Here is a 57671-nt window from a genome sequence, read left to right as displayed (position 1 = left end):
TTTTCAAATTGGTTGTATGATTGCGTTAGTACCTATTTATCCAGAAACGTGTAAACCAGGCGATATTTTGATGGCACAAAAAGTCATGGAACGTAAATACTTTTTTGCTGACGTTCATGTTCACGGCCAATATCCAAATTACATTAAAAAATATTGGCAGCGAAAAGGCATTGAATTGGATATCACACCACAAGATCTCGAAGTCTTAACAACTGGAACGGTCGATTACATTGGCTTTAGTTATTATATGTCCAACGCTATCAGAAAAACGGCAGATAATGATAGTTATGAATATAACGAAAAAACCGATCTAATTGGCAATCAATATGTAAAAGTATCCGATTGGGGCTGGCAAATTGATCCTGAAGGTCTACGTTACACCTTAAATTGGTTAACAGACATGTATCGATTACCATTATTTATCGTAGAAAACGGTTTTGGAGCTTATGATAAAGTTGAAGCTGATGGCAGTGTTCATGACACTTATCGTATTGACTATCTCCGTGAACATATTAAACAGATGAAGTTAGCGGTTGAAGAAGATGGGGTTGATTTAATGGGCTACACTCCGTGGGGCTGTATTGATTTGGTATCTGCCGGCACTGGCGAAATGGAAAAACGTTACGGTTTTATCTATGTTGACAAAGATAACAAAGGTAATGGTACTTTAAAACGTAGCCGAAAAGATTCATTTGCATGGTACAAGCAAGTTATTGAATCAAATGGTGAAGTTTTATAAAGGATAACAACCTTAAGGAGAATCTATGAAAAAAGCATTAATTATTTGTGCTGCTGGCATGTCATCATCACTAATGGCCAAAAAAGTGAGCGAATATTTTGCCAGTAAAAATAAAGCGATTGTGTTAGATGCGGTTTCGGCAACGGAAGGCAGTAATATGATTAAAAATAGTGATTTTGCATTGTTTTTAATTAGCCCACAAACCATGATGATGTTCGATAAGCTGAAGAAATTGGGTGAGGAAGTAAGTAAACCTGTCGTTAGTATTCCTTTTCAAGCTTATATTCCCATTCAATCAGGTATTGAACAGTTGGCAAAGTTAGTTGAGGAAAATATCCCTTAAGATTAGTTGATTATTTATGCGCCATCGAAAGATTCACGTTATATGATGGCGCTTTATGACGCTATCTAATGTGAGCAAGATAGTCGTGAGGTTATAACACACCCGAATAGCTTAACAGAGTAGTTCGAACGCGTACGGATATCGATAATAATGATAAAAAATAAACAACGTGAGCTGATTAGTTTACTGGTTCGTTGTCAAAATACCTTTAAAAGCAGTCTGGAACTTGCTAGCGAATTAGCGTTATCTGATCGGACCGTACGGACCTATCTCAAAGATTTAAAAACAATCATTGAAAACAATGGTGCTATTATTGTTAGTAAACAAGGTTATGGCTATCGATTACAAATAAATGATCGAAAAGTATTTAATTTATTTCTCATCGAGCACCATTTTTTAGATCGCAGTGATGATCAAACTAGCAGTCGCGATGTATCGGAAAGAAAACACTATATTCTTAATTTATTATTACTAGAAAGTCAAAAAATTGATGTTGAAGAATTATCTGAACGATTATACATCAGTTCATCTCAGTTAAATAAAGATATTCAGGAAATAAAAAATCAACTGCAACCTTATGAATTAACTATTAAAAAAAATAAAGCACTTATTTTTATTGATGGTGAAGAAAGAGCTAAACGACATTTCATTATGAGTTATTTCTTTCATGAAGAGTCGATTAACTTTTTACAACGGTTAACTTATTTGAATAAATTTAGTGATATCATTAGTTTTGATATGCTTACGATCATTATTTTAGATGAGTGTCGTGAAGCAAAAATAAAGCTATCTGATGTGATGATGCAAAATATCGTTTTGCATCTTTCTTTAAGTATTAAACGCATTCAATCAGGTCTTTCAATTCAAAATTTGCATATGCCGGCATCGACAAAAATGGCATTGGAATATCGCGTTGCAGAGAAAATAATTGAACGAATAGAAACTGTAACGGGCTTTCATTTTCCGAAAGAAGAGCAGATGTATTTAACACTACATTTGATGAGTAAATCAAACGTTATTCAGCATAATTTAGATTCACAACTCTATTCATCTTTAACCAACCTATTGATAAAAATTCAACAAGAAACCGGCTATCTCTTCTTAAAAGATGAACAATTAAAAAACGGTATTCTGCAACATCTCAAACCGATGTTAATACGGTTAGAACAAAACATTAAATTAGACAATCCATTACTCGATGAAATTAAGCGTAAATATCCCGAAGTGTTTGCTTTAGTCAAACATTATTTTCTTGAACTTCCTAGTTTGAGTCAATTTACAGTTCATGATGATGAATGGGGTTATCTAACGTTACATTTTCTTGCTTCAATAGAAAAATTGAAAAATGAGCAAAAGGCAAAAGTGCTAATTATTTGTGCTACTGGGTTAGGCAGCGCTCAACTGCTAAAAAATCGCGTTGAAAGTGAATTTGATGAACGAATTAAAATTGTTGCGACCAGAGGTTATTATGAAATTGAACCAGAAATGTTAAATGAAGTTGATTTAATTATTTCTTCAATTGATCTCTCGGCAAAAGTGTTTAAGGTCCCTGTTTTTCATGTTTCAGTCTTTTTTACTGAAGAGGATGTGCAAAAAATTCGTCATTATTTTGCTTCGCGCAAAATGCTTATAACACCGTGTACAGATCCTTTATTGGCACTTTCAGCTGCAAATTCATCTCAACCGACAACGCATTTGGAACATATTGTCGATGATTTAATCGCTGATCAGTTTGTGATTTGTCAAACATTACCAGCACGAGAACGAGTATTAGAGCAATTATTGGATTTACTCGCGGTTAATGAAGCACACAATTATAAAACGGAAATGAAACAACAAATGCAACACCGCATGAAGTTAGGTGAAATCTTTTTCAGCTCAACCATTGTGGTACCCCATCCCGCAATTCCTGTAGGTAAATTATCTAAAATAGGTATCGCAATGATTCCACAGGGATTATTTTGGGATGTAAATTACCCAGCGGTGCAGTTTATTTTTATGATTTCACCATCTATTTATCAAAACCCAAATTTAGCCATGATGACAAAAGCGATCGTGGCGCTGATTGATGACTTACAGATGCAAAGTGACATGTTGCAGTGTCAAAATTTTGCTCAATTTAAACCACTTTTTATCCAACTTATTGAAAAAGGAGCCTAGCAATGAATGAAAAAATGACCTCAGAGGATATTCAACTCGTTGCTTTTACTATTATTTTGCATAGTGGTAATGCCAAAATGAAAATTCACAGTGCTTTTGAAGCGATGCGCAAGGCTGATTTTATAGCGGCTAATCAGTTACTGGAAGAAGCGAATGAAGAAATATTACAAGCTCATAAATCGCAAACAGAATTGCTCCAAAATTATGCCAATGGGACAAAAATTGACATGGAAATTATTATGGTTCATGCACAAGATCATTTAATGACAACGATGACCCTACGCGAAATGGCGATCGAAATGAGTTATTTGTATGAACAAAACGCTCAACTGGCAGTAAAAATGCGAGGATAACCAATGAATAGCCCAATGACTGATGCGCAAAAAATCAGCTTTAATAATCTTTATTTTAACCGTTTTTTAGCAATACGTTATAGTACAGCATTATTTCTTTTTCTTAATCTTTATTGGACAATATTTCTGCTAGGTTCATTATCTGTAACAGCGATTTTACCATTCATTTTATTTATAATGGGTGGATTCACTGCTTTTGAGCAAATCAAGCTTTATCGCAATCATAGTAATCGCTTACCTTATGCCAATCTTTTTTATCGTGCATTATTGATAATCCATATTATATCAATGGTTGCCATTTATACTCCTTTGTTTCATGCCTTCTTTCCCTTTTTAAAACATTCACAAGATGCTTTATATATGCTAACGGTTTTATGTGTAACGAATTTATTAATTGTTTTATTAATATTAAAAAAACTAAATAAAATTCAACGTAATGAGGATAAACACTACCAAAGAATCCGAGCTTACGAAGAAATCATTAATTAAATGAGGAAAACAAAATGAATACGGGATTTGTAATTTTACAGAAGTATTTAATGACGCCGATGGCCAAGATTTCACAATTTAAAATTGTGCGAGCGGTTATGGCAGCTGGGATGGCTTCAGTACCTTTTTGTATTGTTGGATCGATGTTTTTAGTTTTTAATACGTTGCCAATGACCTTTACGAGTTTAGAAGGTCTTTTCGAAAAGACAATTTTTAGAATAAGTGATCTTTATATGATTGCAAATACTGCAACCATGGGTATTTTAGCACTGTATTTTAATATCATTGTTGGTTATGAACTCACTAAAATCGAAGCTGAAGAAACAGGATTAAAAGTTAATGCACTTAATGGTGCGATGCTCTCTGTTTTTGCTTTCTTTATGACTTTGCCACAACTAGTTATGCACAATGGCTCAATGGTATTACAAAATGATCCTGATAAATCAGTGTTTAATGGCTTAAGCTTAACACCTTTTATTTCCCGACTTGGTACATCAGGTATCTTTATCGCCATCATCATGGCGATTGTTGCGACCCAACTCTACTTTATGTGTGTGAGAAGAAATTGGATAGTGAAAATGCCTGAAACTGTTCCATTAGGCGTATCTCGCTCATTTACGGCACTTATTCCAACCTTTGTGATTGCTTTTACGATTATCATTATAAATGGCATCTTAATTTATTTGGGTACTGATATATTTTATATTATTGGTGTTCCATTTGCGTTTGTTACTGACTTAACCAAAAGCTGGTTAGGTGTTATGGTTATCTTATTTTTGATCCATGCTTTATGGGTTGTCGGTATCCATGGTGCGAGTATTATTGGGGCTTTTATTACACCGATTATGCTTGCAAATATGGCGGAAAATACGGCAGGTGCTGGAATACCCTTTGCAGGTGAATTTAATAATTCATTGGTAATTTTGGGCGGTTCGGGTTCAACCTTATTAATGACCTTCTTTATCGCGTTTTTCGCCAGATCCAGTCAATTGAAAATATTAGGCCGTGCTTCGGTAGTACCCGCTATTTTCAATATTAATGAGCCGATAATCTTTGGTATGCCAATTGTATATAATCCTTATTTAGCGATTCCATTTTTATTAGCACCTATGGCTTGTGGTACACTCGGTTATTTTGCAATAAATACTGAGATTATGAATCCAATCATTGCTTTGGTTCCTTGGCCATCGCCAATGGGATTAGGGGCCTTTATTGGTACTGGCGGTGATTATCGCGCGGCGATTGTGGCAATACTTTCAGCGATTTTAGCGTTATTAATTTATCTGCCTTTTGTGAAATTATATGATAATAAATTGTATAGAGAAGAACAAAATAAACAAGCTAATGAAGCAGTAACAGAATAACGATTTTAAATAATAGAATAAAAAGGAACGTTAATGGATAACCGCATTAGTGTTCCTATTATTTCCGCCAATAATAACTTCGATAATTGACTTATTCTACGTTTGTTTATGATAAATTATGTACGACTCTATCACTCATTAAACAGTTCAATTACAACATAGGATTAAAGATCAAGGTTATAATTGGTTTGACTAATGACTTGTAACATGTCAAATAGCAAATTGTTAACGGGTAAATCACGTTAACAAGACCAGTATGCTAACTATTGTGGATTCCGTGGTTAAAGGGAATTACTAACGTGAGGTAAGCAAATAATCTTACAATATATAAACAAATCAATATTAAACGCATAATAAAAAATTTTATAATCGTGCAAACGGTGACGTTGCAAGAGAATAAAAAAACATATGCGTGATAGCATTTAGCGTTGCTTGCAGATATGTTAGGTATTAAGAATCAAATCTAAGTGTACAGCTAATGGATGCATTCCCATAAAAATTGCTTAAAAACCTTGCCATAAAGCAGGGTTTTTAAGAGGATTTTTATTGCTGATTTATTATTAGGCAAATCCGTAAACCAGAATAACGATAACGGCAATAGGAATAATAAATTTAGTTAATATAGACCATACTTTAAACCAGAAAGAATCTAAATTTAACTCTTTACAGATCAGCTTTTGGTTCATCATCCATGCACCAAAAATAACCGTTCCTAATCCTGTGATAGGTAACATAATTTTACTGGTCAAATAATCGAGTAAATCAAAAATATTTTTATTAAATAGTTTCACTTCAGCCCATTCATTAAATGAAAGGATACAAGCAATACCTAATGCCCAGATGACCACACTACTTACCACGGTTGCAGTTTTACGGCCCATATGAGTTTTTTCTTCTAATAATTCAACCGTTGGTTCAAGTAATGAAATAGACGAAGTTAACGCGGCAAACGTTAAAAAGATAAAGAATAAAATACCTAAAATACTACCACCGGCCATATTACCAAAAGCAATTGGAAGTGTTACAAAGATCAGGCCAGGACCTTCACCGGGTTGTAAACCATTAGCAAATACCAGTGGGAAAATAGCTATGCCTGATAGCATTGCCACAATAACATCCAAAATAACCACAGTACTCGCAGTTGATAATAAGTTCACATTTTTACCAAGATAAGAACCGTACGCCATCATAATTCCCATACCTAAAGAAAGGCTGAAAAATGCATGTCCTAAAGCGGCTAATATCGCCTTACCACTAATTGCTGACCAGTTTGGTGTAAATAGGAACTGAATCGCATCATAAAAAGCTGAGCCGCTAACATATTGTGCATAACCTACCAATACTAGCAGTAAAACACCCAAACCTGGCATCATGACTTTACAACCACGCTCTAAACCAGCGCCGACCCCCATTGCTACAATAAATGCTGTCGCAAACATAAATACCGTGTGCCAAATTAACAGACTATTAACGTTACCGAGGAAATCAGTGAATAGCTGTCCAGTAATTTCACCATTAGCACCTTCAAATGCCCCTTGAGCGGCAAGAACAATATAATCTGTGGCCCAACCACCAATTACACTATAAAAGGAGAGAATCAAAAACGAACCCAGTACTCCAATGATTCCCACCCAACGCCATGCTTTTGAACGACCTTCAGAAATAGCAACATCTTCCATCGTATGAATCGGATTTTTTTGCCCACGACGACCAATTAACCATTCTAAAACTAAAATCGGTAATCCAATAATGAACATGAAAAGCAAATACGTGAGCACAAATGCTGAGCCCCCCATTTCACCTGCCATATACGGAAATTTCCAAATGTTACCTAATCCAACAGCAGAACCAGCCGCAGCAAGCATGAATCCCATGCGTGAACTCCACTGTGAGTGATTTTCTTTCATTGTACCTTTACTCATGAATAAGTTTCCTTGATTCTTTTTAATAAATAGAATATCGCAACTAATAAAAAAGATGCTTTGAAAAGACGATTTTTAATCTTGCCATGAAATGATTCTTTAAACAATAAATGATTATTTTTAATGATAATAAGAATATTAATTTGGCTTATTATAGGTTAATAGAATATAAATATCTCAACTACGTTATATTAGTAAAAAATTATTAAAACGGATGTTTAATTATATAATTTTTAATATATTCAATCTATGAAAAACCTGCTATAGAATCATTAACAAAAATAAGCATAACCTAATTAAGTTATGTTTTTATTTAACTCATTAATCTTATACTTTACATTTGCTGTAAATGACAATATAGTCATTTAATATATATGTTGTCTAATTAAAATAATTAACGAAATCCAGAATGGAAACCACATCTAAAATTCGTCAATGCATCAAAATTGCTACTCAAGGTTTTATTGGTCGTGAACAACTTGCTGAACTTATTATTTTAGCCGCCATTGCTAAAGAACATTTATTAGTTATTGGTCCGCCTGGTACGGCTAAAAGTGCAGTGGTTCGGCGAATGGCTAAAACATTAAATGGCCAATATTTTGAGTATCTTTTGGGGCGCTTTACTGAACCATCGGAATTATTTGGTACAGTAGACCTTAAAAAGCTTCGAGAAGGAACCGTCGAAACAGATACAGCAGGAATGCTACCCGAAGCCGAAATTGTATTTTTAGATGAAGTCTTTTTAGGTTCGACGGCTATTCTTAATACGCTACTCGGTATTTTAAATGAGCGACAATTTAAACGTGGACATACACAAATCATTTGTCCATTAAAAATTTGTATTGGTGCTTCCAATAGTTTGCCCGATGATGATGGACTGTCGGCATTTGCTGATCGTTTCTTACTTCATCTTTTTGTTGACCCGGTAGCTGATAATTTTATTGAAGATTTGTTGGCCGGTGGCTGGCAAGCGGAATATGCGGCAATTGATACTTCACTTTCATTAGATGAGCTCTCAACACTGAGCGATCAAGTTAAAAAAGTAAATTTAGACAAAATTTTTTCACCTTTTGCTGATGCGATTCGCCTGCTTAGACAAAATGGTATTGTTTTATCTGATCGACGAGTGGTAAAAACATTAAAACTTATTGCCGCAGCAGCATTAGTTAATGGCCGTTTTGTAGCGGATAAACAAGATTTGTGGCCATTGTATTATGTGATACCAACCATGGATATGCAGCAACAAGGACAAGAAATTTTAAAAGATATTTTTATGATTTCGAATAATTCTCAACTTTTTAATGCCGCTGAATCTGCAACGCAACAACCCAATGCACGTTTAGAAAGGTTAATTGAGTTAGCAAAAGGTTGTTTAAATAATGAAGATATACACATTGAAAGTGTATTACGGGAAATTGATGCTAATTATGCCGCAAATACCATACCAGAACCGCTCAAGCAGTTAAGAGCGCAATTAATTAATTTGATAGCTCAAAATGCATAGTCATTCCTATATACAATGGCATTGGCAATCCAATAATGATGCGATTACACCCGTTGCAGTAGTGGCATGGCATGATGTTGTCAGGCGTCTGTTAATTCATCTTAATCAGAATTTGCATAAATATGATTTATCCAAATATCAATTTGTTAAAGGTGATAATTTCATTGTGATTATTGGTGAACCATCATTATTACCATGGATTGATGGTGTACAGTATGCGATGTTTGATAGTCAAGAGCCACAACTGTGGTTACCTTGTCATGCTAAGCCATCGATATCATCGACACTTTTAGCCAGAGCAATAAATTATAAATTTAAGTTTAATCATATTCTGTTGTGGAATGATCCCCAAATGGTAATTCCGTTGGAAAAAAAGTGGCCTTTAACTAAAGAGTTTATTGCATATGCCTTGTAATCAAATACCAAAACCATTTCAAGCTTGGCGGCCTTGGTTATCATGGTTTAATGACAGTCTACAACCGAATATTGCCGATCTTATGTTGCAACTCAATCCATTATTAGGCCCCGTTAAGGAAAGCCAATGGCATGACCAACAGTTATTATCCGGTTTAGGTGATTTACATAAGCGTGGCAGCTACGCAAATTTATTAGCAAGTGAATGGTTAATTGCACAAGAAGAGCCGGACGAGTTTATCCGTCGGGCGGTGTCCTATGAACACTTGTTTTTAGCTCCAACCCAAGAAAAATCGAAAGCAAATGGGGTGATTATTGCCCTGTTTGATAGTGGTATTTTACAACTCGGTGTATCACGGTTAGTGCATTTGATATTAATGTTACTTTTAGATATTCGATCGCATGCGCAGGGTAGCCAATTTTATTGGGGCGTAATTCAATCTTCCCCTAAATTAAAGTTATTTCATGATGTAAATGATCTTAAATTACTATTAAATACGCGCACGACTAAGTTAGTCGATAATAACCACCTAGATGAATGGCATAATTATATACAGCAAGCTAAATTAGATTATGATGAGTGTTGGTTGATAGGCACTAATCATCAAAAAATTGACTTGGTTACTCATCAAGTCAATATCGAAAGGTCTATTGAAGATTATAATAAACTATTAGTTAAGATGACCAGTAATATGATGACAAAATGTTGTCAGTTAACCTTACCTAATGAAATCATTTGCGCCAAAATGGTGTTAGGTCAGTTCATGTTTACAGGTCATTATGCTGAAATAGTTAAAAAATCGATTGTGCCAATTAACGTTAACTTTAAGCCACTCATTTCGGCAAATGGTAATCGTATTTTGACCTATAATGGCGACAATACGCATATCTATTTTGTCAATCTTAGCGATTTGATGAAGGTGAAAAATATTTGTCATATTCATCATTACCATCTAAATTATCCAGTGTTAGGTTTCGATTTACTGGGTAAACATGTTGTTGCTTTAATTCAAGACAATAAAACATTTTTTATATGGCAACCCAATAGACCGCGAATTGAAATAGCTGAAGTCATTCATGTTGATAAAAACAACGTTGTTATCGCTTTATTATGGCTATTTAACGGACATGGTACAGATATTCTATTTGTTGATGCGGAAAATAAACTATATGTTCTTTCATTCCTTCCCAAAAGCCAAGAGAAAATCACCAAGATTTATAAAATTGCTGAAAATGTCATAGCCTTGTTTAAATTGAGTGACCATCAGGCATTATATCTATACAACAATGATAAACAACAACTACTGATTAACGGTCATAATATTAATTGCCATTTTTTCTATTGTTTAACAACGTTGCCAAATTTGTCAAACCAACAGTTTTTTATAACTGCCGAATCATTATGGCTACAAGGATTTGGGCGACTCGCTATAGGGCAGGCACAAGAGTGGCAAATTTATACAGCCGAGAATGATTACCAGAGAGTAGCAATACCTAATGAATGGCAAGTTTTTGGTCTATATTATGATAACAAAACAAATCGTACCGACTTCTTGGTAATTAATCAAGACAGAAAGCAAGTCGCATTATTTGATTATAGCAATAATAATATGGATGTATGCTTTCGATCGCCAAATAAAATTATAAACTATAGTTACAATTCGTTAGCTCAATCCTTTTCTGTAACGACTAATATGGGTGAATTAATTCTATATTCATTTGTATCACAATCCGCACGCCTGAGATTATATAAAGCTAATTAATATATGGAAAATATTGTTGATTTTATACCAAATCCAACCTTAAAAGGTGATCAATACATCGCTGGAATATGGTTTCCTACCCAGTGGTTTGATAGTATACAACGCCGGCGTTTATTGATAAAACATTGGTTTTTAGGTTGCACAATCTATCAATTTGAACATGGTGATTTACTTAGATTTCCAACCTTAAGATCATGTGATTGTGATAATTTGGAAGGTTGGCCATTGATATTAGAAAATGGCATCTTATGTTCAACTCAATTACCTAAAAAACTTTTTGCTAAAGTTGCCGATTATCATTTGATATTAATTATTGGTAATCAAATGGCGATGTATCATTATGATGAAGCTGTCATAATTGATCCTGCGCAGTGGGTCGATTTAGCCGAATATCAATTATGCACAACTGAAACTTATGCTGTTAATGTGGTTTATGATGACGTTCCTGATTTTATGGAACAAAGTAAGCCTCTTGAGCAAATATTTGCTGGTAAAATGCCGTTGTCAAGTCCACTTATGCAGCAGTATATCGAGCAACTACAAAAAAACGCTAAGCAAAAGCAGTCTAATCAACAGACTAATACTCCACCACATTTTCAAGCAGCAAAAAAATTTAGGCTAATATGGATTGCCTATGCATTTTTTGTGTTTTTGATTTTTTCCCACCTATTTAATTTGGATCTTAGTTCACTTTATTATGGTTCTTTTATCGACTTTAATGGTTCAGGTTTTACTTACTTAATTATGTGTGTTATTGGTTTGGTTACTATGAAGGTGATTAGAAAGATCATTAAGTTTACTAATATGGTAAAGCAAGGGGAATTTGATAACGTTATAGAAGCAAAAACATTTTCTTATAAAATTAAAAATAATGATTTACCGCCAAATAATAATCACTCGATAAATTCAACAATACCTGCTCGTCAGCGTCCGAAAATAATTAATCCGAGCAATTGGCGTAAGTATCTCACCGTATTTGCACTAATTACAAAACTTAGTCAATTGATTGCTTTTCGGCAAGGCAAATATCTCGAAACTATGCTGAAAAAGTTTGAGCAAGGCGATTTACAAGATGCATTACGTTATGCCATTCCGATTAATGATAATGCATGTTCAACCGGTCAATCTTTTGGAGTACCTAAACCACGTAGTAAATTATCGTTAAGCGAATCGATTTATGGTGAAGCAAGCTCTATTTATCTGCCACCAGAGTTAATTGAGCATTTAAATGTCCTTTATCGGCAGAGTTTCGATAAATTGGCTAAAAAAAATAAAATCGAAGACGCGGTTTTTGTGTTAGTTGAATTATTAAATAATTTAAATGAAGCACTGGAATTTTTAGTGCAGCATAAACGTTATGCACAAGCTATGGAGTTGGCGATTACGCGTGATGCTGAACCCGAATTGATTGTGAAACTTTGCTGTTTGGCAAATGATTGGAATCAAGCAATAATGATAGCAAGGCGAGATAATGTATTTGCTAATACGATTTTGCTACTTGAACAGGAACAGCCGGCTATAGCCAATAAATTAAGAGTAGAATGGGCTAAAACATTAGCTGACAAGGCAGAATGGTTAGCTGCGATCGATGCGATTTGGCCGTTACCTGAATATCGTTATCTTGCTGAGCAATGGTTTAGCAATACTGAAAAACTCAATGCTAAGACAATTGTCAAACGCTTTATTTTAATGCCTGATTCGATTGCTGAGCTTAAAACCAGTTTATTATCCATAAAAAATAATCCTGACGAACATCAATTAAGATTTGATATTGGTAAACAGATATTGTTGCACCAGCAATATATTGATAAATTACGTGTTTTATTACATATGTTTATTAACATAATCATTGCTGATGCTATTACTTATCCCAATCAATTAACTCGAGCTGACATAGCAAAATTGATTGAACTCACAGGCGATAAAGCATTAAAATTTGATATTCCCATTTCATCATTAATTATGGTCAAACAGCATTCATTAATGGACTCAATTGATCTTGTTAAATACCATTGTCCTGAGATGGGTTATCGAGCGATTCATGATATGGTTGCTTTAGCTAATGGAAAATATTTAGTTGCTTTGGGAGAAGCGGGGATTTTATTAGTAAGCAAAAATGGCAAACAATTGGCTCATTTTATGATTGCGGCGGAATCATTTGTAATTTCAGACAATCGGTTACAAGTTTTAGCGTTGATAAAACGTGATAGTTACTATCGTATTCATAAAGTTGATTTAACAACCGAAAAATCGGTTGACCTTGGTTTGATCAAATTTCAGTTTTGTCAACGGCAATTTGATGGTATTAACTGGACCATTGTTAATAATAACTGTATTGAAGTAATTAATATTGGCAGTACATTATCTGTTGTATGGCGTGTTGATCTTTCACCTAATAAAATTGAACAGGGTGTTAGGGATGAGCTGCGTGAAATTTATGTAACCCGTGTAATCCGTAATCAAAAAAATAAACTTGAAGTATTTACATTTCGTCTTCCACAGCATCGGTTATCTCGTCGATATGATATTAAGTTTATTGAAGATATTTATGGCACTCCTTATGTTGGAGAATATTATGGCTTTTTTCTTGATGCAGAATTAGACATCGTTTTTCATTTAAAATATGATAAATATAAAAGCAGATTGATGTATAAGCGTGACTATCAGTATCAATATATAGGTATTCCTTTAACGATTTCCCCCGAGCAATTAAAACATTTAATTGTGCTCTCAAGTGGTTTATTGACAATATTGTTAGTTAAACGAGATGATGGTTCGGGTTGGGATATTCACTTTTATCATTACAGCACTGGTACGATAAAAGCTACCATTGATTGGTCTGGTAGTTGTTCACTTTCAGGAAGATGCGTAGGTGGTCAATGCTATTTTTATGATGATAAAGGTCGTTTATTGCATGTTAATATCAAAGAAAGCGAAGTAACTTCTTTTTCAATTTAGTTTTGATCTTAATGAAGATAATAAGATTAAATATGGCAATTTGTCAGCCAATATTATCTTTATGTGTTATCAATTCGCAATTATCAAAGATAATAGTGTTTATTAACACCTATTTTATCTGATTAATTAATAATAAATGCTTATAACATTTAATAACTACTTTCCTGACTGCTTTTTTCTAGTAAAAAGTGATAGCCTGTTTTCGGTATGCTTTATGAATTTTCTTTTAAATATGGTAAGGCAATTTACCGATCATCAATCATGATAACTGCATTGTTATACGATGTTATCTCTTTAAAATGAATGCTTTTTATGGCGTCAATTTTGCAATACAAACAAAATACAGCAGCGTTACTTAGTTTATTATTTTAAACAATATTCGTAAATATGCATGCTAATATAAGATTGGATTATCTTATCATATAGTTATGTTCATCCCTATGATGAGCAATACCATGGATATTATTTGGTAGCAAATCAATTAGTCTCATTTTCTTTAATTCCCTAAAATCAACCCTATCAGATTAGATTGAATTCATTTGAATTATGGCAAATATCAAATGATTTGAATTTGCTAGTTACTTAATGATGGAGGATAAGATGGAGAATGAGTCTAACAATCAATGGTTTTTTAAAGATTTAGTTCTTTTAGATAAAAACTTCCACAGTGCGGATCAATTTTTTGATTTTACTTTCCCTATTTTAAGCAAGGGTGGTTATGTGAAAGACTCTTTTTTGACGGCAATTAAATACCGAGAATCTGTCTATCCAACAGCATTGCCGACCGAACCTTATGTAGTTGCCATGCCACATACTGATATTGAACATGTTATTAAACCTTTCATCTTTGTTACCCGGGTTAAATCAGCTGTGCCATGGTGCGAAATGGCAAATAATGACAATGTATTAAAAGCAAATTTTATTTTTTTACTTGGCTTTATAGAAAAAAATGGACACATCGATTTACTGCAAAAATTGATGTCATGTTTTGTTAATCCAAGTTTTTTAGCGTCGCTTTATCAAGCAAAAAATACATCTGAAATTCTTAAACTATTAAAATCAAATATAAATTTTAAGGAGTCATCATGAAAAAAGTTATTGTTGCCTGTGGTAGTGGCGTAGCTACATCACAAACTGTTGCAAGTAAAGTTACGCGTTTATTAAAAGAACGTAATCTTGACGATATCAAAGTAGAAGTCGTCGATCTTAAATCAGTCGATACCCATATAAAAAATAGTGCAGCATATATCGCGATAACAAAAATTGAAAAACAGTATCCGATCCCAGTGATTAATGGAATTGCATTTCTAACAGGAATCAACATGGATGCTGAATTACAAAAAATTATCGAGGCCTGTAAATAGGAGTTTAATTATGGAATTTCTTGGAACGATCATAAATTATATTTTGAATTTAGGAGCACCGGTATTTGTTCCTTTCATAATGTTGATTGCTGGATTAATGGTCAGAATGAAGCTGAGAGATGGTGCTTCAGCGGCAATTACCTTAGGGGTCGCATTTGTTGGAATGAGTATGTTGATTGGCTTTATGGTTGATGCTATTGGTGCGGCTGCTCAAACTATGATGGAGCGAACAGGCATCGAGCTCAGTATTGTTGACGGTGGATGGACTACTATGGCAAATGTCTCTTGGGCATGGCCTTATGCATTTTTAATGTTTCCGTTACAGGTTGGCGTGAATATTTTAATGCTAGTCTTAAAAAAAACCGATACGTTTAACGCCGACTTATGGAATGTTTGGGGAAAAATTTTTACTGCTTTCATTGTTGTCGCGGTTGTAACCCCTATTTTAGGTTCTGTTATCGCACTCATTCTGGCATTTGTTGTTGCCACATTGCAAATCATATTGGAACTCAATTCCGGCGATATTAACCAACATCGAATTGAAAAATTAACTGGAATTCCGGGCGTTACATGTACACATAGAATGTTATTTTTTAGTGCAATTTATTATCCTTTTGACCTCTTACTACGTAAAATCCCGGCATTAAACAAACCCATGGATGCAGCAACATTACGGTCTAAACTGGGTATTTTTGCCGAAAATCATGTGATAGGTTTTTTACTGGGTGTGACTTTTGGCATTATTGCTGGTTATGATGTTGCAGCGATATTAATGTTAGGCATACAAGCGGCTACGGCATTAATGCTATTCCCAATGATTTCTAAACTATTCATGCAAGCCTTATCACCTATTTCTGAAGCGATCAGTGATTATATGAATAAACGTTTTGCCGGACGTAAATTATTTGTTGGTTTAGATTGGCCGTTCATGGGTGGGGCTAGTGAAATATGGTTTACGGTGATTGTCGCTATTCCTTGCACTTTGCTTTGGGCGGTTATTTTACCAGGAAACAAACTATTGCCATTTGCCGGTATTATTAATATTGCACTAGTTGTCCCTGCTTATATTTTAACTAAAGGCAATACGTTAAGAATGGTGATATTAGCAATTATTGGTGTGCCGTTTTTCTTATTTGTGGGTACTCAGTTTGCGCCAATTATCACAGATTTAGGACTTGCTACCAAAGCGATTGATATTCCAACTAATCAACTGATTTCAAACAGCTCAATCGATGCACCGGTATTTACTTATGCTTCATCCTTTATATGGCAATGCTCACAAGGTTATTTTGTGCCTTTAATCTTGGCGGTGTATTGGTGTATTGGGTATGTGTTTTATGCGCGTGAATTGCGAAAAGAATATTTACAAGAAACCAATCAATAGATGCAGATAAAGCTAATGATTGGCAGGATAGTTAATAAAACTGATGGCGAATCAAATTGCCATCAGTCAAAAGCAAGAGGCTGATAATGATATGGTGGTTGATAAAAGAATTCATGCCGTTTTAAATGCATTAATAAAAAACCCGAGTATGAGTGGCGTAGAGTTGCAAAATGAATTTGGATTAACTCGTAAGCAACTTAGTTATACTGTTAAGAAGATTAATGATTTCCTGGAATCTTCTAATCTTGAATTAATAAAACGTTTCAAAACTGGAAAATTTAGTGTACCCAAAGTTGTAATTGAAAGATTTCGAGATGACCTGGCTTTTCTTGATAGCAAACGTTATATCTATTCAGAAGATGAACGTATTCATTTATTGCTATTTTTTTTATTAACCAGAACCGAAAGATTGTCATTGATTCATTTATCATCGGCACTTATCGTTAGTCAAAACACCGTGATTAATGATCTAAAAAAAGTGCAAATCATGATTGTGCAATATCATTTACATGTTCATTATGATCGTGAAAATGGTTATCGAATCACTGGCAGTGAAATTGATAAACGTTATCTATTACTTAAATTAATTCATCGCATTGTTAACATGCCTGTTGCCGATAAAATTTTTCGGCAACCTAATATTATCCCTCAAGGTAATTTAGAACAAGTCGGTATCGTTTTTAGTGAAATAGAAAAAAAATTAAAAATTGTCTTTACTGACGAACAGTTACAAGAATTAACCTATTTTATCTGTTTTGTGTTACGCCGTATTGAAAGTAATAAAAAAATTGAATATCTACCGGAAACTTACAGCGAAGTCGTCAATAGTCGTGATTTTCAATTGATGAAAAAGTTAATTGAAAAATTTGGTATTGTTGATGTTAATGAACAGATTTTTTTAACGGTTTTAGTACAAAGCTCAAATATTCAAACGCTTTCCGACAAATATTTTCATCTTGATGCGGTGTTATTAGAAAGTGTGGTTGAGGTCATTGTTAATTTCGAACAGATTAGTTGTATTACTTTTCAGGATAAAAATGAACTCATTGAACGTATTTATCAGCATTGGAAGCCAGCATATTATCGAATTCGTTATCATATTAACAATATTAATAGTGTCTACGATATTGTATTGCAAGAGTTTGGTCATTTGCATGAAATGGTACGTAAAGCGATAACCCCATTTGAAAAAATTTTACATGGTAAGATGCCTGATGAAGAAATTGCTTTTATTACTGTCTTATTTGGTGGCTGGTTAACACGAGAGGGACTAATTAATCAAATCAAAACTAAAAAAATCGCGATTGTCGTTTGTGAGAATAGTGCAACAGTATCGACTTATCTTTACCTGACTTTACAAGTTTTACTTCCAGAATTGCACTTTTCTGATGCTATGTCTAAACGTGAATTTGAAAAATATAAACACTATTATGATATTGTTTTTTCAACTTCTCATTTAACGACCGATAAATTATTATTTATTGTTAATCCTTCACTTAATAATCTACATAAAATTGCTTTTCGTCATCAAGTTATGGGGACTTTACAAGGTATTGATCCCAGTATTATTCAAGTTGAAGAGTTGATGTCGATTGTTGAAAAACATAGTAGTATTAAAGATCGAAAGACATTACAAAAAGCGTTAACGACGTATCTTTATCATGATGAAGTTAATGAAAATCCTTTACGTATCACTCAGCAGGAAATACCGTCTTTAGCGGATTTGATGCAACAATCTCATATTATAATTGCTCAAACAGCGAATATATCATGGCAAGAAGCATTAAAATTTGCTGCTCAGCCACTTTTAAATAACCAATTTATTGAACCCTATTATCTGGAAAGGATGATACATAAAATTCAGTTTGAACAACCCTACATCATGTTAGTTGATGGTTTGATTATTGCTCATGCTGGGATTGACGATGGTGTAAAGCAAGTGGCGATGTCGTTACTCAAATTACCAAACAAAATCGATATTTGTGGTTATATGCAAGCTGATCTAATTGTTGTTTTAGCAACAAATAACCCGCAAAAGCATCTTAAGGCGTTAGCGCAATTAAATGAGTTATTAGAACTACATGATGGTGCCACGCAAATCAGAAATGCAAAACTTAACCATGAAATATGGAAATTATTTGCTAACTATCAATGAATATTTTGCCAAAAAAGGAGCGATAAAATGTTAGAAATTCAAAAACAATCTGTGATTGAAATGGCTAAAAAATCAAGTGAATGGGGATTATGTAAACATAAGGCCGGTAATTCAAGTGTGCGAGATAAACAAACTGGTTATGTTCTGGTTACACCGACCACCATTGATAAAAAACTCTTAACCGTACGTGATATTGTCGTAATGGATCTCGATGCTAATGTGATAGAGGCTGCATCAGGTTTAAGACCAACTAGTGAGTGTTTAATGCATCTGGAGATTTATAAGGCACGTCCTGATGTTTTTGCTATTTCACATACGCATTCTATTTTTGCTACCTCATTTGCTGTATTAGCAAAACCAATTCCAGCTGTTGTTTATGAGTGTGCAATATTAAATTTAAAAGATGGTATTATTCCTGTAGCGCCATATGGAAGACCTGGGACACCAGAACTTTCAACGAGTGTTATTGAACCCATTAAGCGGGCTGATGCCATATTAATGGAGAAACATGGTGCAATTGCGGTTGATAAAGATCCTTATGAAGCGGTATTAAAAGCGGCTTATATCGAAGAAATGGCCGAGATTTATTATCATGCTTTATTGATTAATGGTGGTAAAGATCCTGGCGGTTTTCCACCGGAAGAACTGCAAAGTTGGGCATATCCTTCGCAGATTAAATTTAAAATATAGCTTTATTTCAAATAAATCACCATTCCGCCGATCATACGGCGGTTTGTTAAAGTTATGCTGTTGATAAATATTGATAGCAATTTTTCATGAAACCTCAATAAACAAATTATAACATGGATGCTAAAATTGTTGATTTCGTTATTTTGGATACGTGATGAGTCAATTTAACCGCGTAAAAAATGTATATTGCGATTAAAGAAGATTGCCAAATCATCTTAAATTAATCAGCAAATTGCGTATAGTGTTTTAGATTAAGTTAATCGCTTTGTTCGAATTGTTAGCGCAAACAAACCGCCGATTATAGCGGCGGTTTGTTTGAGTCATGCTGTTTGTAAATAGTCATTCATATATTTCAGAATAAAAGCCATTGACACCGAACCGGGATCTTTATGACCAATGGATCGTTCCCCTAGATTCTTTGCTCGTCCAAATACCGCTATCATTTGAGCTGTATTTTCAGCACCTTGCATGGCAGATTCGACAATTTTCGGTAAGGCATCAGTCAATTTTGCGCTAGTAAGTTCAGTTGCTGTTTTTGCTGCGGCTGCAAGTGCATCAACCATGGTTTTATCGCCGGGTTTGGCATTTCCTCGTTGATAGACTGCTTGCCAACCATCATTAAGTAGTTTTGATAGTGTTTCAGCATTAAAATCCGTTGTTCCGGCAATACTTTTTCCGCCAGCTCGAAAAAAAGTGCCAAAAATAGCGCCCGATGCGCCACCCATACTGGTCATTAATTTAGTGCCAATTTGATTGAAGAGATCGCCAATATCAATAGCGTTAAAATTGGGGTTTTGTAGTAATACGATAATAGCAGCAAATCCGCGTTTCATACCAATCCCATGATCGCCATCACCAATCACTTGATCTAATGCGGTTAATTCAGGTTCACTTTCTACCATTTTTTCGGCGGTAAATAACATCATTTCTCGTACTTGTAATAAATTCATTTTATTTTCTCCATCCTAGGGTATGACAAGGTAGATCATAGAGGTGCTGTAGTTCGTCATCTAATTTAAATAAACTAATTGAGAAACCAGACATTTCAAGTGACGTACAATAATGGCCAACTACCACATCGTGACTAATCATACCGCGGCGATCAAGTTCGATACCTACTTTGCGTGTTATAATCAGTAATTCGGTATTGCTGAGTGCGCCTAAGTTATTAATTAATACGCAAACACGGTCATTGTTATTGAAAGGTAAATCAGCACACAAACGATCGATCATCTCTTCGACGATGTCATCACTAGATGTCATAGCTTGTCGACGTAATCCTGCCTCACCATGAATACCAATACCAATTTCGAGTTCGTCAGCAGCTAATTCAAAATTAAAATTTGTTGATTGTGGTAATGCGCAGCCATCAAGTGCGACCCCAATAGTCCGAACATAAGTATTGGCTTTATTAACGACACGGTAAAGATCATCAAGATTATATTTTTCTAATTGGGCAGCCGCACCAGCAATTTTGTATAAAAACATAATTCCAGCAACGCCACGACGATCAGCAATTTTTGACAAGGGAGCAGAAGCTATATCATCGGTTGCCCGAATAGTTTTCGAGACGATATTTTCTTCCGCCAAAATTTCAGCAGAAATATCAAAATTCATACCATCTCCAGAATAGTTACCATATAAAAATAGCACGCCTTTTCCTTTTTCTATCGCTCTCGTTACTTCGATAATTTGGTCTGGGGAAGGTGATGTAAAAACTTCACCCAGAGCACAACCATCTATTCCTCCTTGACCGACAAAACCAGCAAAGGTTGGTTCATGACCACTACCACCACCTGAAATGATAACAACTTGATCAGCTTGTATATGATTACCATAGACCGCGCAGTAATCTGTTATTGCAGTTAGTTTGCCATTATAGGCATAAACTAGTCCTTGCATGACTTCATGTCTGACATTATTTAGATCATTAAGTAATTTTTTGGGTTTACGCATTGCTATTTCCTTTTTAAATTAATCACTGTTAATCGTATTTATTGTAGGAAAAAGCGCTGGTTAGAACGAATACAATTAATGACAAATAATCTCCTTTTCATTGCGCATCATCGGGAGGGTGTTGTGGTTCCACGTATTTAAATCAGCAAAATAATGCTAATCAACCTGGAATGTTGTATATGAAATAAGTTAGTTTTAGTATTAAAATAAATAGCAAGATTAATTTCATATGATTGATTTCGCTATAAAAAGGGATAGTGATAATTACTTATTTTTGTATCTACAGTTTTGTTATATAGATTAATTATAAAACCACGTGGTGATTGTGTTGTTGTATTATGACTTATAGAGTGTTATCTGGTTTGAGCAGGAGATTGGTATATCCAAGTAATATCATCATGCTTAGCAAACGCACTTGGGAAAAGATAAAATCCATTGAGTAACGGGAAATTCACATACTGCCATTCTACTTTAAAATCAGGGTAATAACGGCTAATAGCATCGGATAGCAAAGTAGTACAATACAAATGCTCATCTTTTTTGGGCGCAATGATAAAGCTAGCGCCTTTTCGCGTTAAAAGATAGTTTACAATTTGTTGTTGCTGGGTTGTGGTTAAGAAATTCGGTCTGGCGATAGCAAATTTTTCTGCTAGTTTAGGGGTGATAAACTCAGCTAAGCTTGAGATAATAACTTGATTTGGATGATTATGATCATCATCGGTCGTCGCATGAATGATTTGAATTTCTGGATCAACAGCAACAACCATCCCGATATGAGAATATTCGTCACCACTAATCTGTCGGACAATAAGGCTGTCTGTTTGTGTTCCTTTACGGAAAATCCAATCCCCAATTTTTATTAAAGAGGGATTAGGTACTGTTTGCGGTGGATGTGATAACTGGCAAGCCAATCCAAAACAGCTCATAAATAGGATTAAAATAAAAGTATAAGTGAGGAGTTTCATGGATAATAGTTGAATATTAAAAAGGATAACATTATTTTGTCACCCTTTAATTGAAATTAATCTGATATATTTTGTAATTGATTCATCCTATTATTTAAGTTTAATTAACCATTTATTATCAATCTTGATCACAGGAATTTTTTCATTTCGGGTAAAGCCATCTTTAAATGTTATCTTTGTGTTTACCATTGCTGATGTTTTAGCATCGTTAGTATAATCCGTAGCAATATTTTCAACTTTGTCTAGTCCATTGTGTTTTTCAGCAAATTTTTTGGCATCTTGCGCCATTTTCTCAAATTTTGAGACAAATAACTTTTCAAAATCATCAGTTTTATCGCTATCTTTAATATGTATCAATTTAAGAATAGCACTCGCATCACCGGCATAAAAATGTGTTATAAACTTTTCTGACACATTTTCTGGTGTATTAACGTCAGAATTACAAGCTGTCACTAGAAATGCTAACATAAAAATACTTAAAAATTTATACATCAATTTCATTGTTCATATTCCTCTATCTATCATTTTAAAAATACCTAATCTATTTTATAAATTTGGTTTAATAATGAGAATAATAATACTTCATTAACATCGTATTTAAAAGGAATTTCCATATAGTTAATCAACATATTTTATTCAATAATCTGTTAAATGATTTTTTATAAATTTTTATTCAACCACTGAGCATGTAACCATTTCTGAGTTTGTCGACCAGCCCTAATGAAGTCCCATTCGATATTTCTTTCGAAAACCATTACACTTTGATCTGGAGCGATAATGGTCCAAAAATATGATCCTGTGTTTAAATCACGACATTTTACCTTTATACCAGTAATAGTGATTTTTTTGTCGGCAACCATGATGGTCTCATCATGTGTATCAATCCAACTATTTTTATAGTTGACTAATAAATCAGGGGCATAATTTTTTAGAAAATTTAGTGTTATTTCAAAAGCGACTACTTTTGAAACCTGTTGTTCTGACCTAATATATTTAGGTAATAGTCTGACAAATCCAAGTAGCATATCTGAATTTTTATCGATTACAAAAGAGATATGTTGGTGACCAAGATGAGTCGTCTGTTCAGGCTCAAAACGTTTTAATGTGATCGGTTGTTGATTATGCGAGCCTTGTTTTTTCAGGACTAAATTAAAATTCATTTCATCTTGGTGTAACAATTTTTGTAGATTGGTAGCTAATATCATATTTGCCGGTTTTAATGTGGTCGAATCCATTATATTTTCCTTAATATTACTTAATTCCTGAGCAAAAGTGGGGGAAGATAAAAAAACAATAATAAATATTAGTGTGATTAATTTTTTCATAATAAATTGCTATTGATAAGTGCGATTTTTTAAACTTAATATAAGTTTTACTGCATTAAAAATGAGAAAAAATACAATAAAAAAGATTAATGTGTTTGAGTTAAACATAGTTGGTAACACCTAACCTAAACTTGCTCCAATAAATAATATACTTGTATAAAGTGATGTTGCCATGCCTCGATTTTGAATGCTAGAGTTTATTGCAATACAAGTGATCATCGAGGGAACAGCATAGGCAAGATCGAGAATAAAAACAAAATGAATCATTAACAAAAGGTAAATGGGGTTTTGCTGATTATTTAGATAAAAAGCATGCATCGCTAAAGAAATGGCCATTAAACACAATGCGATAACTAATACATATAATGGACTTATTTTTTTGTAGACAAAGCTAGCTGTCAAACTAAACAACAGAGTAAAAATACTGATATTTCTTAATTCTGATATATAAATACTTAACCAATTTTGGTGCAGCACAGAATAAAGCGCAACAAAACTTAACAATACAAACAAAGAACAAAAATAAATTGCCAAGCGTTGTTTATCTAATAATAACTTCGGTAATTGGCTAATCATGATAGTAATCGACGATTTAGTCATTATACTATTTTGATATTTATTTTTGATAATAAGAAAAGCAAATAGCACCCAAAAGATAACTCAACGTCACTGTCCACATTATCAGATAAAGATTATCTGTAATCATTAATGAAATTAATACAAATTTAATTATTGATAATATATCAAATCAGGTATTTATATGAAGTGATGATGGTCAATGCAGAGTAAATATCTGCATTGACATTAGCAATAACTATTTTTTATCATCTAACGCTGCAGCTTTTCTCACTAATTGTACAAATTCGCTGCGATATCCGTGAGGATCCTTACCTTTGGCGTTATTAGCCCAACTTGCTATTTGTTGATAAGATGTTTGAGATAATTCAGGATTATTGCGTAACTTTTGCCCAAATGCAGCTACTGCTGCTATAAAGCGCGTTTCGCTACTTGCTTTATCAAAGTTGCTAACCAATGCTTTCTTTTCTAATGGTAGAGAAACTAGATTACTTTTCTTATCCTTTGGTGCTTTCCAACGCAGTTTGAGAAATGCGATTTCATTACTGTTGATAGAAATATTTGGCTCAGATTTTTTTGCTTGGTAGCGTAAAGGATCAATACTTGGCGTATTACCGACTAAAGTTAGCTCATATAAAACGGTGGTTTTTTTACCAGCACCGATATCACCAGCATCCACTTTATCATTGTTAAAATCTTCTTGTTTTAACTGTCGTTTTTCATAACCAATTTGACGATAATCCAACACGTATTGTGGGTTAAATTCTATTTGTGCTTTGACATCTTTAGCTACTGTGACTAAAGTTGCACTCATCTCTTCTTGTAATACTTTTTGGGCTTCTTTTAGACTATCAATATAGCTATAATTGCCATTACCGGCATCAGCAATTTGTACCATCAATTGTTCATTGAAATTATCATCACCGAAACCGAGTGTAGATAACGTAATGCCTTTTTCTTTTTCACTGATAACAAATGCTTTCAACTCTTCGGTACTACGAATTCCAACATTGAAATCACCATCAGTCGCCAATAATATTCGGTTAATGCCGTTAGCGACTTTGTTTTGTTCGGCCATTTTATACGCTAATTTAAGCCCTGCGCCACCAGCAGTGCTGCCACCAGCCTCAAAATTGTCAATTGCAGCCAAAATTTTTGCTTTATCACGACCTGACGTTGGTGGCAAAGCAACACCTTCACTTCCTGCATAAGTTACAATCGCCACTTTATCTTCCGGACGAAGCTTATCTACTAATAACTTTAATGATTTTTGTAATAATTCTAATCGGTCAGGACCATACATGGATCCCGATGTATCGACTAAGAAGGTAAGATTAGAAGGTGGGAGCTTTTTAAAATTAACATCGTTAGCTTTAATATTTACCTTTAATAAAACTTTGTCTGCATTCCATGGGCTTGGGGTTAGTTCATAAGCTACTGAAAATGGCGAACCTACTAACGGTATTAGATCTTCATTTGGAGCACTTGGAAAATAGTTAATAAACTCTTCTACTCGTACTGCGTCAGGATGAGGCATACGGCCTTGCGACAAAAACCGGCGGCTATTAGCATAACTTCCTGTGTCCATATCGAGACTAAATGTACTTACAGGTTCGTTGGCAACTTGTTTGATTGAATTATCAGTATAGTTTTTATATTGCGCTGTGTCTGATGATATGTATATGTCATTAATAAACCTTTGTGTCGAACTATTGCTAGTAACCAGAGTATCTGAAAACTCACCCATTCGGTAATTAGGTTCTATCAATATGTTAGAACTGTTTTCTGAATTGTAAGCCGGTTTTTTCGATGCTTGAGAACTGTTTTCCGAGTAATCATTACCACAAGCAGTTAATATTCCGCTTAATAATATTAAGATAAAATTTTGTGCCAGCGTTTTTTTTTGAAATTTTATTTTTGACATAAATGACCCCTTTTCTGAAAATAAATTTTGGTATAGTTTTGCATGGAAAATGTATAAAATCCAATCAATTCTGCTTATAAATCTTTTGATCTATTGGTAACATAATTTTTTTATTTAATTAGCAGCCAAATTTAAAATTTAACGTCTTCGCTATTAAATTTTTTGTGATATACATAACCTTTTTATGGGATTATTCATTTTTTTGCCAACGCAATAATTCAATGAATGCGGTCATCGCCGTAGTTTTATGTTTGTTGGGTGGGTAATAAAGGTACATCGGTGGATAAGTAATGGCTGTTTTATTTAACAATTCAATCAATCGTCCCGCTTGTATATCGGCTTGTACGCTGGTACGTGGTAGCCAAGTTATTCCCAATCCATCTATGGCAGCTTGTTTAATTAAATATTGTGAATTGAAAACTAAGTTTTCTGGAACACGTATTTTATGTAATTGTTTTTGTTCAATAAACTCCCATTCGCTGACTCTAAATTCTGGATTAAGCGCGATCACAATACAACGATGGTTGGTAATTTCTTGTAATTGTTTGGGTTCACCGTATTGACTTAAATAGTAAGGTGAAGCAATCAGAGCCATCGTATTTTCAGCTGATATCGGTACTGCGGTCATGTCTTGAGCCAAGTCTTTACCTGAACGGACACCAAAGTCAAACCGTTCCGCCACAATGTCACAGTAATTATTATTAATAAAAATTTCAATTTCAACACCGGGATTTTGCGCTAAAAAGTGATGAATTTTGGGATAAATTAATTCAAAAGCTGGACGTTCCGGACAATTAATGCGAATTTTCCCACTCATATTATGGGTATAATCAGAAAGCGCACATAACTCTTGTTGGATACAGGTGAACATTGGCATAACGCGTTCCAATAATTGTTGACCTGCTTCGGTAGTCGAAACTGCACGAGTGGTACGATTTAATAATTTTATTTTTAACCGCCTTTCTAGCTCATTTATTCGATGGCTTAAGGCAGAGGGTTGTACATTCAGGATTGCAGCAGCTTGCGTAAAACTACCTAATTTAGCAATTTGCAAAAAAGCATAAAGATCATTGAAATGTTTATGACTAGTCATTGTTATCCCATTAATGAATTTTACTCACAAAGCCATGTTAATTATCTTATATTATCATGGTAATGTTGTCTGCTTATAATAAATTACATTCATTATTTACGGGAATAAAACAATGAGATACTTAAAGACAACACTATTAGTCACGCTATTAGTGACAACATTAGGAGGCGATGCTATGGCTCAAGATTATAAAAATAATCCATTTACACTAACGTATGAAAATGCCTTAACTAAAAATGAATCAGGTAAAGTTAATATACATCCCGTGAAATATAAACAACACCAAACTAATATTGACGTAGTTGCAAACGTGTATACGCCAGCAAATTATAATCCTATAAACAAATATCCGGCTATTGTCGTGGCTCATCCAAATGGTGGTGTAAAAGAACAAGTGTCTGGGTTGTATGCACAAAATCTTGCCGAGCAAGGTTACATTACTATTGCTTTTGATGCGGCTTATCAAGGCGGAAGTTCAGGAACACCACGTTATACTGACAAACCACAAAATCGTATTGAAGATATTCGAGCCGCAGCCGATTTTATTAGTCAATATCCTGGTGTAGATGCTCATCACATAGGTATGTTAGGTATTTGTGGTGGCGGTGGATACTCGATTAAAGCAGCTCAGACCGACAAGCGTTTTATTGCTGTGGCCACGGTGAGTATGTTTAATACAGGTGATGCGCGACGTAATGGTTTTATGCGTAGTCAAAAAGAGACAATCCAACAGCGTTTGAGTGATATTGCCAAAGTCCGGGCACAAGAAGCCGTGGGGGGGGAAATTCAATATTCTCCTTCATTTGGTCAAAATATGACTCCTGAACAAGTGGCGGAATTACCTTTTGAAATGTATCGCCAAGGTTATGAATACTATGCCAATACGCATGCTCATCCAAACTCGCAAACGAATAATACGATCGATAGTTTTCAAGATTTAATAGCGTTTGACGTCAATACTAATGTTGAATTAATTAGTCAACCTTTATTAATGATTGCTGGTGAGAAAGCGGATTCACTCTATATGACTCAAGAAGTTTTTGCTAACGCAAGTGGAACCGACAATAAAGAATTGTTTCTTGTGCCAAATGCAAGTCATATAGAAACATATTGGAAACAGCCTTATGTGCAGCAGATAACTGATAAATTAACCACATTTTTTGGTGATAACTTAAAATGACAATCAAAACAGTTAAACTATTTACATTACTTTATTTTTTGCTATTTAATCTAAATCTACAGGCAGAAATAATGGATACTCAATTAACTTCAAGTAATACATTTATTTTACAGTCAGCTGATAGCGATCATTTTACTGGCAAGGCAGCCTTTATCCGTTATCCATTAATGCCTAGCCACGGTGATGTAGCTCCAGCAATTGTCCATTTTGAACCAAATGGATTTACCAACTGGCATGCACATAGTCAAGGGCAGTATTTAATTGTGATAGAAGGGACGGGACGTTTTCAACAGTGGGGAAAACCAATTCAGCTGATCACCCAAGGTGATGTGGTATGGATTGCGCCAAACGTTAAGCACTGGCATGGTGCCGGCGAATATACAGCAATGAGTCATATTGCAATCAGCCCGGCAAAGGATAATATGGTTACTTGGATGGAAAAAGTCCAACCGGAAAGTGTTAATAATCCCATAAAAATTGAAACCACCAATAATCAACAATTAACGGCTAAGCAACTTGTTGTAGTTCCCCTTGCGATCGCCGTGACCGAAGGCGACCAAATTGCGGTAAAAAAATTTATTGAACAAGGGCTAAAAATAGGGCTGACAGTCAATGAACTTAAAGAGTTGGTGTCACATCAGTTTGCTTATATTGGCGCACCTAAAACCTTAAATGCTATGATCACCTTGAAAACGGTGCTTGAAGAACGAATTAAGCAAGGTATCAATGATCCACAAGGTTCACTACCAACCCAATTAGGGCGTGTTAATTATTATGAACTGGGAACACAAAAGTTAGCGCAACTCACTCATCGTCCAACTAAAACAGCTATTTTCGATTTTGCCCCAGCGATTGATTATGCCATTAAAGCACAATTATTTGGCTACCAGTTTAGTCGTGATAATTTAGGTGATTTTGAACGAGAATTGGCTACACTGGGAAGTTTGATCGGACTAGGCACAAGTGTAAATCCACAATTACGTTCACATTTAACCATATTACGAAACCTTGGTTTAACCGAAACGGGTATCAATCAACTTATTACTCAGGTTAGTCCTAAACAATTTACAAACTTGCATCAAGTATGGAATGAGATTAATAAATAATATGTTATTAAAGTGAAAATAATAACCAATTTGGTCTAACGGTAAGTTAAAGCCAAGTGTCTTTAGCAAAGCGAAAATTCTCTTTACTAATATATAATCAAATATGAGTTGCCATTATTCGTAAAAAATAACCCGTTAATATCATACTATTGACGGGTTTTTTATTGATAAAGCGATTTTATAATGTAAATGTTATTTAATGGAAAACAATTATACTAAAATGGCAATTCCTGACGGATTATTGTTTGTTTTGGCTAGTTTTGAACGTTTATTAACTTTTTTAAGCTAGTGGTAAAAATCAATATGATTAAATTTAGTCGAATCTAAAAAACATTCACGCATGAAAGCGACTATCAATGGTAATAATAAATTTATTACTATATAATTTATGCTCATTTAATATACGATTAATTATAAAATTTCAAGGAATTGTGAAATGTCTAATAATATAGTTTCTTACGTTGATAGAGCGGTACAATCATTAAATAAAGTGGGTATAACTATTAAGCCACAAGCTGATGCTCCAGTTTTAAAATTACTAGATAAAATTGCAGAAATTGATAAGAATCGTATTGTTGCTATTGCTCGTACTTTGCAACAACAAGGCGCTTTTAATGAAGTGGTGCGAGAGCAAATTGATGGTATGGCAGTTTCTCAGCGTTACACGAAAATTGTCAGTAATTTTGATAGTATTCGTACCGATATGGAAAAGATGGTCGGTTGGTTAGATGATGGACGCTTAGATTTTTTTGAAAAAGTTAAAATAGGTTGGATGACCCTACAACGAGGCTCAATCCCTGATCGCTTTAATGCGATCAAAAAGACCTATCTGGAAGTATCTAAAGATACCAATCATCAGATAGAGCGCGAGCGCGTTATTTCAGATGCCTATATCGATTTTCGTTTTGGTTTAAAGCAAGCACAAATCGCTGCAGAGGAGGTGGTGCAAATTGCCGCAGCTCGTCTCGAACAGTGTAAAGAAAAATTAGCTTTGGCGATGGCGGCAGTTGATGAATATCATTCAGATGATCATGTTGGACGAGCACGTTTAGAGCTTGCTCGTGATGAGGCGTTACGTAATGTCCAACAAGAAGACAGTCGTTACCAAATTGTTTTAGATTTGTCCAATAACTTAACCGTTTCCTATAATTCGGCTGAAGCGGTTTTTGCCCGATTACAGCAAACTACATCTGTTAAGGAACGTGTTTATCAACAAAGTGTCAGTTTCTTTTCCACAAATGAAATTGTTTTTACGGCATTAAGTGCTTCGATAACATCATTATCAGGTTTAAGTGAAAGCACTAAAACGTTAGAAGCAATGAAAGAAGGTATGAATAAAGGCATTGAAAGTATTGCTTCAATGGGGAATAAGCAACTTGAAGAAGGGTTAAGAGCAGGATATGGATCAACGATCAAAGCTGATTCTTTACGTTCTTTGGTTGAAGCGATAGTTAATTATCAAGAATCCAGTCATCAGTTGATTACTGAGCTTAGAAATGAATCGATCAATAATGCTAAAGAAATTGATCGTATCGTAGAAGTTGGGAAAGAACGCTTTAATAATATTTTGTTAAAGGTTAATGTTTAATGTCAGAATTTAAACTCAGTGACCAACTTGGTGCAATGGCAATCATTGATGAACTTTATCAAAAGCAGCAATTATTACTTGAGCACCTCGATCGGGAAACACTACATCGTAATTTACAGCGAGATATCAAAAGTTACTATCAAACTCAAGGTTTACCTATTAATGATGAAACCATAGAGAAAGGAATTAAACTTTGGTTCGATAAGCGATTACGATTTAATGCACCTAGCCATTCATGGTTTCAAGATTTATTGATTTACTGTTACATAAGCAGAAATATCATAGTTTTTTTAGTTGTTATAGTCTTATTTATCTGTACAGTAAGTCATTCTTCTAAAGTTGGACGAGTAAAACAATTACAAAATGATATTAATACCACTTATAATCATATTCAAGATAGCAAACAATCTTTAGATGCTTTAAATAATGAGTTTATTGAACTGAATAAACAACCGATTAACTTTGTGCTTGTACCGGCAAAAAAATTAAAGGCAATTATTGTAGAAGCACTTAATCAAGACGATATTACACCCCTTACTAAACCGGTATTTGATTCATCTTCTGCTATTAAAAAAGATACCCTTAATCAACTTCAACAGATCGATATTTCAGTAAACAATAAGTTAGCCAAAATTAACTCAAAATTATTGGAATTACGTAATTTACTTGCTACAGATCAACAATTAGCTAAATTAATTTTGAGTGAACCTTTTATCAATGCCTCTAAGCAATACCCAATTTTACAAGTTACAGTTGATGCGGTTCTTGATAGCCTTAATCGTGGTGAGAAGACGGTCGATCTTACACGTCTAGAAACGCTCTATAGTACAGTTGAACGCGCCGAAGCGATCAAAAATAAAATACGCGCAGACAATATTCAATTGCATAGACTTAATGTACCTGAGTCTGATATGGCGCCGGTTACATCACTACAAACCGCGTTAAAAGCCGATTTAAAAGAACTTAATTTCACCAATGTAGAGAATTATCAAACGATGATAGCTTACTATATTAAACTTGCTCAAACGCCGTTAAATCTGATTGTTGTCGATAATCCAAATTATAAATCAGGTATTGTTCGAACCCATGATGATACTCATGGTCAATCTTGGTATTTAATTGTTACGCCAACATTACCGTCTGGAATAGCAATGCCAATATGGGTAAAAAGTATCGAAACTGGTGAAATGAAATTAGTCAGTATGTTTGGTCAACAAGTTACTCAAGACATATTTAACGTGGTAAGAGCTGATAAGGCACAAGATGGACACATTGATAATAACTTGCTTTGTCAAAAAACAATTGGTCGATTGACTTTTGTTTGCCCAAGTTCAGTGAAACCAGGCAGAATTTTGGAGTGGTAAAATATGCAGACCAAACAAATTGAAAATAGTATTAAGTTGAAAGCTAACAATGTTATGGCTTCTTTAAATTCGGCTAATAAAGAGCGGCAAAACATTCATCAAACAATGCTGAACTTGAAAAATGAGCAGGTGAAAATTTATCAAAAAATAGCCACGATTTATTTATTGGAATCGCCTGATAATCATAATGCCCATATACAATCTCTTATTAATCAACTACAAGAATTATTCAGTATGTTCAATAAGAGATCTCAAGAATTAGATCAACTTATGCTACATAGTCAACATAACCTGTCAAGCTTATTTGCACGAATAGATGAACTATCAATCCAGAAGGTCAGGCAACTAGAAAATGATCTTGAATATGTAACATTATTTAATCGCTTTAAAGAAGCAGAAGAAAACCTTAATAACGAAACGATAAATTTTCAACAAGCACAACACGAATTTTCAGAAAAATTGGCTCAATATAGTCAAAACCGTTGTTACAACTATCTATTAAAAAGAAATTTTGGTGAGAATAATTATAAAGGTTTTGGGATTTTTCGTAAGTTAGATGCCTGGGCGGCGAGATGCGTTAATTTTAGTGAAAATTATCAAAATCAAAAAATACTTAAGGCACTACTAAAAGAGTCTCAGTCTCGTTATGATATTAAAAAAGGCTTATATCAGGCTGCATTAGAACCAAAAGAAAACAAAGAACGTATCGTTGAAAATAGCTTACACCTTCCTCAATTAAGAAGTGAGTTGGCACAAACGGAACAGATGTTAGCACATTATAAAAAACAAAAAGAAAAAAACAATCAAGATTTCAATGATACTAAATTGGGTAAAAGTAATCAATTTCAGGATATATCCAATCAACTGGCGCAATTTTTACAACGACAATCTCAATACACCCTTATGCATTTGACCTTGCAAACCAAATCAGCTGAAGATGATATTCTACTGAAAAATCTTCAGAAAGCAGATAAGCAAATACAGCAGCTTGAAGAGCGACTCCCGGCATTGCAACAAACTATTCAACGATTAGAGCATACCTATAACCGTTTTAACCAAGTACTTTATATTTTTAGCAAAAATAATATTCCAAGCTCCTTTTATGAATATGATCTTTCACCGTCTAGACTTGATAAGATTTTAAACAATTTATTCGATGAAAATGTGTTTCCTCAATCCATTGTTCATGCACTCATTGCTTATCGCATACGAATAGACAGAACGGTCTCATCAACAACAAAATATCGAAGTGGTTGGTCTATTTCCAATAATAAAAAGGAACATAGCTCGTCTTGGAGAACATCATCGAGTTCCTCATCTCGATCTTCAAGTGGTGGTGGTTTTTCATCAAGCTCTTCATCAGGTGGTGGGGGATTTAGAACTACCGATAGCTTCTAAATATTTTGGCTTATTTACCGTCTCAATGTGAGGTTACGTTATAGTATTTGATAAAAGATGACTATTTTTCTGACTGAAAAGCCAATCTCGCTCACTTTTAAGATTACAGGCATAATCAAACGTTTAAAAGATTTTCTAAGTATCGCTATAAGATGAGATAGAGGTCATCATGATGAATTTATTGTTTTAATGCAATTTCATTTCATGTAACTTTAACTATAACCAGCCATTAAGCGAATGACAGTAATGATTGGTGTTAAACGGCATATACAATTGATGAAGACCTTGTTTATCTCTACCTTAATAATCATAGTTGTGATACGTTAAGGCGATGATGTTGGCGATTTAAAGGTATCAGCATCATCAGAGCACTCATAAACATGAATATTGTCATGATAATAATCATTACCCATGGAGAATCATTAGAAAACCATACCAATAGTAAAGTTGAAATAATCCCGCTACCATACTGTAAAGAACCAATCAGGGCTGAAGCTGAACCGGCTATTTCAGGAACCAGATCCAGCGCTGCCGCTGTTGCACATGCAGCAATGATACCATTCATTGAAAAAAAAATGAAAAGCATGGTGATGATGCTATAAACTCCCCCGATATGCCAATTGAATAAGAGTACTAAAATAACTAATGCAGCCATTGCAATCATAGTCGATGAACGCAGTAAAAAATTAAGACTATATTGGGTAACCAGATAACGGTTTAGTACACTTAATGTCATGATACCAACAATATTAATTGCGAATAACCAACCGTAATATTGTTCGCCAATACCATAAAAAGTGATATAGACAAAGGGCGAATCGACAATAAAAGTATAAACCGCCACATAGAAGAAAGTGACACATAATGTATAGCGCATAAATTGCCGATGACTTAATAACTTATAGTATGTGGCAAAAATGTTTTTAATTTGCAGATTGACTCGTTTCTCGGGAAAATGTGTTTCTGGCAGTAAAAAGATACTCAACAATATTACGACACCAATCAAGGTCAATAACCAAAAGATACTATGCCAAGTACTGATTTGTATCAATTGCCCACCAATCAATGGACCGGCAATAGGAGCGATCGCCATGACAATCATTAATGTCGATAATACCTGAGCCGCTTTCTTTTTTTGATAAAGATCACGAACGATAGCTCTAGCTATCATTGGTCCAGTACAAGCACCAAAAGCTTGAAAAACCCGCCAAAATATGATTTGCTCAATGTGTTGTGAAAGCGCACACCCCACAGAGCCAATGATAAACAATATTATGCCAATAAAAAGTGGTTTGCGTCGACCAATGCAATCACTTATCGGTCCCCAGACTAATTGTGCTAAAGAAAAGCCAATAAGAAACCCAGTTATAGTTAATTCGATATTTCCTGACAGATCATGCTGCATTTGTGGCATGGCTGGTAAATAAATATCAACCGATAATGATGTCATTGCCATTAATGTAGCAAGGATTAGCATAACTATGCGATCATAGAATGTTTTGTTTGTTTTCAATAACGTCTTCATAACTTTTTAGCGTGATTAGTAGCGATGAATGCCAATCCAGATAAATCATAGAATAAAAGCGCAAATTGCATAATTGAGATGGTAAAAATTTACTAAATATTTAATGCAGCTATATTGTTAATTAACTGAATAGATTGTAATGCTAATTATTAGCAAGATAAAGCAGTAATTTATGAATAATATCATGAATTAAATTCACACATAATGTAAATTATAGCAATTTTACGCTATCACCATTCATAAATAATGTGTCATCAGTTTGCACTGACTTCAATTGTGGAATTTTATTCACAAGTCATTTTCATTTGTCGTCTTATCAGCTCTATAATCGTAGCTGAATTGGGCGTAGCCTTGATGATTTTAAAAAGTTTAAATCATATGTTTACAATACCGTTAAACCGATTGTCAATTATACAGATTCTAAATATTTATTTAACATGGGTATTTTTCATTGAAAGAGCGCTATTTCCTACAATAAAAAGAGATGCAAAAAAGGGATGCTTTGGCGTAATCAATTTGAAAGAATAATTATTATGGTATTTAATAACCTGCGTATATATTTTATAAACAGGTCTTGTAAATGTGATTATTTAGGTGTTTAATGACCCACTTAATTCCGTCGATTGGAAGTGTTTAGTTTTAGTAGAACAGTATGTAAAATTTCAATAATTCAATAATAAAAAAGTCAGGAAAAAATAATGAAATATTTTGCTTGGTCCATTTCGCTTTTAGTTGGACTTATGAGTTTAGGGCAAGAGATGCTCTGGTTTAGAGTCTTCAGCTTTATTTTGGGTGGACAACCTTTTGCTTTTGCTTTGGTATTGGTTTTATTTCTATTAGGTATTGCCTATGGGGCCGGGCGAGGTAAGATGATGTGTACCCGTTATTCAAATCTTTTCTTTGTCGGTGGAATAGTCTTAACTATTGCTGGCTTTACTGACATAATGATTCCATTTATAATACAATTTACACTTCAAGAAAACTCTATACTATTTTCGTTTTTCATATGTTGTATTTTAATATTTATCCTAGCCACTTTAATGGCAATCTTATTTCCAATTGTACACCATTTAGGTACTAATATTGCTAATGGAAAAATTGGTTCATCTGTTTCTAAAGTCTACTTCTTTAATATAATTGGTTCAACGCTAGGTAGTTTATTAATTGGTGGTGTTCTTCTCGATTATATCTCTATTTCATCGATGTTTATTATAACCGGTATGGTTTGTGTCACATTAGGCAGTTTGATGATAATAAAAAAAACAGCTGTTTCTGTCACAACTGTTGTTATACTTGGCAGTATTTGTATTGGTTTAGTAGATAAACATACTAATTATATTTTTGCAAATACCTTTAAAAATCTCTCTGTCAATAATTATGTTGAAAATCGCTATGGTGTAATTCATATTGTTAATGATGATAAGAAAGGCAGAAAAAATATTGTACTAGGTAATAATGTTTATGATGGGATTATAAGTATCAATCCAGACGATGATATAAATGACCTAAATCGGCTTTATTTATTAGCAGCAGTCCATCCTAGTCCTAAAAAAGCATTGGTTATTGGGGTTAGTGGTGGGGCATGGACTCGCGCTTTGTCAAGTTTTCCAACATTACAAACCATTGATGCTATTGAAATTAATAAAGGTTATCTAGACATTATTAAACAACATCCTGAAGTTTCCCCAATATTAAACGATCCTAAAATTAATATCTACATTGATGATGGCCGACGGTGGCTTAAACGAAATTGTGACAAAAAATATGATTTAATCGTTATGAATACAACTTACCATTGGCGTTCAGGTGTAACTAATCTTTTGTCGCAGGAGATGATGGAAATTGTCAAAAATTCATTAAATCCTAATGGTATTTTGGCATTTAATAGTACGCGCTCACCCGACACATTAAAAACTGCACAATCGGTATTTAAATATGCTTATTGGGGGACGCTCGGTTTTATTTATGCGTCTGATTCGATGATCAAACTTGATGAAGTTGTTGCTGAAGCTAATCTTAATAAGTTAATTTTAGACGGTAAACCGTTATTTAGTGAAGAGTCCAAACAACGTGAATCTGGTGCTTACAAAAAAACATTAATAACAAAACTGTTAAACTTAGGTGAAGTTGAAAAACTTTATAATTTAGATCGTGATACGGAAATCATTACTGATAGTAATATGATAACTGAATATAAATATGGACTTTGGAATAAATAAGGAACCTTTTATGTTAAGCAAAAAACGATTACTACTGCTAAGTATTTTATTTTTTATTTCCGGAATGAGTGGTTTAACTTACCAAGTTGCTTGGCAACGCGCACTTTATTCGGCTTTTGGATCTGATGTGGATTCAGTTGCGATTATCGTATCAGCATTTATGTTGGGTCTGGGTTTAGGAGCACTTGCCGGCGGGAAAGTGGTGGATAAATATCCTGATAAAGCACTTGAGTTTTTTTGTTTTAGTGAATTTGGAATTGGGTTATTTGGATTAATTAGTTATCAACTTATTTTATTTTTCGGTGATATTTTTATTGTCTATAATTTATTAATTGTTGCGATTGTTAATTTCTTATTAGTCCTTGTTCCTGCAGTTTTAATGGGGGCTACGTTACCAATATTAATCACTTATATAGCGCAGTTTTGGAAAAACATTGGCCAAACTACCGGACATCTTTATGCTATCAATACTTGCGGTGCAGCAATAGGTGCGGCTTTAACAGGTTTTATTTTATTTAACTATTTTGAGTTGAATGTGGTAATCATTTTTGCTGCGATAGGTAATTTTATTGTTTCTATACTTGCTTATCTATTTTTTAAAAAAGCACAGATAGAAAAGAGTTGATCGAAAGATAAAAGATTAAAAGCTCTGCAAGATAATCAATCAGCGGAAATGATCGCTGATTGATTAACCTGCCAATAGAAGTTATTTTTGTCAATTATTCAATAAATAAAAAGATTTTCCAAAGTAATTGCTACCCTGCAGTGTAAGCTAATTTTCGTGATACACAACTTATCCTTATTTCTGATATTTTATATCCTTCATTTTTTAGCTTTAGCATCACGAAATAAACTTTATAATACCTAAGATAACTTTTTATAATTAAACACGATTAAAAAATTCTTATGATAATCTAATTAGTGTTTGAACGTAAAATATAGCCTTGCACCATGATTTAATCTTAGATGCTTTAATCTAAATTACACTATAGACAATCGCTTTTTCTGCATATTTTATTATTTTCTGTCAGTGATAAGGGCAAGTTTAATCCTAAGCGGTTTCTTTAAATCATATATAATGCTATTTTTATTTAGTATATGATTTTTATCATTATTGATGTGTGATAAAGATAAAACATCTAGAATCTTCTATGTCGATTTCGCCACAATTTCTTCTTTCATCTATAAATTTTCTTTTATCATTCAAACGTTTTAAAAGAAAAATACTAATTCTTAAACATACTCGACAATTACCATATCGATCACTTTATTTAGTATCAAACAGATAAATAATCGTATTTACAGATTTTATATCGTTGATGTTTAAACTACTTTCTAGAATGATGTTTCATGAAAGGTAATAGACTTTTACAGACATCAATTTATCAATACTAGCTATTTATTAATTTTTCTATAATTTTCTATGCTAAAAAGTTATAAATATAAAATCATTTGAACATATGATCTGATATAGATAACTTGTTAATTTCACTATATGAGCGAGCTAATTGCTTCGTACGTTCAATCATCTCTGTACGTACGCGTTCAGGCTCTAAACAAATACATTTATGGCCTAAGCTTAGTAAAATGCCATAACTGTAGTCATCATCAATAAAGTCAAAATTTACGAGATACTGTTGTGCATTTAATTTCTTAATATCTTTTTCGTCACAAAAATCTAAAATACGTTCCAAAAGCGATTCATCTATTAATAATTTTATTTTAAAAATCTTTTTTTTCATATCCGTTTCGAATAAAGAAAATACTTCAGGCGTTGTCTGCCTAATAAATTTAGTATTTGTTTTTCTAATGTTTGACATTTTCGACAACTTAAATACACGAAAATCATTTTTAGTTAGGCAAAAAGCTTGTAAATACCATGCTTTTTCCTTAAAAATAAGTTGATATGGCTCAATTAAACGTGAGGCTTGTTTATTCCTAACACTTAAATAATCAAACGATAAAAGCAGTTGCTCTTTCAGTGCCAGTCTTATAATAGATATTTTGTTATCAATATTTTGTTTGGAAAACCAAGGTGATAAATCAACATTAAGTTGATTTAAGTTATTTGTCACTTCATCAAGTTCTTGCTCTGATAAAAAACTCTTTATTTTCTCGAGTGTTCTTAAATTTTCACTTTCTTTTAAAACCGGTGAGGATAATAAGTTAAGGCTTTTTAATAAAACAATGACATCTTCTTTAGTGAATAGACCTTTATTAATTTTATAATTTTTTAAAATACTTATTCCACCTGCACTTCCTTGAAAGGTAATAATGGGTATTCCAGCTCTCTCGATAACTTGTATATCTCGGTAAATAGTACGCAATGATACATCTAATTTATCTGCTAATTCTTTACCAGTTATTTTTTCTCTTTGAAGCAATACCATGATGATAGTAATTATACGATTAATTTTCATGCTTTATGTTTGCAAAATAATTTAGATTGAATTTTAAATATGACATGCAGTTGTCAGCAATGCTACATCAAAATAGAGATAACTAAAATTCTTTAAACTAATTTTTATCACCAAAAGGAAAGAAAAATGTTTAAACCCAATAGCGTTATTGTTTATGTCAAAGATGTCGATGCTAGCACAGAGTTTTACACAAAAATACTAGGGCGCCCACCTGTTAAAACTTATCCTGGTTTTGCTGTATTTTTATTAAATGATAATTTTATTTTTGGCCTTCAAGAGGCTGATAAAATAACGCCAAAGGCACCCAATCATTATGGTGGTTTTGAGCTGTCATTTAGTGATGTAACAAAAAATGAAGTAGATAAGATTTATGCGATGTGGAAAGAACTAAACGTCAAAATTGAACTCGAACCTCAAATGCTCGATTTTGGATACACATTTGTAGGAAATGATCCTGATGGTCATCGACTCCGTGTTTGTGCTACCGATACCTCAAAGTTTGAATAAAAGATCATTTTAAGAATAGCGGCAACTTTATTGTATAACCACAGTATTAGATTGAATTTATAATATGAAAAAGTATGGTTAATTACTGGAGTTGCTGTTGTTTGTGATTTGTATAGACATAATCGCCATTTACTCAGCGTAATAATTATAACCCGTTGTATTTCTGATTAAATTATTTAATACAGAATAAAAATAAAAAAAATAATTTTATCTTTTAGAACGAAAAAGTGTGGATATGCCAGGAAGGATATAATTTAGCCAACATTAGGGCATTATTACACTTGTTTCAAAACACAAAAGCCTTAAAAAAATTATGAGGTTCATATCATGTTCATTATGTTTAGATGATTTATATCAATTCTTTTATAAACTTCCTGTTTAAATGTAATTAACTAATTGCTAAATATTTCTTGACAAAAAATATACTTTATTAGATTCTATCAAAAATAGTTAGGCGTCTAACTATATTACAAAGAAGAAATAATCATGAAATTGGAAAAAAAATACACATCTTTAGCGAGTATTATTAAAAAACACAAAGTGGCTAATATATCAGCAGTAGAAGCCTGTTTTAGCATACTTTCTACAGGAAAGAAAATAGACAAGCAATGCTCTGAACGATTGAGTGATTTTCGGTTATCTGAAGGTCGTTTTATGGTGCTCGTTCTTTTATTTGAGTATAAAATGCTCACTCCGCAAGAAATTGCTACTTTAAGTGGCGTTACAAAACCGACGATAACATCTTTAATTAATTCTTTAGTTAAAGATGAATTAGTCAATAAAACTGATGCCCCTGTTGATGGAAGAAAAATTAATATAACTCTGACCCATAAAGGTCAAGTTTTAATCCACAAAATATTCAAAGATCACAGTCGTTGGATTGCTAGCATTACACAAAATCTCACTGATTCTGAAATTGAAACACTCATTGGTATTTTAAATAAAATGTTTCAACTTAAAGAGGATTAATTTAATTATTACTTACACCGACTGTATACCGTCATTATAAGTTAGTATTTTATAAGTGACATGTCATATAGAAAGTTAATTAAACAGATTAAAAAGATCCTATTACGCAACAATTTCATAACTAGGACATCACGAATAATGAATCGTATTGACATGTTAAATAACGGGCTTGAAGCCACAACTCATCTCAATGAATGCTTACAGGTTGACCAAGAACATTTATTTAAAGTGATTCTTACGCCATTTTGTAATGAACAATTATTAAACAAAATGTTGTCAGTTATGAATATGAATAATACTGCATCTGGTATTTTGTCTAAAATGAAAATAATAGGGAAAGTACTTGCTGACACATTCGTTAGTTATAACATACAAGATGAAATATACCGTTGTTTATCACAACATATATCTGACACAGCCCGAGGATGGGCATGTTTTATTCTTCCGGAAAAGAAACCCCCATTATCACTACAAGAATTACTTATCCAGATTCAACCTTATGCTAAAGATAACCACTTCGGTGTTCGTGAATGGGCTTGGATGGCGGTTCGTGAAAAACTATGTTCAGATTTAACTGTTTCTATCGAATTACTATCTTCTTGGGTAACAAATCCGAATCCCTACATTAGACGGTTTGCTGTTGAGTGTTTGAGACCTAGAGGGGTTTGGTGTAAACATATTACCGAGTTAAAAACACAACCTGATATTGCGCTTCCTTTACTTGAACCATTAAAAAATGAATCAGAAAAATATGTCCAAGATTCGGTTGCAAATTGGTTAAATGATGCAAGTAAAACTCGACCAAATTGGGTCTCAGATCTATGCGAACGATGGGTATTTGAAAGTAATACAGAATTTACAAAGCGTATTGTTAAAAAAGCGATGCGTACAATTAATATGCCACATAAAGGAAAATAACAATGAAATTAAATGAAAAACTTCAGCTTATACAAAAAGAGATGGCTCAAAATGTACCTGTTGATATTTTAAATGCACTTAGACAATCACTTCAGAACTTAATTGAGCAAAATTTAGAACATCATGCTCTTAAAGTCGGTGATATAGCTCCTGATTTTACGTTGCCAGATGCCGAAGGATTACCTGTTTCACTATATGATGTATTACAAGATAATGCCGTAATACTTAGCTTTTTTCGAGGTAATTGGTGCCCGTTTTGTATGGCTGAACTAGCACATTATCAAGAAGCTATTAATAACAATCTTATCGATAGTACAACGGTTATTGCAATAACCCCTCAAACTATCCGTTTTAATCATGATATAACGATACAAAATAACCTTGATTTTAGAATACTTTCAGATAAAGGTAACGAAATCGCTGATAAATATGGGCTTGCCTACATACTACAAGAAAATATTCGTAAAATTTATAAAAACCTGGGTGCAGATCTAGAATTATTTAATGATGATAAAAGCCATAAATTACCTATTCCTGCAACTTATTTTATTGATAAAAATAAAAAAATCATATTTTCTTCGGTTTCTACAAATTATATGGAAAGAGTTGATATTTGTGATATTACATTTCAAAAGTAATTTGCATTAATTTATACAGAATTAAAGAAGCTAGATGAAAAGGAATAAATTAATCATAATTGTTAATGGGAATAAAGCAATTACCGCCAAAAAAGACCATTGAGTAATCAAGAAAAATTTATGAAACAGCTATTTGTGGCTACAACGAGACCTAAAAGTCTAGTTAATGGTATAAATAGATTATATGAATTTATTAAGAGTGTTAATTTGAATATTTGGTTAGTCAACAAATTTGATGGTAATATTAAAGTCGATATTCATCAAACAATGAATCAAGATATAGAATATTAATAATGTGAATACGTTTAGACCAGCATTTACAGTATATGATTTTGAAAGGTTTCTGTCAGATTAGTTCTGGTCTAAATTGTATAGTTTTCCAAAAGTAATCTGATAATGTATCTTGCAAGATGGTTCTGTGCGAAACTGTATTAAATTTTGTGTAAATCCAAATTAGATATATTCTAAGGATTTATTGATAACAAAAGAAATTCAATATTAACGGCTAAAATTAAAACGGAACAAGATATAAATTAATTTTCAACTATGCTCAAAAACATACTATAAAGCAACTCTGAAATGCTGAATTATAAGAATATTTAGGTTTTGTTAAGAATGATTCATCGTCCTCCATTAATAATCCTGCCCAATATGATTTCATGTTTTTATAATAATGCTTTCATATTGCTCTGGCGATATCTTACCGTTGGCTGAATGACAACGAACACAAATATGATAGATTTCAATATATATAAAAATAGTGTTTTTATTTATTAAAACCTATAAAATGTCAACCAATCCCTCTCAAGTACTAAGTAGTTTTATTTTATTACTATCAACATTACATATCTTTAATTATTAAGGCTAGTTATATCAATATGTTTCTATATAATACATGGTAGTGATTATTGGAGGTTTATTATTAAAGGATTTTCGGCATGACTTATCAGTTTAGTAAGCCACGTTGGATGCGTGATTTAGTTAGGTTTTTACATTTAAAGAGCCAGTTTTTATTGTCAGGAAATATTAGGGATTTACAAGCGTGTGAAGTGGAGCCAGGGGTTATTACACCACAAACATTTGAGTTAGCGTTATATCGTGCTCTGCGCGGTGTGGGGTATAGTCAAGTACTGATTTGGGATCCTTTATCGGGGTTTTATGGTTTACAAACACCTGATTTACCAGCTATTGATATTGATAAATTATTACAACAAGTAGGATTAACGCCAGAAAAAGGGCGGGCTGCTGCAGGCATTGATTTATTGGGAAATGCATTAGAAAATTTTGTTAATCTTAATGACGAGCCTGTTGCATTAATTATTGATTTTGCCTCACAACTGACCATTCGTGCAGATAACTTAAGTACAGCAGAACATCAGCTGTTTACGCGGGCATTAGTACTCTCTCATCGAGTGAATGCAAGACCAGCTGGTACAAATCGTACGCCCTTTTTTAATACTGTACTTTGGTTGGTAGAAAAAGAAGGGGATTTACCTGACTGGTTATTAGTAAATAATCCACGAATTCGTCATATTCCAGTTTCTAAACCAGACAGCGCTGCTCGTCGAGCATTAGCCTCTGGATTAATAAAAGGTATTTCTGGTTCGCAACAAACTTCGCCAGAATTGCTGGCAAAAGCGGAAACAACCTTTGTTAACAGTACAGAGGGGATGTTATTGCTGGATATGAATGCTATTACGACATTGGCAAGAGTAGAGAAATTGAGCATTGATGATATCAATGATGCCGTAAGGCGCTATAAAGTAGGTGTAACGGAAGATCCATGGCAGAAAATTGATCGTGAAAAAATAGCACAAGCAGATAACTTTGTGTATCAACGAGTTAAAGGACAAAATCATGCGGTTGTCCATATGCTCGATATTATAAAGCGAGCAATTACGGGTATTGGTGCTAACCGAAGAGGAAATAGACCCCGTGGCGTAGTTTTTTTAGCAGGTCCAACAGGTGTAGGTAAAACAGAGCTTGCCAAAACAGTTACCAGTTTGCTCTTTAATGATGAAAGCGCATACATTCGCTTTGATATGTCTGAGTTTAGTTCAGAATTTTCCGATCAGCGTTTAATTGGTTCACCTCCCGGCTATGTGGGCTATGATGTAGGAGGGGAGCTAACCAATGCAATACGAGAAAAACCGTTTAGTGTCGTATTATTTGATGAGATTGAAAAAGCTCATCCTCGGGTTATGGATAAATTTTTACAAATTTTAGATGATGGTGTTCTAACTTCTGGTCGAGGTGAGCGTGTTTATTTTTCAGAGGCACTCATCATTTTTACATCCAATCTTGGAATTTATAAACTGACCGAAACAGGTGAGCGCATTCCTAACGTTACTGCTAATGTTCAATTTGATGATGTTCAAGCAAAAGTAAAAAATGAAATTGAGCGGCATTTTAAATTTGTTTTAAATCGCCCCGAAATATTGAATAGGATAGGCGAAAATATTATTGTCTTTGACTTTATTCGTCCTGATGTGGCGGAGCAAATATTCCAACAAATGATCGATGGTGTGATTGAAGATTTACAATCACAAGGGTTAATTTTATCCTTTACCCCAGAAGCATTAGACAGTTTGAAAAACATTGCTTTAGCTGATTTATCAAATGGTGGTCGAGGAATACGTAATCACATTGAGGCTTATTTATTAAATCCATTGGCTCGTGAGTTGTTTAAGTTAAACCCTCAAACAGGTCAAACATTAGTGGTAACTCAGTTGCAAATAGGGCAATTAATTTTGGAGTAAATGGTGTTAACAGTTGGTATCTCGCGTATTCATTTTCCAGTAACAACACTAGGACCAGGTAGGCGACTTGGTATTTGGTTTCAAGGTTGTAGTTTACGTTGTGAGGGTTGTATTTCAGTTGATACATGGGCAACAGCAAAAACGTTAATTCCAATTGAACAACTGATGATGAAGCTTTCCTCTTACCTACCTTTGATTGATGGGATTACTATCTCTGGCGGGGAACCGTTCGATCAATTTGAGGCGTTGTTGGCTATTGTGGTTCAGTTACGCGAAAGAACAAAGGTCGATATTTTAGTGTACACAGGGTATGGCGTTGAAGATATTACCGATCAGTTACAGCAAATTAAACCTTACATTGATGTGTTAATCAGTGACCCCTTTCAACGGCAGAGTTCACAAACTTTAAGGTTAAGAGGTAGTGATAATCAAAGGTTACATTGTTTTACCTCACAAGCTGTAGAAAAATTTGCCTATTATCAGCAAGCAGTTACAACTGAGGATAAAGTATTAGATGTCATGTTTGACGCAGAAGGGGTTGTCTGGTTTGCCGGCATCCCTAGGCGTGATGATTTCGTAAAATTACAAACTCTTTTAAAGCAACAAGGGCATCAGATAAAAGTGACTGCTGATAAAACAAAGTATTAAGGATTTTAGCATGGCCATGATGCGGTTTTGTCCTAATTGTCAAACAGAGCGATCTCTTCATGAGATTTTCTGTGAAGGGACTATTAATGATGAACTCTGTGGTTGGGATTTGTCATCGGTAACTATTAGTGAAACAGGATGGCGCCCCCAGAGCGTTGTAACGGTCAATGATGTGTTGCCAGAAATCACTGTGGCACACTGTGTGAATGGCCATATCATGGATACAGGTGATTTAATTTGCATGGAGTGTGGTGCTGATTTAGCTGAGATAGATAATTCAGAAAATCCAGAACGAATACCTTCTAACCAAGAAGAAACCATAACAGAGTCTGATATTACCACCATTGATGATTGGCAGTTACTGCAACTTATTAGTCAAACCGATGGCGTGCGTGAACGTTATTTGGTCAAAAGATTACATGATGAAAAACGTGCAGTTCTAACGCTCTATCATACCGGTGCTGAGCCAAATATTGATGTATATGAAGTCTTGCGTAACCTTCCTCGTGAGCATGTGCCAGAAATTATTACTAAAGGTCGTTGGAACGATCAAGCTTATGTTGTAGCAGAAGAATTAACAGGTGGAGTATTAGCTGATCTGGGTATGGTCATTAATGATATGGATACTATTCGCCATGTCATGACAGAGCTAGGTCAAGCACTAAATGCGTTTACCGCAGCCGGTTTACGTCATTGTGATTTAAGACCTAATAACTTATTAGTGCGTACAAAAGAACCTCTGGATTTAGTGATTACGGGGTTTGGTTCAGCAAGGCTCTCAGAGTTTGATCTAGAAGTTATATCGCCTTTGGCAACTACTTTTTATACTGCGCCAGAAGTTGTAGCAGGTGGTGTAAGTGTCGCTTCTGATTGGTGGAGCTTGGGCGTTATTCTACTAGAGCAATTGACACAAGGTAAATGCTTTGAGGGCGTAAATACACAAGCGTTTATCATTCAAGTACTGGCCAGTGGTGTAGATATTCCAACCACATTAGACCCTCGGCTACAGTTGCTATTAAGAGGACTATTGGCTAAAGATCATCATCGTCGCTGGCAATGGTCTGAAGTTCAAGCGTGGATTAACGGCGAGGATGTAGCTGCTCCCGAAATGGTGCAAGCGACTGCGCAAGAAGTTGATCTCGATAGAAGTATTTCCTTGGGTGGAAAAAGTTACCATAGAGTTAAAGTATTTGCATTAAATGCAGCTAACCCGGTTAATTGGCAAGAGGCGACCGAGCTTTTGTCTCGAGGTAATTTGGTGACATGGTTAGAGCAAACAGATTTTGATGCCACGAGTCTAGCCACTATCAGAGAGATTATGCGTAAGCCGGATTTAACATCGGATATGCAATTGATGGTGGTATTAAAGATTTTAAATCCTGATATGCCACTCATTATAGCCGGTAATATTGTAACGCCAAATTGGTTATTGCAACATCCTAGTGACGGATACCAGCTTATTTCAGGGGGTATTCCAAGTATACTAAAAGCATCTGAGGTGTGGTTATGGCATTTACATGAGCGAGCTAATACGGTTCGTCAGCGAGCTTTGAACTTACAAATAAAACTGGATGAAGAAGTTTTAAGAATCCATTTGCTCTCGGCTTCTCGAGCCCAATTAGCAGCCATATGGTCGGAAAAAAACGCCCTGTTTCCGGATGCAAATAACGCAGGGCTACTGTCATTATTAGAGCGGCGCAGCATTAGCGAAGAGGATTTCATTGTTTTACTCAGTGCTGAGCTTGGGCAGTTTAAATCATTAGATACAGTACTTAAAGAGTCACTCACATTAGGAAAGAAATTAAACATTGATATGGTTGATGATGAGGCGTTAAGAAGGTTAATCGCGCAACCGCGTTTGACGCTTTATCAACAGTTAAATGAACGAATAGAGGGATTTGCCAGCACGGGCTTGGATGAAGTCGACCAATGGGCAGAACAATACCGTCTTGAAAAACGCATGCCATTACCGAAATTGTTGGTTTTATTAAGTATTGGACCTGAAAAATGGGTTAAGCCCCACAAACGGCAGTATACCTCTCAGATTATTGATTTTTTCCATAAAAAAGTCACTACATCTATATTAAAAGGCCCTTTAGTGAGAATGCGTCTAGGAATGTACACTGCGCGTGTCGATATTAATTTATTAGGTACAGAAAGAACGTCTGCCAATAAATTGTTAGATCATATTGTACAGCGCAATAGCCGACCGCAAGCTATTGATCTGGAAGCCTTTCAAGCCAACAACTTTATCGAGTATCAATTGCGTAATTTATACCGTCAATCTAATCTCTGTAGAAGAGATACAGGGATTAATGGATTGTACATGGGATTCCCTTTTTTGCTTTATCAAGAGCCTAATAGCAATCGATTACCTCGTATTGCTCCGCTATTACTTTGGCCCATTACACTTAATTATGATATGGGCGTTCCCAATCGTATTACTTTAGCATTTGATAATGAACGTGAAGAAATCAGGGTTAATCCTGCATTAGAAGGTATGTTGGGAAAGGCGTTGTATGAAGATTGGAAAAGCGTTATAGATGAGTTATTAGCGAGATCTGCGCTGACGACACTCGAAGTTATGGATACATTAACTAATTTGGGGAGTGTATCGTCTCGGCAAGTGCAAAATCTACCTATTAATTTTGACACTGAACTTAGTGAAGTCTGCATTGCATGTTCGGCTGTGTTATTTGATGTAAACTTTTTAGGTCAATCCATCGGTGAAGAACTTAACCGTTTAAAGAAATTATCACCTGTTAATACTGCGTTAGAAACAGCACTACGTTTAAAGCCTTATCAAGCAGTTGCTGAAATTCCTGAAAAGCCGGCAGAGTTAGATCGCTATTTTTCAGTGTCCAGTGACCCTTCGCAAGAAAATGCCGTTTTGCAAGCACGACAAGACTCAGGACTCTTAATTGAAGGACCACCAGGGACAGGAAAAAGCCAAACCATTGTAAATATGGTGGGCGACGCGATTGGCCGAAATAAAACTGTGTTGATTGTTTGCCAGAAAAAAGCAGCATTAGAGGTAGTATATAAACGCTTAGCCGCGGAAGGGCTAGATTCTCGCAGTATTATGGTCAATGATGTTAATGCAAATAGAAATTCGGTGATTAGTAGTATACGAGAACAACTGGGATTATTATTTAAATTCCCTGAAAGAACGGATTGGATCGAAAAACGTAAACTAGTTGCAGCCAAAATTACAGATTTAGAAAATCGTTTAGATAATCATCACGAGGCACTACATCAACAAGATCCTCAAACGGGGTTAAGTTATAGAGAATTGATTGCTGATTTAATTGGTATTGATAAAAACTATCAGTTATTTGCAGCGCCTCAAATAAGATCAGTGATAAGTGATTGCGATCCACAACAGTTAATAACATTAGAAAATGAGTGTGCACCACTAGTGCGTTTTTGGTTGCCTGCCTGTTACGAAAATAGTCCTCTAATTCATTTAAAAGTATTTTCCCATGATTTAGCTACACTAGAAGATTTTAAAAAATTCTTTAGCCATTTTTTAAGTGTTGAACAGCTAAGAATGAGTCAGTTGACTAATCATACGCGCTTTGAAGTAGACAACCCAAAACCCTACCAGCAATGGATTGAAGCAGAGGGGAATCATTTTCTGGCGATCACAGAAAGTATTCGCGCACGTTTAGTAAAATGGTTGCCTTTTTTTAAGCTGGGTGCTGATGCTTCCGCTGTGTTAGAAGGCGATTTACTAATTAACCAACTGACTCTATTGAAAGAGCGCTTAGCACTGTTAAATGAAAGCAGTTGGTGTGATTTATCCCTTAAACTTTGTTTGTTAGAGTTAAATGAGTTAAATGATTTATCAAACAAAGCTCGACTGATGTTAATGCCTAGGTCATGGTATAGTTTCTTAAGTATTAAACGTTATAGATCAAAACAGGCATTATTAGCATTTTTAGCATTACAAGGTGAGTTGCCGAATTTGGAGGTCATTCCTAAACTTTATAATGCATTGTTGCTTGAGCAAGAATATCGCCCTATTCGTCAAGAGATACAAACTATATGCGCTAGACTACAATTGCCAGTACCTGATAATCGTACAAACCTGAATATAAAAAATGTCGTCAATGAAACATTAACAAGTTTGCAAGAGGTAAAAGAATGGGCTAAAAGAATTATGTCGGCACCTCACTGTGAAGAAGTTGAAAAGTCAGTCTTACGAAGTAAAGTGGCATTCGAACACTTATTAAATGATTATCATACCGCTTTTGAAAGATATGCTTCACGTAAAGCTTCTTTAGAGGCATTATTGCCGTTAGTAAGTTATTTTGAAGATACACTCTATGAAAACTGCAAAACGTCTATCGAAAAAAATGAAATTTCTCCTCTATTGCTGATAGAAATTAACCGTGCACTTGATACTCTTGAAGCTTACCAATATTTTAGAAAACGTGTTCCACAATTATCAGCCAAAGCTATTAAGTTGTTTGAACGTTTAAGGCTTTATCAGGAAGACTTAACTCATTTACCTATGACAGCGCTTGATAAAAGTTTTAGACAGCTATTAAATTATGAGGCTAAACAGACATGGAAAGCACGTATTGAGCAAGATAATCCTGTACTGCTAACCAATGAGGATGAAATTCAACAACAAATTCAGGCTTTAGCCTCAGCTGATGAAGAGATCCGTGAATTAAATAAAACCTTATTTACGCACAATATTCCTGTCGGTAAGTTAGCGAGTGCTAGAGAATGGGAAGATATTACACGATTAACCGGGCAGCGTGCAAGAAGATTGCGTGAGTTTGTAGAACAAGGTGTGCAGTTAGGGCTTATGAGTTTAAGACCCATTTGGTTAATGAATCCTGATATTGTGAGTCGGCTATTGCCTTTAAAAGCAGGCTTGTTCGATGTGGTCATTTTTGATGAGGCTTCACAAATGCCTGTCGAATATGCAATACCATCACTTTATCGCGCTAAAGTGGCTGTCGTGAGTGGGGATGAAAAGCAAATGCCACCTAGCTCTTTCTTTAGTGCTCAAGCAGAGCTTGAGGAAGATTTAGATCTTAATTTAAGCGCTGAATTAACCGATGAAGAACAACAAGAGGTATTACAAGGCAAATGGGACTCAAAAGAAATTACGGATTGTCCTGATTTATTACAACTTGCTCGTTCAGTATTACCAACTACAGGCTTGCAAATTCACTATCGTTCGGAATATCGAGAGTTAATTGATTATTCGAATGCTGCTTTCTATATGAATCAACTAAATATACCCGTTCGGCATCCGTTAGAAACGATTAAACAAGCACAGCCTTTAGAGTATATATGGGCTAATGGAGTATATGAACAACAAACAAATTTAAAAGAGGCCAAAAAAGTTGTTCAAGTGGTGGACAATATTTGGCAGCAGTCATCGGGCAAACGTCCTTCTATAGGCGTCGTTACATTTAATAAAAAGCAAGCAGACTTAATTGAAAAGTTCTTTTATGAAAAAGCAGCTGAAGATGAAACGTTTGCCACCATCTTCAAAGAAGAAAATCAACGTATGGACAACGGCGAAGATATGTCCATTTTTATTAAAAATGTTGAAAATGTACAAGGCGATGAACGTGACATTATTGTGTTCTCGACAACTTTTGGATGCAATGAGAAAGGAATCTTTAGACGTAATTTTGGCGTATTAGGACAACAGGGGGGAGAAAGGCGGCTTAATGTGGCCATTACACGAGCTCGTAAGAAAATAATTTTAGTCTCCTCAATGCCGATAGACGATATTTCTGATATGTTATCTGGCAAACAGAGCCCAACTACACCTAGGGATTATTTACAATGCTATTTAGCTTATGCTAAAGCATTGTCAGAAGGTAAATTTGACTACAGTAAAGATCTACTTAATCGAGTTACGGGTTATAGCCAGTTTGTTATTGATAGAACAGAGACTATGCAACAAGATGCTTTTCTTGATGATGTAGAAGCCTATATCCAGTCTTTGGGGGTAGGGTATATGCGTCAATCAGGTAATGGTGTATTCGCGTTAGATTTTGCGATTGAAGACCCAGCAACGAAACTATACAGTATTGGGATTGAATGTGATGCACCAATTCACTCATTGTTAAATCATGCTAGATCGCGTGAAATTTGGCGACAATCGGTTTTAAAACGTGCAATTCCTAATATCATACGTATTTCATCACATAATTGGTATGAAAATAAAGAACAAGAAAAGAAACGTTTAAAAACGTTGGTTGAAACTGTATTAACATCCGAGGTAAGTCAATGAGTGGCCCAAAAGTTGTCAGAATTGTTACGCTAGAAGAAATGATGGCTACCAGCAAAGGGCATTTGGCCCGTCTGGATCAATCGATTAAGCAATGGCAAAAAGCAATGGATAAGCTGAATGAAACAGATGAAAAGTTTTATGAAACAATCATTGCAAAACGAAAAACCTTTGATCAAATGTTAGAAGAGCAACGTTTCTCAGACATACAAAGACTTGTACCGATTGAAATAACCAGTCTAAGTGACGATATCGCACAACGTCGACAATTAAAGGTCGCTGCCAAAAGTCAGCAAGCTATTGAAGAAAAGCAAGCAAAAGAAAATATCAAAGCTCTCATTAATTTATTAAATAATAAACAAGTTGTTCGCTCCGATCAATTCAATAACGAATTACAGCAAGCGATTAAAGGTAAATATCAGGGGAATGTTAATCAGCTTTTAACGAAAGCCTTTAATTTACTCATGCCTAAAAACACCAAAGAACTTTCCGAAAAGCAACAAGCTTTGCTCAATCGTATGGTGGTTGATAACACCACGCAAACCTTTGCAAGCTGGTTAGAACAACAAAATATTGCATTGCAAAAAGACCCTTATATACAAAAAATTGAACACTATCTTGCAGAATTATCACTTGAACAAAAAGAAGTTTATGATGTATTTATTGAGCGCTTAAACAACATTGAGCAGGAGTTACAACCTAACCGTAAGAAACTACTACTGGATAGTATTATTCTAGACTTAGCTCAAGCGGTTAATGAGGCCAAGGAACGTGGAGTTTTACAAGCACAATTGGAATTATTAATCGCTGAATTACAACAAAAAACAACGGAGCCTTTAGATTTTGATTTTAATAAACTTGACACGATGAGTGTTAAAGAATTGAAAATATTAATAGATAATTGCGAACATACGCTGGCACAAATCACAGAAAAAACCGAAGCGATGTACAGACAGCAAGTTATTTTACAGGGACTGGCTAGCTTAGGATATGAAGTACGACACGGAATGGATACACAGTGGGCGAAAGATGGGCGATTAGTTTTGCGTAATCCTTCTACACCTGGTTACGGCATAGAGTTAGCCGCTAACGCTGAGGTGGCACGCATGCAGGTACGAGCAGTTAAATTGACTTCCGAAAACAATCAACAACGTGATAGTGATATTGAAACCCTTTGGTGTAGTGATTTTACCAAATTACAGCAATGGCTAGCAAAACAAGGTTCAGAATTAATTATTGAAAAAGCATTGCCGGTTGGTGCCGTTCCTTTAAAATCTGTTATATCAGATGAAATTGATTCTTTACAAAAAACGACGGAGCATAAAACTTTATCTTCTAAAAAAATCTAAAAACAGTATCTTCTGGAAAGTTATTTTGTTTTTGTGGCAAGTTGAACATTAGGTAAATTGTTAGATAATTCTGAAGATTTTTGGGTTTATGATGATAAAACAAATACGGACCAATAAATATAAAACTATGGAAAATGCAAAAAAAATAATTTTTATATTAATGTTACTAACTATTTCATGTAACAGCCGTTCAAATGATATAAAAACACAAAAAATACATTTAGAACAAGTTAATTCTGAATATATTCAGGTAAAAGATATCCTATATAAAGATAAACAAGGTAATTATTACTTACAATATAAATATCCTGGATATCCCAGAGGAACAATTGCTTATGGTTATCAAAATAGAGTTTACGATTTACACTTTCCTGAATTGAAAATAAAATTACTTAATGATGTTTTGAATGAAAGTAGTTTTCATCGTATAGATTCAACTGAATATTTTTCTGATAATAAAAATATATATGCTATTGCTGATTTTGCTACAGATATTAATATCTCTATCTTACCTCTGCAATTTTCAAACTATAAAGTTGTAGGACAATATATTAAAGATAACCAGACCGTTTTTTGGAATGCAAGGCAGTTATTAGACGTTGAAGCTAAATATTTTAATGTTATACCAGCAAATGCGAATCATCCAGAATTAGGTTATGATGAAAAATATCTTTATATAAGGAATGAGCGATTATCCTATTCTGAATTTAATTCTTTAGATATTGAAAGTACTATTAAAATTAAGTTAAAACAACAATATTTTCCAGAAGAGAACTAATCTATTAGGAGCCAATCCAAATGATCTTTCATTATCATATTGAAAAGGGGGTTTGGTTTGGTAAAAGTGGAACGAATTACTATTATTAAGGAGAGATATTTAATATCAACTAATTATGAAAAATAAAAAAAATAATCATCTATTTACTATCCATTTTTTTGGTAACAGCCTGCGATAATGCTGTTACAAAAACTCGTTCTACATTTCTTGTTAAGAATGGTAACGAATGGAATATTCAAATTCCTAATTCATGGTGTGCAAAAAAAACAACAGATACACTCTATTATTCAACAATTTATAATCCAAAAACGAAAATGTATCAACCCGTAAGCAAAACAATTGATATAGAAACATTTGATTTGCTGTTTAATGACATAGAGGATAGAAAAAAGATTAATAATAATTACTATCTAAGATATAACGAAGGTATGCAAAGTGAGTATTATTTCAAAGATAAACACTATATCTATATTTATACCTGCTATTCTCAAGTCAATAGTGAACTTTTTATAGCTGGCTCATCTTCAGATTATGCGGTGTTAGGAGGAGATTACTTACGTGTTGAAAATGCAATCTACTACGGTGGAAAAAAAATAGACGGTGCCGATGTTAATACGTTTAGAACGAAAAATGAGATCCGACATGATTCAGAATGGGACGAAACGATTGGTTTAGATAAAAATTATATTTATATTACTGATAAGCCTATAAAAAGTCGTGAAGAGTTTGATAAAGAATTTGACGATAGATGTCTTTTTACAGATCCAGCATTGAGAGAACAATATTTTGGTGATGGAAAATAACATTTCTTACATTAATAAAAATATGGATGATAGTGTTTAAAGATAGTTTTTATCCCTCAGGAAAAATTAAGCTTATACCTGTCGGTCTGGAATGTTACCTGAAGGATAATATTCAGATTGGAAAATAACCTTTAGTTACCATACGGTGATTCCCTTAAATATCACCCACATCTTTGATGGAATTTAAGAGTAATTAATGATGAAAAAAATTGTATTAAACTATTTTATGAAGCAAGAAAAATAAAGCAACTTCAGTGAATAATAAACTATGTAATGATAAATACAAATACTTGCTGAATCAAAAATATACTCCTACAGAAAAAAAGAGATGGAAAGAATGGAAAAAAATAGAATTTAATAAATAAAAATAGATGGTGCCTGATTTGCTGCCGACGGAGCAAGGCATCCGATAACAGGTGCTTCAACTCCTGTGGGTGTACCTAATGATATGAAAACTTTTAAGCCTCAATTATAAAACAATGAAAAATATTTTATTAATATTATTACTAATCACATTATTAAACAGTTGCTATATGAAAAATATGTGGTGCAAAACAGAAGATGGAAGATATGAAATATGGGGAACCACTCCTTATGATATTACTGAAAGAATAGAAAAAGAAGGCTGCGAATGTTTAAGCGAATCGCTTTTATGGAATCCTAAACCCAAAGCTTTTGATCCGCAACAATTACAAGAAATCAGGCAGGAATTACCCAATTGGGCTATGAAAAATATCCCTAATTTTACAACTAAAGATAGGCAAGATTTACAACGAGAATTGACAGTTATGTCAGACACAGATTTATTAAAAAAATTAAAATATAGATATTCTTTTTTAAGATATAGTCGTTACCAAGAAATTTATGTTTATACTTTAAAAATAAAGGGTAAAAATGCTTATTGTATAAATTATAAAGAAGTCTATGACCATTATGAAAATAAAGAAGCCTATCCACCTAATGATGAATTTTATGAAAAATTAAAAAAATATTATCCAATAATCGAAAATGAGGACTGGGCGAGGAATGAATTTAGAAATGAAGGTGTTGTATATTTTTGACCAAAGACACATAAAAAAACGATACCATATATAAGACCTATAAAGGCAAAAATTACCCACCTGAAGATCGGGGAAATTTTTATAAAAAAAACAATTTGTTAACTATTCGCGAAAGCAAATATAAATGGTGATGGGAAAACATCTATTCAACAACAAAATGACATGGAAAAAAACTATTAGCAGAATGTTTTGGCTTATACAACTCAAAAATGCAGGCTGAATATCTTATTGAGCCAGTTTTTACACTTCTCAACAATAGATAAAGCCCAGCAACCTTATCGTTGCTTATGCCCTGAAATTATATCAATCAATACTGGGCGTTCAAGTTGGATGATGCCTTGGTATTGTCCAAATTCGGGATATTTTTCGTATAAGCCGGAAAAGTCCAGTGTTTGATTGCCTTCGTAATCTTCGTATTTCCTCTTAGAATCGATATATTTTCGGGCTGCATAGTTTCCGTCCTGATCAAATGCAAAGTGAATCCGGTACTCTTCGTCTTCACTGCTGTTTCCTACAATGTATTGCGTAAACCAAACTTCTTCTAAAAATAGGGTGCGGTCTTCTTTTACTTCTCCAAAATGATATTTTAAATATGTTCTTCCTTCATTATCGATAAAATGAACCCCAATATATTGATTTCTTGGCACGATGGTAACAAAACAATCGGGGTAAAGTGATTGTTTGGACTGTAACACGCAAAACTCATATCCCAATAAATGCTCGTGGTTGTATTTA

At 34.1% G+C, this 57671-nt stretch carries 45 protein-coding genes (1 of these 45 running past the window's edge); 33 read left to right on the top strand and 12 right to left on the bottom strand.

The window, feature by feature from the left end; genetic code table 11:
- The 6 genes from FcAc13_RS08825 to celB all read left to right on the top strand — a co-directional run.
- Positions 1 to 739, top strand: partial view of a 6-phospho-beta-glucosidase gene (locus FcAc13_RS08825; RefSeq protein ID WP_187755855.1) — the 3' portion only. It extends 698 nt beyond the left edge of the window; the window shows 739 of its 1437 coding nt (coding positions 699–1437); its start codon lies off the left edge, out of view; it ends in the stop codon at positions 737 to 739.
- Between the two features lie 25 nt (positions 740 to 764).
- Complete coding sequence (locus FcAc13_RS08820; protein ID WP_187755854.1) at positions 765 to 1082, top strand: PTS cellobiose transporter subunit IIB; 318 nt, start codon at positions 765 to 767, stop codon at positions 1080 to 1082.
- 150 nt (positions 1083 to 1232) lie between these two features.
- On the top strand, positions 1233 to 3242 hold the full coding sequence (locus tag FcAc13_RS08815) for a BglG family transcription antiterminator (RefSeq protein WP_187755853.1): 2010 nt from the start codon (positions 1233 to 1235) through the stop codon (positions 3240 to 3242).
- A 2-nt stretch (positions 3243 to 3244) separates the two neighbouring features.
- A complete protein-coding gene (locus FcAc13_RS08810; RefSeq protein ID WP_220679246.1) occupies positions 3245 to 3595 on the top strand; it encodes a PTS cellobiose transporter subunit IIA in 351 nt (116 codons plus the stop codon).
- Positions 3596 to 3598: 3 nt separating this feature from the next.
- Positions 3599 to 4084 (top strand): hypothetical protein, encoded by a 486-nt coding sequence (locus FcAc13_RS08805; RefSeq protein WP_187755852.1) that lies wholly within the window; start codon positions 3599 to 3601, stop codon positions 4082 to 4084.
- Positions 4085 to 4098: 14 nt separating this feature from the next.
- Entirely contained in the window at positions 4099 to 5448 is a 1350-nt protein-coding gene (celB, locus tag FcAc13_RS08800) for a PTS cellobiose transporter subunit IIC (protein WP_187755851.1), read from the top strand.
- A gap of 560 nt (positions 5449 to 6008) precedes the next feature.
- Here the strand turns inward: celB and FcAc13_RS08795 are convergent.
- A complete protein-coding gene (locus FcAc13_RS08795; protein WP_187755850.1) occupies positions 6009 to 7370 on the bottom strand; it encodes a sodium-dependent transporter in 1362 nt (453 codons plus the stop codon).
- Between the two features lie 409 nt (positions 7371 to 7779).
- Between FcAc13_RS08795 and FcAc13_RS08790 the strand changes: the two genes are divergently transcribed.
- The 9 genes from FcAc13_RS08790 (at position 7780) to FcAc13_RS08750 (ending at position 19602) form a co-directional block, all read left to right on the top strand.
- Positions 7780 to 8874, top strand: a complete 1095-nt coding sequence (locus FcAc13_RS08790; RefSeq protein ID WP_187755849.1) for an AAA family ATPase — start codon at positions 7780 to 7782, stop codon at positions 8872 to 8874.
- The gene (locus tag FcAc13_RS08785) at positions 8867 to 9289 is read left to right on the top strand and encodes a bpX5 domain-containing protein (protein ID WP_187755848.1); all 423 of its coding nucleotides are present in this window, start codon (positions 8867 to 8869) and stop codon (positions 9287 to 9289) included. Before FcAc13_RS08790 ends, FcAc13_RS08785 begins: the two co-directional genes overlap by 8 nt.
- Entirely contained in the window at positions 9279 to 11051 is a 1773-nt protein-coding gene (locus FcAc13_RS08780; RefSeq protein WP_187755847.1) for a hypothetical protein, read from the top strand. The genes FcAc13_RS08785 and FcAc13_RS08780 overlap by 11 nt, the downstream gene beginning before the upstream one ends.
- A 3-nt stretch (positions 11052 to 11054) precedes the next feature.
- Positions 11055 to 14009, top strand: a complete 2955-nt coding sequence (locus FcAc13_RS08775; RefSeq protein WP_187755846.1) for a bpX6 domain-containing protein — start codon at positions 11055 to 11057, stop codon at positions 14007 to 14009.
- A gap of 600 nt (positions 14010 to 14609) precedes the next feature.
- The gene (locus FcAc13_RS08770; RefSeq protein WP_187755845.1) at positions 14610 to 15098 is read left to right on the top strand and encodes a PTS sugar transporter subunit IIA; all 489 of its coding nucleotides are present in this window, start codon (positions 14610 to 14612) and stop codon (positions 15096 to 15098) included.
- Complete coding sequence (locus FcAc13_RS08765; RefSeq protein ID WP_187755844.1) at positions 15095 to 15373, top strand: PTS sugar transporter subunit IIB; 279 nt, start codon at positions 15095 to 15097, stop codon at positions 15371 to 15373. Before FcAc13_RS08770 ends, FcAc13_RS08765 begins: the two co-directional genes overlap by 4 nt.
- A 10-nt stretch (positions 15374 to 15383) precedes the next feature.
- Positions 15384 to 16757, top strand: coding sequence for a PTS galactitol transporter subunit IIC (locus tag FcAc13_RS08760; RefSeq protein ID WP_187755843.1), 1374 nt, complete (start codon positions 15384 to 15386; stop codon positions 16755 to 16757).
- Between the two features lie 43 nt (positions 16758 to 16800).
- A complete protein-coding gene (locus FcAc13_RS08755; protein WP_223064575.1) occupies positions 16801 to 18912 on the top strand; it encodes a BglG family transcription antiterminator in 2112 nt (703 codons plus the stop codon).
- A gap of 27 nt (positions 18913 to 18939) precedes the next feature.
- Positions 18940 to 19602: a class II aldolase/adducin family protein gene (locus tag FcAc13_RS08750; protein ID WP_187755842.1), complete on the top strand. Its 663-nt coding sequence runs from the start codon at positions 18940 to 18942 to the stop codon at positions 19600 to 19602.
- A 320-nt stretch (positions 19603 to 19922) separates the two neighbouring features.
- Here the strand turns inward: FcAc13_RS08750 and dhaL are convergent, their stop codons facing one another.
- The 8 genes from dhaL to FcAc13_RS08710 all read right to left on the bottom strand — a co-directional run bounded on the left by dhaL (position 19923) and on the right by FcAc13_RS08710 (position 27441).
- A complete protein-coding gene (dhaL, locus tag FcAc13_RS08745; RefSeq protein ID WP_187755841.1) occupies positions 19923 to 20552 on the bottom strand; it encodes a dihydroxyacetone kinase subunit DhaL in 630 nt (209 codons plus the stop codon).
- A gap of 1 nt (position 20553) precedes the next feature.
- Positions 20554 to 21558, bottom strand: a complete 1005-nt coding sequence (locus FcAc13_RS08740) for a dihydroxyacetone kinase subunit DhaK (protein WP_187755840.1) — start codon at positions 21556 to 21558, stop codon at positions 20554 to 20556.
- Between the two features lie 353 nt (positions 21559 to 21911).
- Positions 21912 to 22469: a C40 family peptidase gene (locus tag FcAc13_RS08735; RefSeq protein WP_187755839.1), complete on the bottom strand. Its 558-nt coding sequence runs from the start codon at positions 22467 to 22469 to the stop codon at positions 21912 to 21914.
- A gap of 144 nt (positions 22470 to 22613) precedes the next feature.
- Entirely contained in the window at positions 22614 to 23024 is a 411-nt protein-coding gene (locus tag FcAc13_RS08730; protein ID WP_187755838.1) for a DUF4878 domain-containing protein, read from the bottom strand.
- Positions 23025 to 23182: 158 nt separating this feature from the next.
- Positions 23183 to 23848 carry a hypothetical protein gene (locus FcAc13_RS08725; RefSeq protein ID WP_187755837.1) on the bottom strand — a complete coding sequence of 222 codons (666 nt, stop codon included), beginning with the start codon at positions 23846 to 23848 and terminating at the stop codon, positions 23183 to 23185.
- Between the two features lie 120 nt (positions 23849 to 23968).
- Positions 23969 to 24448, bottom strand: a complete 480-nt coding sequence (locus FcAc13_RS08720; protein WP_187755836.1) for an MFS transporter — start codon at positions 24446 to 24448, stop codon at positions 23969 to 23971.
- 214 nt (positions 24449 to 24662) lie between these two features.
- Positions 24663 to 26348, bottom strand: coding sequence for a vWA domain-containing protein (locus FcAc13_RS08715; protein WP_187755835.1), 1686 nt, complete (start codon positions 26346 to 26348; stop codon positions 24663 to 24665).
- Between the two features lie 190 nt (positions 26349 to 26538).
- On the bottom strand, positions 26539 to 27441 hold the full coding sequence (locus FcAc13_RS08710) for a LysR family transcriptional regulator (protein WP_187755834.1): 903 nt from the start codon (positions 27439 to 27441) through the stop codon (positions 26539 to 26541).
- 112 nt (positions 27442 to 27553) lie between these two features.
- On the opposite strand from FcAc13_RS08710, the gene FcAc13_RS08705 reads away from it, so the two are divergent.
- The 5 genes from FcAc13_RS08705 (at position 27554) to FcAc13_RS08685 (ending at position 34077) form a co-directional block, all read left to right on the top strand.
- Positions 27554 to 28621 carry an alpha/beta hydrolase gene (locus FcAc13_RS08705; protein ID WP_187755833.1) on the top strand — a complete coding sequence of 356 codons (1068 nt, stop codon included), beginning with the start codon at positions 27554 to 27556 and terminating at the stop codon, positions 28619 to 28621.
- 71 nt (positions 28622 to 28692) lie between these two features.
- Positions 28693 to 29727 (top strand): cupin domain-containing carboxymuconolactone decarboxylase family protein, encoded by a 1035-nt coding sequence (locus FcAc13_RS08700; protein WP_223064574.1) that lies wholly within the window; start codon positions 28693 to 28695, stop codon positions 29725 to 29727.
- Between the two features lie 436 nt (positions 29728 to 30163).
- A complete protein-coding gene (locus FcAc13_RS08695) occupies positions 30164 to 31315 on the top strand; it encodes a merozoite surface protein 3b (protein WP_187755831.1) in 1152 nt (383 codons plus the stop codon).
- Positions 31315 to 32679, top strand: a complete 1365-nt coding sequence (locus tag FcAc13_RS08690) for a DUF6384 family protein (RefSeq protein ID WP_187755830.1) — start codon at positions 31315 to 31317, stop codon at positions 32677 to 32679. The genes FcAc13_RS08695 and FcAc13_RS08690 overlap by 1 nt, the downstream gene beginning before the upstream one ends.
- Before the next feature lie 3 nt (positions 32680 to 32682).
- A complete protein-coding gene (locus tag FcAc13_RS08685; protein WP_187755829.1) occupies positions 32683 to 34077 on the top strand; it encodes a GumC domain-containing protein in 1395 nt (464 codons plus the stop codon).
- Between the two features lie 307 nt (positions 34078 to 34384).
- Here FcAc13_RS08685 and FcAc13_RS08680 read toward each other — a convergent pair whose 3' ends face one another.
- Complete coding sequence (locus tag FcAc13_RS08680) at positions 34385 to 35602, bottom strand: multidrug effflux MFS transporter (protein WP_187755828.1); 1218 nt, start codon at positions 35600 to 35602, stop codon at positions 34385 to 34387.
- Positions 35603 to 36300: 698 nt separating this feature from the next.
- Between FcAc13_RS08680 and FcAc13_RS08675 the strand changes: the two genes are divergently transcribed.
- Both FcAc13_RS08675 and FcAc13_RS08670 read left to right on the top strand, forming a co-directional pair.
- Positions 36301 to 37821, top strand: a complete 1521-nt coding sequence (locus FcAc13_RS08675) for a fused MFS/spermidine synthase (protein WP_187755827.1) — start codon at positions 36301 to 36303, stop codon at positions 37819 to 37821.
- Positions 37822 to 37831: 10 nt separating this feature from the next.
- Positions 37832 to 38446 carry an MFS transporter gene (locus FcAc13_RS08670; protein ID WP_187755826.1) on the top strand — a complete coding sequence of 205 codons (615 nt, stop codon included), beginning with the start codon at positions 37832 to 37834 and terminating at the stop codon, positions 38444 to 38446.
- An 823-nt stretch (positions 38447 to 39269) separates the two neighbouring features.
- Here the strand turns inward: FcAc13_RS08670 and FcAc13_RS08665 are convergent.
- Positions 39270 to 40241: a helix-turn-helix transcriptional regulator gene (locus FcAc13_RS08665; protein ID WP_187755825.1), complete on the bottom strand. Its 972-nt coding sequence runs from the start codon at positions 40239 to 40241 to the stop codon at positions 39270 to 39272.
- A gap of 126 nt (positions 40242 to 40367) precedes the next feature.
- On the opposite strand from FcAc13_RS08665, the gene FcAc13_RS08660 reads away from it, so the two are divergent.
- From FcAc13_RS08660 to FcAc13_RS08610, 11 genes are all read left to right on the top strand, one after another.
- Positions 40368 to 40748, top strand: a complete 381-nt coding sequence (locus FcAc13_RS08660; RefSeq protein ID WP_187755824.1) for a VOC family protein — start codon at positions 40368 to 40370, stop codon at positions 40746 to 40748.
- A gap of 486 nt (positions 40749 to 41234) precedes the next feature.
- The gene (locus FcAc13_RS08655; RefSeq protein ID WP_187755823.1) at positions 41235 to 41717 is read left to right on the top strand and encodes a MarR family winged helix-turn-helix transcriptional regulator; all 483 of its coding nucleotides are present in this window, start codon (positions 41235 to 41237) and stop codon (positions 41715 to 41717) included.
- 138 nt (positions 41718 to 41855) lie between these two features.
- Positions 41856 to 42635, top strand: a complete 780-nt coding sequence (locus FcAc13_RS08650) for a DNA alkylation repair protein (protein WP_187755822.1) — start codon at positions 41856 to 41858, stop codon at positions 42633 to 42635.
- 2 nt (positions 42636 to 42637) lie between these two features.
- A complete protein-coding gene (locus tag FcAc13_RS08645; protein WP_187755821.1) occupies positions 42638 to 43273 on the top strand; it encodes a peroxiredoxin family protein in 636 nt (211 codons plus the stop codon).
- 938 nt (positions 43274 to 44211) lie between these two features.
- Positions 44212 to 46032 (top strand): AAA family ATPase, encoded by a 1821-nt coding sequence (locus tag FcAc13_RS08640; RefSeq protein WP_223064573.1) that lies wholly within the window; start codon positions 44212 to 44214, stop codon positions 46030 to 46032.
- 3 nt (positions 46033 to 46035) lie between these two features.
- A complete protein-coding gene (locus FcAc13_RS08635) occupies positions 46036 to 46680 on the top strand; it encodes a 4Fe-4S single cluster domain-containing protein (RefSeq protein ID WP_223064572.1) in 645 nt (214 codons plus the stop codon).
- Positions 46681 to 46690: 10 nt separating this feature from the next.
- Complete coding sequence (locus FcAc13_RS08630; protein WP_223064571.1) at positions 46691 to 52948, top strand: protein kinase domain-containing protein; 6258 nt, start codon at positions 46691 to 46693, stop codon at positions 52946 to 52948.
- A complete protein-coding gene (locus FcAc13_RS08625) occupies positions 52945 to 54294 on the top strand; it encodes a hypothetical protein (RefSeq protein WP_187755819.1) in 1350 nt (449 codons plus the stop codon). The genes FcAc13_RS08630 and FcAc13_RS08625 overlap by 4 nt, the downstream gene beginning before the upstream one ends.
- An 88-nt stretch (positions 54295 to 54382) precedes the next feature.
- The gene (locus tag FcAc13_RS08620; RefSeq protein WP_187755818.1) at positions 54383 to 55072 is read left to right on the top strand and encodes a hypothetical protein; all 690 of its coding nucleotides are present in this window, start codon (positions 54383 to 54385) and stop codon (positions 55070 to 55072) included.
- Between the two features lie 158 nt (positions 55073 to 55230).
- Positions 55231 to 55875 carry a DKNYY domain-containing protein gene (locus tag FcAc13_RS08615; protein WP_187755817.1) on the top strand — a complete coding sequence of 215 codons (645 nt, stop codon included), beginning with the start codon at positions 55231 to 55233 and terminating at the stop codon, positions 55873 to 55875.
- A gap of 533 nt (positions 55876 to 56408) precedes the next feature.
- On the top strand, positions 56409 to 56936 hold the full coding sequence (locus FcAc13_RS08610; RefSeq protein ID WP_187755816.1) for a hypothetical protein: 528 nt from the start codon (positions 56409 to 56411) through the stop codon (positions 56934 to 56936).
- A gap of 275 nt (positions 56937 to 57211) precedes the next feature.
- Here FcAc13_RS08610 and FcAc13_RS08605 read toward each other — a convergent pair.
- Positions 57212 to 57671, bottom strand: a 460-nt coding sequence (locus tag FcAc13_RS08605; RefSeq protein ID WP_223064570.1) for a hypothetical protein, incomplete at its 5' end; no start/stop codon positions are given.

It is taken from the genome of Frischella japonica, assembly GCF_014489845.1.
GTDB lineage: Bacteria > Pseudomonadota > Gammaproteobacteria > Enterobacterales > Orbaceae > Frischella > Frischella japonica.
The sequence above is the reverse complement of the archived record's forward strand: the minus strand, read 5'-3'. Positions and strand labels throughout refer to the sequence as shown.

Bases quoted from the DNA above. Each gene is read 5' to 3' on its own strand.
- FcAc13_RS08710 (WP_187755834.1), bottom strand. From the start codon at position 27,441: ATGACTAGTCATAAACATTTCAATGATCTTTATGCTTTTTTGCAAATT.
- FcAc13_RS08650 (WP_187755822.1), top strand. From the start codon at position 41,856: ATGAATCGTATTGACATGTTAAATAACGGGCTTGAAGCCACAACTCAT.
- dhaL (WP_187755841.1), bottom strand. From the start codon at position 20,552: ATGAATTTATTACAAGTACGAGAAATGATGTTATTTACCGCCGAAAAA.
- FcAc13_RS08725 (WP_187755837.1), bottom strand. From the start codon at position 23,848: ATGAAAAAATTAATCACACTAATATTTATTATTGTTTTTTTATCTTCC.
- FcAc13_RS08680 (WP_187755828.1), bottom strand. From the start codon at position 35,602: ATGAAGACGTTATTGAAAACAAACAAAACATTCTATGATCGCATAGTT.
- FcAc13_RS08805 (WP_187755852.1), top strand. From the start codon at position 3,599: ATGAATAGCCCAATGACTGATGCGCAAAAAATCAGCTTTAATAATCTT.
- FcAc13_RS08740 (WP_187755840.1), bottom strand. From the start codon at position 21,558: ATGCGTAAACCCAAAAAATTACTTAATGATCTAAATAATGTCAGACAT.
- FcAc13_RS08620 (WP_187755818.1), top strand. From the start codon at position 54,383: ATGATGATAAAACAAATACGGACCAATAAATATAAAACTATGGAAAAT.
- FcAc13_RS08785 (WP_187755848.1), top strand. From the start codon at position 8,867: ATGCATAGTCATTCCTATATACAATGGCATTGGCAATCCAATAATGAT.
- FcAc13_RS08810 (WP_220679246.1), top strand. From the start codon at position 3,245: ATGAATGAAAAAATGACCTCAGAGGATATTCAACTCGTTGCTTTTACT.
- FcAc13_RS08665 (WP_187755825.1), bottom strand. From the start codon at position 40,241: ATGAAAATTAATCGTATAATTACTATCATCATGGTATTGCTTCAAAGA.
- FcAc13_RS08630 (WP_223064571.1), top strand. From the start codon at position 46,691: ATGGCCATGATGCGGTTTTGTCCTAATTGTCAAACAGAGCGATCTCTT.
- FcAc13_RS08705 (WP_187755833.1), top strand. From the start codon at position 27,554: ATGAGATACTTAAAGACAACACTATTAGTCACGCTATTAGTGACAACA.
- FcAc13_RS08770 (WP_187755845.1), top strand. From the start codon at position 14,610: ATGGAGAATGAGTCTAACAATCAATGGTTTTTTAAAGATTTAGTTCTT.
- FcAc13_RS08700 (WP_223064574.1), top strand. From the start codon at position 28,693: ATGGATACTCAATTAACTTCAAGTAATACATTTATTTTACAGTCAGCT.
- FcAc13_RS08640 (WP_223064573.1), top strand. From the start codon at position 44,212: ATGACTTATCAGTTTAGTAAGCCACGTTGGATGCGTGATTTAGTTAGG.
- celB (WP_187755851.1), top strand. From the start codon at position 4,099: ATGAATACGGGATTTGTAATTTTACAGAAGTATTTAATGACGCCGATG.
- FcAc13_RS08690 (WP_187755830.1), top strand. From the start codon at position 31,315: ATGTCAGAATTTAAACTCAGTGACCAACTTGGTGCAATGGCAATCATT.
- FcAc13_RS08695 (WP_187755831.1), top strand. From the start codon at position 30,164: ATGTCTAATAATATAGTTTCTTACGTTGATAGAGCGGTACAATCATTA.
- FcAc13_RS08655 (WP_187755823.1), top strand. From the start codon at position 41,235: ATGAAATTGGAAAAAAAATACACATCTTTAGCGAGTATTATTAAAAAA.
- FcAc13_RS08760 (WP_187755843.1), top strand. From the start codon at position 15,384: ATGGAATTTCTTGGAACGATCATAAATTATATTTTGAATTTAGGAGCA.
- FcAc13_RS08750 (WP_187755842.1), top strand. From the start codon at position 18,940: ATGTTAGAAATTCAAAAACAATCTGTGATTGAAATGGCTAAAAAATCA.
- FcAc13_RS08730 (WP_187755838.1), bottom strand. From the start codon at position 23,024: ATGAAATTGATGTATAAATTTTTAAGTATTTTTATGTTAGCATTTCTA.
- FcAc13_RS08675 (WP_187755827.1), top strand. From the start codon at position 36,301: ATGAAATATTTTGCTTGGTCCATTTCGCTTTTAGTTGGACTTATGAGT.
- FcAc13_RS08645 (WP_187755821.1), top strand. From the start codon at position 42,638: ATGAAATTAAATGAAAAACTTCAGCTTATACAAAAAGAGATGGCTCAA.
- FcAc13_RS08610 (WP_187755816.1), top strand. From the start codon at position 56,409: ATGAAAAATATGTGGTGCAAAACAGAAGATGGAAGATATGAAATATGG.
- FcAc13_RS08820 (WP_187755854.1), top strand. From the start codon at position 765: ATGAAAAAAGCATTAATTATTTGTGCTGCTGGCATGTCATCATCACTA.
- FcAc13_RS08755 (WP_223064575.1), top strand. From the start codon at position 16,801: ATGGCGAATCAAATTGCCATCAGTCAAAAGCAAGAGGCTGATAATGAT.
- FcAc13_RS08720 (WP_187755836.1), bottom strand. From the start codon at position 24,448: ATGACTAAATCGTCGATTACTATCATGATTAGCCAATTACCGAAGTTA.
- FcAc13_RS08625 (WP_187755819.1), top strand. From the start codon at position 52,945: ATGAGTGGCCCAAAAGTTGTCAGAATTGTTACGCTAGAAGAAATGATG.
- FcAc13_RS08815 (WP_187755853.1), top strand. From the start codon at position 1,233: ATGATAAAAAATAAACAACGTGAGCTGATTAGTTTACTGGTTCGTTGT.
- FcAc13_RS08775 (WP_187755846.1), top strand. From the start codon at position 11,055: ATGGAAAATATTGTTGATTTTATACCAAATCCAACCTTAAAAGGTGAT.
- FcAc13_RS08790 (WP_187755849.1), top strand. From the start codon at position 7,780: ATGGAAACCACATCTAAAATTCGTCAATGCATCAAAATTGCTACTCAA.
- FcAc13_RS08685 (WP_187755829.1), top strand. From the start codon at position 32,683: ATGCAGACCAAACAAATTGAAAATAGTATTAAGTTGAAAGCTAACAAT.
- FcAc13_RS08715 (WP_187755835.1), bottom strand. From the start codon at position 26,348: ATGTCAAAAATAAAATTTCAAAAAAAAACGCTGGCACAAAATTTTATC.
- FcAc13_RS08660 (WP_187755824.1), top strand. From the start codon at position 40,368: ATGTTTAAACCCAATAGCGTTATTGTTTATGTCAAAGATGTCGATGCT.
- FcAc13_RS08765 (WP_187755844.1), top strand. From the start codon at position 15,095: ATGAAAAAAGTTATTGTTGCCTGTGGTAGTGGCGTAGCTACATCACAA.
- FcAc13_RS08780 (WP_187755847.1), top strand. From the start codon at position 9,279: ATGCCTTGTAATCAAATACCAAAACCATTTCAAGCTTGGCGGCCTTGG.
- FcAc13_RS08795 (WP_187755850.1), bottom strand. From the start codon at position 7,370: ATGAGTAAAGGTACAATGAAAGAAAATCACTCACAGTGGAGTTCACGC.
- FcAc13_RS08670 (WP_187755826.1), top strand. From the start codon at position 37,832: ATGTTAAGCAAAAAACGATTACTACTGCTAAGTATTTTATTTTTTATT.